Origin of the sequence: Planococcus chinensis, assembly GCF_042681545.1 — a bacterium.
Lineage (GTDB): Bacteria > Bacillota > Bacilli > Bacillales_A > Planococcaceae > Planococcus > Planococcus chinensis.
Window position 1 is genome coordinate 1 of record NZ_JBHUFW010000025.1, and the last position, 56,312, is coordinate 56,312.

Annotated in this window: 57 protein-coding genes and 2 pseudogenes (1 of these 59 running past the window's edge); 47 read left to right on the forward strand and 12 right to left on the reverse strand. The window is 50.7% G+C overall.

Features of this window, described 5'->3' with window-relative positions; all coding sequences use genetic code 11:
- Window positions 1-198 precede the first annotated feature (198 nt).
- Window positions 199-1,302 carry an S-layer homology domain-containing protein gene (locus ACFSDB_RS18010; RefSeq protein ID WP_204893370.1) on the reverse strand — a complete coding sequence of 368 codons (1,104 nt, stop codon included), beginning with the start codon at window positions 1,300-1,302 and terminating at the stop codon, window positions 199-201.
- Between the two features lie 168 nt (window positions 1,303-1,470).
- Between ACFSDB_RS18010 and ACFSDB_RS18015 the strand changes: the two genes are divergently transcribed.
- Complete coding sequence (locus tag ACFSDB_RS18015; RefSeq protein ID WP_204893369.1) at window positions 1,471-2,190, forward strand: type 1 glutamine amidotransferase domain-containing protein; 720 nt, start codon at window positions 1,471-1,473, stop codon at window positions 2,188-2,190.
- A gap of 1 nt (window position 2,191) precedes the next feature.
- Here ACFSDB_RS18015 and ACFSDB_RS18020 read toward each other — a convergent pair whose 3' ends face one another.
- Window positions 2,192-3,058 (reverse strand): glycerophosphodiester phosphodiesterase family protein, encoded by an 867-nt coding sequence (locus ACFSDB_RS18020; protein WP_204893368.1) that lies wholly within the window; start codon window positions 3,056-3,058, stop codon window positions 2,192-2,194.
- A 111-nt stretch (window positions 3,059-3,169) separates the two neighbouring features.
- Here ACFSDB_RS18020 and ACFSDB_RS18025 point away from each other — a divergent pair.
- From ACFSDB_RS18025 to ACFSDB_RS18060, 8 genes and pseudogenes are all read left to right on the forward strand, one after another.
- Window positions 3,170-4,241, forward strand: a pseudogene (locus ACFSDB_RS18025) (type III polyketide synthase).
- Window positions 4,238-4,750 carry an isoprenylcysteine carboxyl methyltransferase family protein gene (locus tag ACFSDB_RS18030; RefSeq protein WP_204893367.1) on the forward strand — a complete coding sequence of 171 codons (513 nt, stop codon included), beginning with the start codon at window positions 4,238-4,240 and terminating at the stop codon, window positions 4,748-4,750. Before ACFSDB_RS18025 ends, ACFSDB_RS18030 begins: the two are co-directional and overlap by 4 nt.
- A gap of 98 nt (window positions 4,751-4,848) precedes the next feature.
- The gene (locus ACFSDB_RS18035; RefSeq protein ID WP_204893366.1) at window positions 4,849-5,130 is read left to right on the forward strand and encodes a hypothetical protein; all 282 of its coding nucleotides are present in this window, start codon (window positions 4,849-4,851) and stop codon (window positions 5,128-5,130) included.
- A 91-nt stretch (window positions 5,131-5,221) separates the two neighbouring features.
- On the forward strand, window positions 5,222-6,313 hold the full coding sequence (locus tag ACFSDB_RS18040) for an AI-2E family transporter (RefSeq protein WP_204893365.1): 1,092 nt from the start codon (window positions 5,222-5,224) through the stop codon (window positions 6,311-6,313).
- A gap of 117 nt (window positions 6,314-6,430) precedes the next feature.
- Window positions 6,431-7,219, forward strand: a complete 789-nt coding sequence (locus ACFSDB_RS18045) for a transporter substrate-binding domain-containing protein (protein WP_204893364.1) — start codon at window positions 6,431-6,433, stop codon at window positions 7,217-7,219.
- 141 nt (window positions 7,220-7,360) lie between these two features.
- Window positions 7,361-8,005, forward strand: coding sequence for an amino acid ABC transporter permease (locus ACFSDB_RS18050; protein WP_204893363.1), 645 nt, complete (start codon window positions 7,361-7,363; stop codon window positions 8,003-8,005).
- A complete protein-coding gene (locus ACFSDB_RS18055) occupies window positions 8,002-8,730 on the forward strand; it encodes an amino acid ABC transporter ATP-binding protein (RefSeq protein WP_377340864.1) in 729 nt (242 codons plus the stop codon). Before ACFSDB_RS18050 ends, ACFSDB_RS18055 begins: the two co-directional genes overlap by 4 nt.
- 160 nt (window positions 8,731-8,890) lie before the next feature.
- Window positions 8,891-9,700, forward strand: coding sequence for a transporter substrate-binding domain-containing protein (locus ACFSDB_RS18060; RefSeq protein WP_204893362.1), 810 nt, complete (start codon window positions 8,891-8,893; stop codon window positions 9,698-9,700).
- A gap of 70 nt (window positions 9,701-9,770) precedes the next feature.
- Here the strand turns inward: ACFSDB_RS18060 and ACFSDB_RS18065 are convergent, their stop codons facing one another.
- Complete coding sequence (locus ACFSDB_RS18065) at window positions 9,771-10,211, reverse strand: peptidylprolyl isomerase (RefSeq protein ID WP_204893361.1); 441 nt, start codon at window positions 10,209-10,211, stop codon at window positions 9,771-9,773.
- Window positions 10,212-10,287: 76 nt separating this feature from the next.
- Window positions 10,288-11,079, reverse strand: coding sequence for an SDR family oxidoreductase (locus tag ACFSDB_RS18070; RefSeq protein ID WP_204893360.1), 792 nt, complete (start codon window positions 11,077-11,079; stop codon window positions 10,288-10,290).
- Window positions 11,080-11,261: 182 nt separating this feature from the next.
- Between ACFSDB_RS18070 and ACFSDB_RS18075 the strand changes: the two genes are divergently transcribed.
- Window positions 11,262-12,248 carry an NAD(P)/FAD-dependent oxidoreductase gene (locus ACFSDB_RS18075; RefSeq protein WP_204893359.1) on the forward strand — a complete coding sequence of 329 codons (987 nt, stop codon included), beginning with the start codon at window positions 11,262-11,264 and terminating at the stop codon, window positions 12,246-12,248.
- Between the two features lie 35 nt (window positions 12,249-12,283).
- Here the strand turns inward: ACFSDB_RS18075 and ACFSDB_RS18080 are convergent, their stop codons facing one another.
- Window positions 12,284-13,783 (reverse strand): BCCT family transporter, encoded by a 1,500-nt coding sequence (locus tag ACFSDB_RS18080; RefSeq protein ID WP_204893358.1) that lies wholly within the window; start codon window positions 13,781-13,783, stop codon window positions 12,284-12,286.
- A 229-nt stretch (window positions 13,784-14,012) separates the two neighbouring features.
- On the opposite strand from ACFSDB_RS18080, the gene ACFSDB_RS18085 reads away from it, so the two are divergent.
- The 9 genes from ACFSDB_RS18085 (at window position 14,013) to ACFSDB_RS18125 (ending at window position 20,283) form a co-directional block, all read left to right on the forward strand.
- Window positions 14,013-14,627 carry a 3D domain-containing protein gene (locus ACFSDB_RS18085; RefSeq protein WP_204893357.1) on the forward strand — a complete coding sequence of 205 codons (615 nt, stop codon included), beginning with the start codon at window positions 14,013-14,015 and terminating at the stop codon, window positions 14,625-14,627.
- Between the two features lie 192 nt (window positions 14,628-14,819).
- Window positions 14,820-15,566 (forward strand): gluconate 2-dehydrogenase subunit 3 family protein, encoded by a 747-nt coding sequence (locus tag ACFSDB_RS18090; RefSeq protein ID WP_204893356.1) that lies wholly within the window; start codon window positions 14,820-14,822, stop codon window positions 15,564-15,566.
- Between the two features lie 21 nt (window positions 15,567-15,587).
- The gene (locus ACFSDB_RS18095) at window positions 15,588-17,300 is read left to right on the forward strand and encodes a GMC family oxidoreductase (protein ID WP_204893355.1); all 1,713 of its coding nucleotides are present in this window, start codon (window positions 15,588-15,590) and stop codon (window positions 17,298-17,300) included.
- Between the two features lie 15 nt (window positions 17,301-17,315).
- Entirely contained in the window at window positions 17,316-17,516 is a 201-nt protein-coding gene (gene tatA / locus ACFSDB_RS18100) for a twin-arginine translocase TatA/TatE family subunit (protein ID WP_204893354.1), read from the forward strand.
- Window positions 17,517-17,526: 10 nt separating this feature from the next.
- Window positions 17,527-18,396 carry a twin-arginine translocase subunit TatC gene (gene tatC, locus ACFSDB_RS18105; RefSeq protein ID WP_204893353.1) on the forward strand — a complete coding sequence of 290 codons (870 nt, stop codon included), beginning with the start codon at window positions 17,527-17,529 and terminating at the stop codon, window positions 18,394-18,396.
- A gap of 194 nt (window positions 18,397-18,590) precedes the next feature.
- On the forward strand, window positions 18,591-19,061 hold the full coding sequence (locus ACFSDB_RS18110) for a GNAT family N-acetyltransferase (protein ID WP_204893352.1): 471 nt from the start codon (window positions 18,591-18,593) through the stop codon (window positions 19,059-19,061).
- 67 nt (window positions 19,062-19,128) lie between these two features.
- Complete coding sequence (locus ACFSDB_RS18115; RefSeq protein WP_204893351.1) at window positions 19,129-19,635, forward strand: GrpB family protein; 507 nt, start codon at window positions 19,129-19,131, stop codon at window positions 19,633-19,635.
- Complete coding sequence (locus ACFSDB_RS18120; protein WP_377340871.1) at window positions 19,635-20,051, forward strand: NUDIX hydrolase; 417 nt, start codon at window positions 19,635-19,637, stop codon at window positions 20,049-20,051. Before ACFSDB_RS18115 ends, ACFSDB_RS18120 begins: the two co-directional genes overlap by 1 nt.
- Before the next feature lie 64 nt (window positions 20,052-20,115).
- Window positions 20,116-20,283 (forward strand): hypothetical protein, encoded by a 168-nt coding sequence (locus ACFSDB_RS18125; protein ID WP_204893350.1) that lies wholly within the window; start codon window positions 20,116-20,118, stop codon window positions 20,281-20,283.
- Window positions 20,284-20,414: 131 nt separating this feature from the next.
- On the opposite strand, the gene ACFSDB_RS18130 is transcribed toward ACFSDB_RS18125, so the two are convergent.
- Window positions 20,415-20,723, reverse strand: a complete 309-nt coding sequence (locus ACFSDB_RS18130) for a hypothetical protein (RefSeq protein WP_377340916.1) — start codon at window positions 20,721-20,723, stop codon at window positions 20,415-20,417.
- Between the two features lie 405 nt (window positions 20,724-21,128).
- Between ACFSDB_RS18130 and abc-f the strand changes: the two genes are divergently transcribed.
- Window positions 21,129-22,763 (forward strand): ribosomal protection-like ABC-F family protein, encoded by a 1,635-nt coding sequence (abc-f, locus tag ACFSDB_RS18135; RefSeq protein WP_204893348.1) that lies wholly within the window; start codon window positions 21,129-21,131, stop codon window positions 22,761-22,763.
- Window positions 22,764-22,852: 89 nt separating this feature from the next.
- Window positions 22,853-23,617 carry an STAS domain-containing protein gene (locus ACFSDB_RS18140; protein ID WP_204893347.1) on the forward strand — a complete coding sequence of 255 codons (765 nt, stop codon included), beginning with the start codon at window positions 22,853-22,855 and terminating at the stop codon, window positions 23,615-23,617.
- Between the two features lie 19 nt (window positions 23,618-23,636).
- On the opposite strand, the gene ACFSDB_RS18145 is transcribed toward ACFSDB_RS18140, so the two are convergent.
- Entirely contained in the window at window positions 23,637-23,981 is a 345-nt protein-coding gene (locus tag ACFSDB_RS18145) for a winged helix-turn-helix transcriptional regulator (protein ID WP_204893346.1), read from the reverse strand.
- Window positions 23,982-24,109: 128 nt separating this feature from the next.
- Between ACFSDB_RS18145 and ACFSDB_RS18150 the strand changes: the two genes are divergently transcribed.
- Complete coding sequence (locus ACFSDB_RS18150) at window positions 24,110-24,961, forward strand: VOC family protein (RefSeq protein ID WP_204893345.1); 852 nt, start codon at window positions 24,110-24,112, stop codon at window positions 24,959-24,961.
- Between the two features lie 21 nt (window positions 24,962-24,982).
- On the opposite strand, the gene ACFSDB_RS18155 is transcribed toward ACFSDB_RS18150, so the two are convergent.
- Window positions 24,983-25,219, reverse strand: coding sequence for a hypothetical protein (locus ACFSDB_RS18155; RefSeq protein ID WP_204893344.1), 237 nt, complete (start codon window positions 25,217-25,219; stop codon window positions 24,983-24,985).
- 146 nt (window positions 25,220-25,365) lie between these two features.
- Between ACFSDB_RS18155 and ACFSDB_RS18160 the strand changes: the two genes are divergently transcribed.
- From ACFSDB_RS18160 to ACFSDB_RS18205, 10 genes are all read left to right on the forward strand, one after another.
- Entirely contained in the window at window positions 25,366-26,436 is a 1,071-nt protein-coding gene (locus ACFSDB_RS18160; protein ID WP_204893343.1) for an NAD(P)H-dependent flavin oxidoreductase, read from the forward strand.
- Between the two features lie 78 nt (window positions 26,437-26,514).
- Window positions 26,515-28,209, forward strand: a complete 1,695-nt coding sequence (locus tag ACFSDB_RS18165; RefSeq protein WP_204893342.1) for a hypothetical protein — start codon at window positions 26,515-26,517, stop codon at window positions 28,207-28,209.
- 115 nt (window positions 28,210-28,324) lie between these two features.
- Window positions 28,325-29,452, forward strand: a complete 1,128-nt coding sequence (locus ACFSDB_RS18170; protein ID WP_204893374.1) for a CAP domain-containing protein — start codon at window positions 28,325-28,327, stop codon at window positions 29,450-29,452.
- 106 nt (window positions 29,453-29,558) lie between these two features.
- Window positions 29,559-30,638 carry an AI-2E family transporter gene (locus ACFSDB_RS18175; RefSeq protein ID WP_204893341.1) on the forward strand — a complete coding sequence of 360 codons (1,080 nt, stop codon included), beginning with the start codon at window positions 29,559-29,561 and terminating at the stop codon, window positions 30,636-30,638.
- A 110-nt stretch (window positions 30,639-30,748) separates the two neighbouring features.
- Complete coding sequence (locus ACFSDB_RS18180; RefSeq protein ID WP_204893340.1) at window positions 30,749-31,192, forward strand: MarR family winged helix-turn-helix transcriptional regulator; 444 nt, start codon at window positions 30,749-30,751, stop codon at window positions 31,190-31,192.
- Window positions 31,193-31,195: 3 nt separating this feature from the next.
- Window positions 31,196-33,820 carry an MMPL family transporter gene (locus ACFSDB_RS18185; protein ID WP_204893339.1) on the forward strand — a complete coding sequence of 875 codons (2,625 nt, stop codon included), beginning with the start codon at window positions 31,196-31,198 and terminating at the stop codon, window positions 33,818-33,820.
- Window positions 33,821-33,927: 107 nt separating this feature from the next.
- Window positions 33,928-34,380 carry a hypothetical protein gene (locus tag ACFSDB_RS18190; RefSeq protein WP_204893338.1) on the forward strand — a complete coding sequence of 151 codons (453 nt, stop codon included), beginning with the start codon at window positions 33,928-33,930 and terminating at the stop codon, window positions 34,378-34,380.
- Window positions 34,380-34,850 carry a GNAT family N-acetyltransferase gene (locus tag ACFSDB_RS18195; protein WP_204893337.1) on the forward strand — a complete coding sequence of 157 codons (471 nt, stop codon included), beginning with the start codon at window positions 34,380-34,382 and terminating at the stop codon, window positions 34,848-34,850. The genes ACFSDB_RS18190 and ACFSDB_RS18195 overlap by 1 nt, the downstream gene beginning before the upstream one ends.
- A 106-nt stretch (window positions 34,851-34,956) precedes the next feature.
- Entirely contained in the window at window positions 34,957-35,985 is a 1,029-nt protein-coding gene (locus ACFSDB_RS18200; RefSeq protein ID WP_204893336.1) for a hypothetical protein, read from the forward strand.
- A 95-nt stretch (window positions 35,986-36,080) separates the two neighbouring features.
- On the forward strand, window positions 36,081-37,724 hold the full coding sequence (locus ACFSDB_RS18205; protein ID WP_204893335.1) for a serine hydrolase: 1,644 nt from the start codon (window positions 36,081-36,083) through the stop codon (window positions 37,722-37,724).
- Between the two features lie 249 nt (window positions 37,725-37,973).
- Here ACFSDB_RS18205 and ACFSDB_RS18210 read toward each other — a convergent pair whose 3' ends face one another.
- On the reverse strand, window positions 37,974-38,174 hold the full coding sequence (locus tag ACFSDB_RS18210) for a cold-shock protein (protein ID WP_006830093.1): 201 nt from the start codon (window positions 38,172-38,174) through the stop codon (window positions 37,974-37,976).
- 240 nt (window positions 38,175-38,414) lie between these two features.
- On the opposite strand from ACFSDB_RS18210, the gene ACFSDB_RS18215 reads away from it, so the two are divergent.
- From ACFSDB_RS18215 to ACFSDB_RS18275, 13 genes and pseudogenes are all read left to right on the forward strand, one after another.
- Window positions 38,415-38,957 carry a P-loop NTPase family protein gene (locus ACFSDB_RS18215; protein ID WP_204893334.1) on the forward strand — a complete coding sequence of 181 codons (543 nt, stop codon included), beginning with the start codon at window positions 38,415-38,417 and terminating at the stop codon, window positions 38,955-38,957.
- Between the two features lie 73 nt (window positions 38,958-39,030).
- Window positions 39,031-39,744, forward strand: a complete 714-nt coding sequence (locus tag ACFSDB_RS18220; RefSeq protein ID WP_204893333.1) for a hypothetical protein — start codon at window positions 39,031-39,033, stop codon at window positions 39,742-39,744.
- A gap of 101 nt (window positions 39,745-39,845) precedes the next feature.
- Window positions 39,846-40,376 (forward strand): NfeD family protein, encoded by a 531-nt coding sequence (locus ACFSDB_RS18225; protein ID WP_204893332.1) that lies wholly within the window; start codon window positions 39,846-39,848, stop codon window positions 40,374-40,376.
- Window positions 40,377-40,394: 18 nt separating this feature from the next.
- Window positions 40,395-41,927 (forward strand): SPFH domain-containing protein, encoded by a 1,533-nt coding sequence (locus ACFSDB_RS18230; protein WP_204893331.1) that lies wholly within the window; start codon window positions 40,395-40,397, stop codon window positions 41,925-41,927.
- A gap of 226 nt (window positions 41,928-42,153) precedes the next feature.
- Window positions 42,154-43,644, forward strand: a complete 1,491-nt coding sequence (locus ACFSDB_RS18235) for a UDP-N-acetylmuramoyl-L-alanyl-D-glutamate--2,6-diaminopimelate ligase (RefSeq protein WP_204893330.1) — start codon at window positions 42,154-42,156, stop codon at window positions 43,642-43,644.
- 93 nt (window positions 43,645-43,737) lie between these two features.
- On the forward strand, window positions 43,738-45,120 hold the full coding sequence (gene fumC / locus ACFSDB_RS18240; RefSeq protein ID WP_204893329.1) for a class II fumarate hydratase: 1,383 nt from the start codon (window positions 43,738-43,740) through the stop codon (window positions 45,118-45,120).
- Between the two features lie 134 nt (window positions 45,121-45,254).
- A complete protein-coding gene (locus ACFSDB_RS18245) occupies window positions 45,255-45,917 on the forward strand; it encodes a Dph6-related ATP pyrophosphatase (protein WP_204893328.1) in 663 nt (220 codons plus the stop codon).
- Window positions 45,918-45,922: 5 nt separating this feature from the next.
- Window positions 45,923-46,918: a GNAT family N-acetyltransferase gene (locus tag ACFSDB_RS18250; protein ID WP_204893327.1), complete on the forward strand. Its 996-nt coding sequence runs from the start codon at window positions 45,923-45,925 to the stop codon at window positions 46,916-46,918.
- 168 nt (window positions 46,919-47,086) lie between these two features.
- Window positions 47,087-47,389, forward strand: a pseudogene (locus tag ACFSDB_RS18255) (DUF2243 domain-containing protein); the annotation flags it as partial.
- 94 nt (window positions 47,390-47,483) lie between these two features.
- Window positions 47,484-48,182 carry a cytochrome c oxidase assembly protein gene (locus ACFSDB_RS18260; protein ID WP_377340885.1) on the forward strand — a complete coding sequence of 233 codons (699 nt, stop codon included), beginning with the start codon at window positions 47,484-47,486 and terminating at the stop codon, window positions 48,180-48,182.
- Between the two features lie 229 nt (window positions 48,183-48,411).
- Complete coding sequence (locus tag ACFSDB_RS18265) at window positions 48,412-48,870, forward strand: CopY/TcrY family copper transport repressor (protein ID WP_204893326.1); 459 nt, start codon at window positions 48,412-48,414, stop codon at window positions 48,868-48,870.
- Window positions 48,871-48,891: 21 nt separating this feature from the next.
- On the forward strand, window positions 48,892-51,348 hold the full coding sequence (locus tag ACFSDB_RS18270; RefSeq protein WP_377340887.1) for a heavy metal translocating P-type ATPase: 2,457 nt from the start codon (window positions 48,892-48,894) through the stop codon (window positions 51,346-51,348).
- Between the two features lie 26 nt (window positions 51,349-51,374).
- The gene (locus ACFSDB_RS18275) at window positions 51,375-51,656 is read left to right on the forward strand and encodes a glutaredoxin family protein (RefSeq protein ID WP_204893325.1); all 282 of its coding nucleotides are present in this window, start codon (window positions 51,375-51,377) and stop codon (window positions 51,654-51,656) included.
- Window positions 51,657-52,243: 587 nt separating this feature from the next.
- Here the strand turns inward: ACFSDB_RS18275 and ACFSDB_RS18280 are convergent.
- The gene (locus tag ACFSDB_RS18280) at window positions 52,244-53,290 is read right to left on the reverse strand and encodes a glycosyltransferase (protein ID WP_204893324.1); all 1,047 of its coding nucleotides are present in this window, start codon (window positions 53,288-53,290) and stop codon (window positions 52,244-52,246) included.
- A gap of 205 nt (window positions 53,291-53,495) precedes the next feature.
- Here ACFSDB_RS18280 and ACFSDB_RS18285 point away from each other — a divergent pair, with 205 nt between their 5' ends.
- Both ACFSDB_RS18285 and ACFSDB_RS18290 read left to right on the forward strand, forming a co-directional pair.
- Window positions 53,496-54,194, forward strand: a complete 699-nt coding sequence (locus ACFSDB_RS18285; protein WP_204893323.1) for an ABC transporter ATP-binding protein — start codon at window positions 53,496-53,498, stop codon at window positions 54,192-54,194.
- On the forward strand, window positions 54,184-55,449 hold the full coding sequence (locus tag ACFSDB_RS18290; protein ID WP_204893322.1) for an ABC transporter permease: 1,266 nt from the start codon (window positions 54,184-54,186) through the stop codon (window positions 55,447-55,449). The genes ACFSDB_RS18285 and ACFSDB_RS18290 overlap by 11 nt, the downstream gene beginning before the upstream one ends.
- A gap of 127 nt (window positions 55,450-55,576) precedes the next feature.
- On the opposite strand, the gene ACFSDB_RS18295 is transcribed toward ACFSDB_RS18290, so the two are convergent.
- Both ACFSDB_RS18295 and ACFSDB_RS18300 read right to left on the reverse strand, forming a co-directional pair.
- A complete protein-coding gene (locus ACFSDB_RS18295) occupies window positions 55,577-56,134 on the reverse strand; it encodes a hypothetical protein (protein ID WP_204893321.1) in 558 nt (185 codons plus the stop codon).
- A 57-nt stretch (window positions 56,135-56,191) separates the two neighbouring features.
- Window positions 56,192-56,312: the 3' portion of a M15 family metallopeptidase gene (locus ACFSDB_RS18300; RefSeq protein WP_377340892.1), read on the reverse strand. Its footprint extends 434 nt past the window's final position; the window shows 121 of its 555 coding nt (coding positions 435-555); its start codon lies off the right edge, out of view; it ends in the stop codon at window positions 56,192-56,194.

Here is a 56,312-nt window from a genome sequence, read left to right on the forward strand (position 1 = left end):
TTCAATCTGCCCGGAGCTGGACATTCCGTATTTCCGGGCTAACAAGGAATAGCCCAACGGGCCAGCCAAATACTCGTTGACCAGGTTCAGTTTGAATTCTTCACTATATTTCACCATAAAAAACACCCCAAAAGTTAGATTTTTAACTCTAACTTTTGGGGTGCAGCACCGAAACCGGCTCCCTCTTTTTTTATTGACTTAAATGGTCCAGCGGTTGTTGACGAATGCTACGAGAATCCAGTTGCCGTTGGTGTCTTTCTCAAAAACCATATTGAGATTTTGCCAATCCATAAAGCTATTCTGCTGTGTGCCCGGATAATAGAACTCGACCACGGTCGCATTCGGGAAGCGCTCTTTGATCTGTTCTTGCGTCAACGGCTGTTCGGTCCGGCCGTAGCGCTCTTTTGGCTCATACGTGGCATCCATCAAATAGGCGTTGTAGTATTCAGCAGGTGTCATGACAATCGGGAAGCCGCTGCCGTCCTGGAAGCCCCATTCATAATCCTGGGTGTTCTGCATGAAACCGGGCAGCTGAGCCTTGGTGAATGTAAGGCCCTGATTGCCAAGGCATCCGCCGCTGTAAGGACAGAAAACCAATCCGTCCTGGCTGCTGACGTAAGAGGCGATGCTAGTGAAGTCCTTCGCTTTCAAATCGGCCAATATGTCATTTGCGGTGTTCAGCAGGATGCGCTTGTCCGCAATGAACGAAGGTTCGATTGCACGGGCAAGGAATGCTGAGAACTGAGCGCGTGTGACGTTCAGATTTTGCCGGAATGTGTTGTCCGGGTAGCCTTTAATGACGCCTTGATAAGCAAGCCGGGAAACAGCATCAAAGGAGTACATATTCGGTGCCATGTCCTTGAAAGTGTTATCCGGCGCTTCGGGAAAATCGATTGCCCGATCGAGCATGACAGCAGCTTGGCCGCGGGTAATAGCGAGATTCGGCCGGAACGTTCCATTTGGATAGCCGGTGGTGATGCCTAGTTCCGCCGCTGATGCGATATAGCCCGAGAACGGATGTCCGGCACGGACATCACTGAACGGTGTGGCACGCTTTGTGCCGTCGAGCTCAAGTGCCCGGCCGATCATCGTCACAGCTTGTCCGCGGGTGACAGACGCGTTGGGCCGGAATGTGCCGTCCGGATAGCCGCTGATAATCCCTTCTTCATAAAGGTAGATGATCTCATACGCAAACGGATCGGTAGCAAAGAGGTCATCAAATGTAACGACAGCTTTGGCGGGAGCAGAAAAAGCACTGAAAGCGAGAACGAACGCTGCTGCTAAAGATAGAAAGATTTTCATGTCCATCCCTCCCTGATTTAAGTCCATTGTAGCATAAAAGAAGGTGATTTATAACAAGAATTCTTTATATTCTGACAATTATTTATTGCCAAATAGCCCGCATGACTAAAAAATGAAAGGCGGGGAATACCTATATAAAAGAAACGTGAAGAAAGAGGAGGCTGGGCAATGAAGAAGATTTTAATTGTGGTCACCAATCATGCGGCCCTTGGGGATAAAGGGAAGCAGACGGGGCTTTGGCTGAGGGAGCTGACCGATTTCTATCATGAAGTAAGGCCGCTGTTTGAAGTCGATATTATCAGTACAGCCCGCAAGCGGGTTCCGATTGATCCGAGAAGCTTGCTGGAAGTGCTGACGAATAAGAAGACACGCGCATATTACACGAACGACGAATTGATGGACCGGCTGCATTCGCCGCTGGTGCCGGAGGAAATCAATGCCAATGATTACGAGGCCATCTTTTTTGCTGGCGGGCACGGGACGATGTGGGATTTTCCGGACAACACGAAGCTGCAGGAATTGACGAAAGCCATCTACGAAAACGGCGGGTTTGTGACCGCGGTGTGCCATGGTCCTGCAGCGCTGATAAACGTCAAACTGTCTGATGGCCGCTCCCTGCTGGCCGGCCATGTCGTAACCGGATTTTCGGATATGGAAGAAAAAATCATGCTCCTTTACAAGAACATTCCGTTTTCATTGGAACAGAAACTGCGTGAAAGAGGGGCGTTGTTCACTATGGCCGATCTTCCTTTCGCCAAGTGCATCCATACATCCGGGCGGCTTATCACAGGACAAAACCCCGCATCTGCGCAAGGAGTGGCACTGAAGCTGATTGAGTACTTGAAGAGGGAAAAAGAGGAGCGGCAGCAAGAAAAAGCGGAAGTGTAGATCAGCTTCCGCTTTCTTGCCGCATGGCCACGTATTCTTCCGCTTTTTTCGCATGATCGGTCTGGATGATGTTGGCTCCCCGTTCGAGCAGCCAGCCCCATCCGCTTTCCGGGTCCATCAATGACAACGAGTCGTTATGCCCGGCGTTTTCCCCGTCATCCAGCGCATTGCACCAGACATTTGTGTGGGCTCTGATTTTGTTGACGGTCTCCTTGGAAATGGCTTGGTCGTATTCAGTATGAAAAAGGATTTCAATGGCGGAAAGGGGACAGTTCTCCAGCAGTTCATCGAGCTGGGAAAGGTTGCTGTCATCAATCAGGTGCATGTAATGCAGCGCTTTTTTCTGTGTTGCAAAAAACTCAAGCACTTTGCTGACGGGTTGGCGGCTTTTCAAAAGGACATCGGCAAATGCATCGGCTTCATCGACGATCTCACATATTTCCTGCCGGTAATCCCAGGATTTGTCCGCATTGATCATTGCCCTCCCTTTCAGCAAAGATAATACTTCCGAAAAAGTAGGGATTTTTTCGTCTGTCAGCCGGGCATGGGGCCCTCCGTTCCCTTCCCGCAGGAAGAGGGTGCGGATTTCGGCCAAATGGAGCGAAGCCACTTCGCCGGTGCCATTTGTCATGCGGTCGACACTGCTGTCGTGCAAAATGATCAGATGGCCGTCCTTCGTTTTTTGGAAATCCATTTCGATCAAATAGATTCCCTCGTCCACGCAATTCTGGAAGGCAGCAAGGGAATTTTCAGGAGCCGGCCCCCACATTCCCCGGTGGGCCACAGGAAAGAACGGATGTTCATTCCTGTGGAAGGCAGCCAGGAATTCGCGGTAGTTGCTGAACTTCAAAACACTGTTTTTCTGCATAACCTGTTCCCCCTTTGTATAAATATTATATACCCTGCAGCGGAGATTCCGACACTCGGAGCGTCCCTGAAAACAATGGTTTTGGCTTAGCCAATCAAGGAGGCGAAAAATATGTCCTTTATCCGGACCGTGGTCACTGAAAATGCACCACACTATGTAGACCAAGAAGAGATTGTCGGCGTCGTCAGGAATTTGTTCGGCGACCAGTACGCTGATATTGAAAGACTGCTAAAAGTATTTGGCAATGGCCAAATCGAAGGAAGGTATTTTGCGGCGCCGCTTGAATGGTTTGAAAAAGAGCGAAGTTTAGAAGAAAAGAACCATCTGTACGTTGAAGAGGCTGTCCGGATGGGCAGCCGGGCTGTCACCCGCTGCATTGAAGAAGCAGGCGTGGATAAAACCGAGATCGATGCGTTCTTCTTTGTCTCCAGTACCGGGCTGGCGACACCTACCATTGACGCCCGGATTATGAATGAACTGGGAATGCCGCCCCATATCAAACGGGTGCCGCTTTGGGGGCTTGGCTGTGCGGGGGGGAGCATCGGGCATCAGCCGGGCGCATGACTTCTGTACAGCTTATCCGGATGCGAAGGTAATTGTGCTGTGCTTGGAGCTATGCAGTCTGACATTCCAGCGGGGAGATTTGTCGAAAAGCAATCTGATCGGGACTTCCTTGTTTGCAGACGGCGCTGCCTGCGTGCTGATTACCGGAGCAGATGTCCAGCCGCCCCATAGCGGATTTGACATTCGCGATACACGGTCGACGCTGATGCCGCAATCAGAAGACGTCATGGGATGGGATGTTAAAGACGAAGGACTCCATGTCGTCTTTTCACGGGACATTCCGAAGATCATCGAAGAGTGGCTGAAGCCCAATGTAGAAGGGTTTCTCGAAGGGCTCGGGAAGATGCCGGGCGACATCACCCATTTTATTGCGCATCCCGGAGGCAAAAAAGTACTGCGGGCTTATGAGAAGTCGCTTGGCTTTTCAAAGGACAAAACGGATATCTCGCGAAATGTGCTGGCCCGCAACGGAAACATGTCTTCGCCAACCGTCTTGTATGTGCTGAAGGAGTTTATCGAAAAAGGGGCGGCAGCAGGAGAAGAGGGGCTGCTTACCGCTCTAGGTCCGGGCTTCAGTTCCGAGATGCTTTGGCTTGAATGGGAAGAGGGCAGCCGATGACGTTCTTTTATAACTTGTTCGGTTTTGTTGTCCTGCAGCGGCTTCTTGAAGTGGCGTATGCCCGGTCAAACGAAAAAAGGATGAAAAGAATGGGGGCTGTCGAGGCGGGGGCAGCTCATTATAAATGGATTGTCCTGCTGCATGTTCTGTTTTTCGCTTCTCTATTGGTTGAAGTTGAGGGACTGGAAGCAAAATCCGGCCTTGTCTGGCCGGTATTCCTGGGCATCTTCATCCTGGCCCAGGCGTTGCGGGTATGGGCGCTTGCGTCGTTAGGGCGGTTTTGGAACACGAAGATTCTTGTTCTTCCCGGAGCAGAGAAAGTAAAGAATGGGCCATACCGCTGGATTCCTCATCCGAACTACATTGTAGTCGCCCTCGAAATCGCTTCGCTGCCCTTGATTTTCGGCGCTTGGCGAACAGCGCTCGTCTTCTCGGTTGCCAACGCCCTCCTGCTCCTTTTCGTCCGTATTCCCGCCGAAGAAGAGGCGCTTCGCGCGATGAAAGACTGAATGGTTGAAAAAATCTTTCGGCGAAGCAGTTAAAAAGTAATTTTAAGGGTATACAAAATAGAAGAAAGCTATATGGCATATCATTTGGAGGGATTTAGATGAAAAAATCAACAATGAATACAATGATCGGAAGTGCACTCGCGGCTGGCGCCGGGGTTTTTGTTTTCAAGGCCTTCCAGGAAAAAAACAAATTGAATGTACCGCGTGATATTGACATGCGCAACAGCAACGAAGTAGATCAGCGTGAAAGCGTGGAAGCGGATGTCGACCCAGCTGAAAAAGGGCTGACGCAATTGGATTCCGCTTACCGGGATGAGTGGCAGGCCAATGCCTTCCCGCAGACGCACCGCGAGCTGGAAGAGCTAGAAAAAGAAGAATAACCATCAAAAGAGCGAAGGCGAAGAATGAATTTGCTTTCGCTTTTTTACTGCGTTTTTTTATTTTCAAATTTTTGTAAGGAGGTATGCGGCGATGTGGATCCACAAACCCTTTTTTGAATATGCAACAGGTGCCTTATTGGTCGTCATCATTCTTTTCTTCCTTGGGAAAATCGATTATGCGATTTGGCCGTTCCAAGTAGTCATTACGACGATATTCGCGCCAATCTTGATAGCCGGACTTTTATATTATCTTATTCGCCCTTTTTTGCATTTATTGACGCGCGCGATTCCTAAAATCGCAGGAATTGTTGTGGTTTTTTCAGTTTTTGCAATCACTATTGCCCTCGTGGTGTATTTCTTCGGCCCGACGATCAAAGCGCAAATGGCCACACTCGGTGAACTGGCGCCGGAGACCGTAGAAGAAATGACGGAGGAATCCGAAAGCGTCATTTCGGGCTTTGAATTTGCCGGGATATCCGGAGCGAAAGTACAGCAAAGCATCCTCGGCTATGTAGAAGGGCTCTCGAACAACTTGATGGAGAACGTCATGGATATTTTAGGCGTCTTGATGAACGTAGCGGTTGTGCTCATTGTTGTGCCGTTCATCTTGTTTTTCCTGTTGAAGGATGACGACAAGCTGATCCCGCATCTGATGAAATATCTGTCAGAAGAACACAAGCCGGAAGGGAGAAAGGTGCTGAAAGACGTCGATGAAACCTTGTCGAATTATATTGTCGGCCAGGCGATTGTGGCTGGCGTCATTGGCGTGTTGATGTTTATCGGCTATCTCATCATCGGATTGGAAAATGCCCTGCTGCTGGCCTTTTTTGCGATGAGCTTGACGATTGTCCCTTTTCTTGGGCCTCTTCTGGGCATCATCCCGGCTTTGTTTGTCGCGCTGGTAGGCGATGATCCGCTGATTATGGCGGTTAAAGTAATTCTGGTGCTCCTTGTTGTGCAGCAGATCGAGGGAAACCTCATTACGCCGAACATTATGGGAAGCCGGCTGGACATCCACCCCTTGACGATCATCCTGCTTCTGTTGATTGCGGCGGCTCTTTACGGCTTTATCGGGATTCTGATCGCCATTCCGGTATATGCTGTACTGAAAACCTTGATCCATAATTTCCGCCTATTTATCCGCCTGCGGAAAAAACGCGAAATTGCAAAATCGAGCGGATGAGGGCCATGCCCTCTATGAGAAAAGGCCGTTTATTTTATTGAGAAGGTTCTGATTTTAGGGAAGATATGATATATTATTACTAGTCTTTCAATAAAAGAAAACAAGGGGGCACCAAAAATGAAGAAATTCAGTTTATTATTGCTTCTTCTGTCAGCTATGCTGATCATTGCAGCATGCGGTTCAGACGAGCCTGCAGAAGAAACAGGCGGCTCAGGGGATGGAGCAGCCGAAAGCAAAACGTATAAAGTCGGAATCGATACAACTTATCCTCCTTTCGAATTTGAGGAAAATGGCGAATACACGGGGATTGACATCGATTTGATCAATGCCATTGCCGAAAGCCAGGGCTTTGAAATCGAATTCAACCCGATGGACTTTGGCGGGATTATTCCGGCATTGCAAGCAGGCCAATTGGATGTAGCCATTGCAGGGATGAGCATCACGGATGAGCGGAAAAATGTCGTGGATTTCTCGGATCCGTATTTTGATGCTGGTTTGTCATTGGTCGTAGCAAAAGACAATAACGATATTACTTCTCTCGAAGATTTGGAAGGCAAGACAGTTGCAGTGAAGAGCGGAACGACAGGCTCTAAGTTCGCAATGGACAATGAATCGAAATACGGCTACACGGTAGCGCAATTCGAGGACAGCCCGTCGATGTTCCAGGAAGTTTCAAACGGCAATGCCGATGTCTTGCTGGAAGATTATCCGGTTATTGCGTATGCAATCGCTGAAAGCGGATTGGATTTGAAAACCGTTGGAGACCGTTTGACTGGGGACCAGTACGGCATCGCAGTGCTGAAAGGCGAAAATGCGGACTTGCTTGAGAAAATCAATACAGGTTTGCAGGAATTGCGTGACAGCGGGGAATATGATGAAATCCTAAACAAGTACATTGCTGAATAAGAACAAATCATGTGGCGCGCAGCAGCGCGCTGCATTTTTTTATCCATTGAATGAACGGCCGATTATGAAGAAGAAGGACCGTAAAAGCCCTAGATAAACTTCCGCAGGAAGGGTTATCTGCTATGCAGAGGAGATGTGAGAATGGACACAGTTGTCAATGCGTTGCCTTACTTGATGGAAGGCTTGCAAGTCACGCTTTATATTTTTGTTATTGCGATTATTCTTGGTTTTATCATCGGGTTGATCGTGGCGCTCTTCCGCCTGGCGCCCATTAAAATACTGAACTGGATTGCGAAGATTTTTGTCGATGCCATCCGGGGCACGCCGTTCATCGTTCAGCTGTTCTTCATTTACTTCGGGCTGAACTCCCTCGGATTTTTCTCGATGGACAATACGACTGCCGGGATCGTCACCGTGGCGATCAATGCGGGCGCCTATTTCTCGGAAATTATCCGGGCAGGCATCCAGTCCATTGACCGAGGGCAGACAGAAGCGGCGCGTTCGCTCGGCTTGAACGCCACACAAAACATGCGGTATATCATTTTGCCGCAGGCATTCCGCCGGATGCTGCCGACCATCACCAACCAGGCGATCATTTCACTGAAAGATACGTCGCTGCTGTCCGTTATCGGCATTGCCGATTTGACGCAGGAAGGGCGCATCCAGGCGAGCCAGACATTTGAAGCATTCACGATTTACTTGACGCTTGGGGTCATTTACTTCATTGTCATATACCTGCTCTCCTTACTGGCGAGCTTTGTGGAAAGGAAGTTTGTCTTGCGATGACTATGATCAGAGTGGAAAACCTAAAAAAATCCTTCGGGAAAATCGAAGTGCTGAAAGACATGAGCACGATAATCGAAGAAAAAGAAGTGGTCTGTGTCATCGGCCCTTCCGGATCCGGGAAAAGTACATTCCTGCGCTGCCTGAACCGGTTGGAAGACATTACAGGCGGCCACGTTTATATCGAAGGGATCGATATCACCGATCCGAAAGTGGACATCAACAAAGTCCGGCAGGATGTCGGCATGGTGTTCCAACAGTTTAATTTGTTTCCGCATAAAAGCGTGATGGAAAATATCACGCTGGCGCCGATGAAGCTGAACAAAGGCGATAAAAAAGCGGTGACGGCGAAGGCATATGAGCTATTGGATAAAGTCGGGCTCCGTGAAAAGGCGAACGCCTATCCGGGCGAATTGTCAGGCGGGCAGAAGCAGCGCGTCGCGATTGCCCGGGCGCTTGCGATGGATCCGAAAATCATGCTGTTCGATGAGCCGACGTCCGCGCTCGATCCGGAAATGGTAGGAGACGTGTTAGACGTTATGAAACAGCTGGCAATCGAAGGAATGACCATGGTCATCGTCACCCACGAAATGGGCTTTGCCCGCGAGGTGGGCGACCGCGTGATGTTCATCGACGGCGGCTATATTGTGGAAGAGAACGTGCCGGAAGAACTGTTCGGCAATCCGCAGCACGAACGGACAAAAGCGTTCCTCAGCAAAGTGCTATAAACAAATAAAAAAATACGTCCTCTGGGCGTGTTTTTTTATTATGTCAAGAATTCTCTTTGAGATTAAAATACTTCTGAAAATTCAATCAAATATATATCACGAATAAGAAAAATCTGTTAAAATGGAAGAAGAATTTGGATACGATGAGAGGTGGAAAAAAATGAAAAAGCTCAGTTTTTTCCTGGTCTTTTTGACACTGATTCTTATCGTAGCAGCGTGTTCACAGCAGGACAGTGAAAATGAAGGAGGAGAAGGTGGAAGCGAAACAGAAGCGACCGTTGGAAACGGGGAGGATGACGGGGTGTATATGGTGGGCATCGATACCACATATCCGCCTTTTGAATTCCAGAAGGATGGGGAATACCAAGGGATTGACGTAGAGCTGATTCAAGCGATTGCAGAGGACCAAGGGTTTAAAATCGAATTGCAGCCTATGGATTTTGTCGGAATCATTCCCGCACTTGAAGAAGGCGAACTGGACATGGCAATTGCAGGGATGAGTATTACAGACGAACGCAAAGAAATCCTGGATTTCTCTGACCCTTATTTTGACGCGGGGTTGGCGCTGGTGACGACGAAGGACGATTCGGAAATCGGTTCTTTGGAAGACATGGACGGAAAAGTCATTGCAGTGAAGAGCGGTACGACCGGATCGAAATTTGTCGGCGAAAACCAAGAGCAGTACGGCTATCGGATTGCCTATTTTGAAGATAGCCCTTCCATGTTCCTGGAAGTGGCAAACGGCCATGCACAGGCCCTGGTAGAGGACTACCCGGTAATTGCATATGCCATTACCGCCCGGGACCTTGAATTGAAAGCTGTCGGAGAACGCTTGACGGATGAAAAGTACGGCATCGCCGTTTTGAAAGGGCAACAAGATGAGCTTCTTGGGCAAATCAACGAAGGGTTACGGAATTTGCAGGAAAATGGTACGTATGATGAGATCGTGAAGAAGTACATCGAAAACTAGAAAAACCGGTCGGCCATCAAAAAAGCCGGATTGGATAGGGAGGTCCCTGTCCAATCCGGCTTCGTTGCTTTTATTCTTCGTCAAATACGTGCACTTTCGTCATTTTGTCGCCATTTTTCATTGCTTTTGCCGTTTCAAGGCCAGAAGTCACTTGTCCGAAGACTGTGTGGACGCCGTCAAGATGCGGCTGTGGCGCATGAACGATAAAGAATTGGCTTGACCCAGTATCTTTGCCGGCATGGGCCATAGAAAGGCTGCCCGCTTGGTGTTTATGCGGATTGTTGTCAGTTTCGCATTTGATCGTCTTGCCGCTGCCGCCAGCACCAGTGCCGGTAGGATCGCCGCCTTGTGAAACAAAGCCAGGGATGACACGGTGGAAAGTTACACCGTTGTAGAACCCGGAATTTGCAAGTTCCTCAAAGTTTTTCACCGTATTCGGTGCTTCGTTCGGGAAAAGGTCGAATTCGATGATTTCGCCGTTTTCCATGTGAATGTGCCCTTTTTTAGCCATTTACAACATCTCCTTTTCAATTTGTACAATCCTCAGTATATCGATTTTTCGCGTGTCTGTATAATCATACGCTAGCTTAGAGGGCTTTCAGCAATCCGCCGTCAATGACCAGAGATTGGCCGGTCAAATAGGAATTGGCGGAAGAGGCGAGGAACACCACTGTCTTGGCGAATTCCTCAGGTTCTCCGTAGCGGCCGATCGGAATCTGGGCCGCACTTTTTTCCGCAACTTCTTCGACTGTAGTATGCTGCCGCTCGGCGGCTATTTCATTCAGCTCGATGATGCGGTCGGTCATTATGCGTCCAGGCCCCACCGTATTCACCATGATATTATCTTTCGCCACTTCCCGTGCCAAGGTTTTTGCAAAACCGACCATTCCGGCTCGGAAGGTATTCGATAAAATAAGTCCGTCAATCACTTCTTTCGTGGAAGAGGAAGAGACGTTGACGATGCGGCCGGACTGCTGCTTTTTCATGTAGGGCAGTACGGCACGGGAGGTGCGTATATAGCTCAGCAGATTCTGTTCGAATGCGCCATACCAGTCCGCGTCTTCGACTTCCGTAAAGCCGCCGGATTTCGGCCCGCCTGTGTTGTTGACCAGAATATCGACGCGGCCGGTCTTATCCTCAATAAATTCGAACAGAGACGCAATGTCCTCTTCCTTGGACATATCGCAGCTTTGGCAATGGACTTCAGCTCCGTCTACGGCATTCCGAATTTCTTCCGCTGCCTCTTCAAGTGCTTGCTTGCGGCGGCTGGCCAATACCACAATAGCTCCTTCTTTTGCGAATTCCAGGGCAATCGCCTTGCCGAGCCCTCTGCTTGAAGCCATGACCACTGCGACTTTCCCTTTTAATCCTAGATCCATTCTCCCTCATCCTCTCCTTATTGCGGTTATGTTTTAGTGTACCGAAACAAAAGCTGAAATGCAGTTGATTATGCGGATTATTCTAACTTTTTCATATTGCATTTCAATCAATAGTCTGATTGCGTGAATTGGGGCATAATATGATAGGATTATACTTATTGATTAGATTAGGAGTGTTAGGAATGGAAGAACGTGAAATATTCGATATAACGATCATCGGCGCCGGTCCGACCGGTCTGTTCGCTTCTTTTTACGGCGGTATGCGCAAAATGAAAGTCAAAATCATCGATAGCCTCCCACAGCTTGGCGGTCAGCTGACAGAGCTTTATCCTGATAAATACATCTACGACGTCGGCGGCTTCCAGAAAGTCCTGGCAAAAGATTTGGTGGACAGCCTCGTCGTCCAGGCCAATTACGCCAATCCGGCGATCTGCCTGGAAGAATCGGTTTCAGCTGTAGACCGTGTCGGCGACCACTTTGAAGTAGCCACAGACAAAGATGTCCATTATACGAAAGCAGTTCTATTGACTGCAGGCGTCGGCGCTTTCCAGCCGCGCAAAATCGGAGTCGACGGTTCTGAGCCATTCGAAGGCAAAACGCTTCATTACGGCGTGAAAGATTTGACGTTGTTCCACGGCAAGAAAGTGGTTGTCCTTGGGGGCGGCGATTCTGCCGTCGACTGGGCAATGATGCTGGAAGATGTGGCTTCTCACGTTACGCTTAGCCACCGCCGTGAAAAAATGACGGCGCACGAAGCGAACATCGATACGCTGCTGCAATCGAAAGTGGAAGTGAAAAAACCGTTTGGCGTGAAGGAACTGGTCGGCGAAAACGGCCAACTGGAAGAAATCGTGCTGATCGACAAAGAAGGCAATGAAGAACGCATCCAAGCGGATCATGTCATTGTAAACTACGGCAACATCACATCGCTTGGCCCGATCAAGGAATGGGGCTTGGAGATGGAAAAGAACTCCGTATTGGTGAATTCGAAGATGGAAACGAATATTCCCGGAATCTACGCAGCAGGGGACATTGCTACGTATGAAGGCAAAGTCAAACTGATTGCAGTAGGCTTCGGTGAAGCACCGACTGCCATCAACAATGCAAAAGCCTACCTCGATCCAAAATCGAAGATCCAACCGCTTCACAGCACAAGCGTATTCAAATAAGAAAAAGGATCAGCCGCGATGGCTGATCCTTTTTTTTATGTTCTCTTCCGTTTTTTGACTAAGGGGTCGTTCTGTACAGCTTTTAAGAATGAGGCCCCCATCAGTAGGATGACCAGTGAGAACGGTAGAGCGGCGATGATCAAGGCGTTTTGAAGCCCTTGGGTGCCGCCTGTATACAGCACGATCGCTGCAACTGCCGCTTGGATGAACCCCCACGTAATCTTCACGAGGTTTGGCGGGTTCAGCATGCCGCCGGTCGTCTGCATGCCCAGTACGAACGTGGCCGAATCGGCAGATGTGATAAAGAAGATCGCGATGACAAACAAGGTGATGAAAGTCATCAATGTACCGAGAGGGTAATGCTGTAGCATGCCAAATGTGGCTGTCTCCAAGCTATACCCGGAAATTTCTGCAATGCCATTTTGTTCAAGATTCAGTGCCGACGCTCCAAATACCGCGAAAAAGATGAAGCAAACGAGCGACGGAACGAACAAGACGCCGATCATGAATTCTTTGATGGTCCGCCCGCGGGAAATCCGGGCGATGAAAATGCCGACGAACGGAGCCCAGGAAATCCACCAAGCCCAGTAGAAGATGGTCCATGCGTTGACCCAGCCGCGCCGGTCTTCACGGTTCGGCTCAAGGTTGAAGCTCATATTGAAGAAGTTGGTCATATAACCGCCCAATGCATCGGTAAAAGAGTTCAAGATATACAGTGTCGGTCCGGCGAAGAGGAGGATGACCAACAAAATCACCGCCAGCACCATATTGATATTGCTCAAGTACTTGATGCCGCGGCCGATGCCCGACCAGGCGGAACCGATGAATAATATAGTAGAAACGCCAAGGATCAATAATTGGAACCCGAATGTATTCGGCGTGCCGAACAGGAAGGAAAACCCTTCGTTCAATTGCGCAGTCCCGAAACCGAGCGTAGAAGCGACGCCGACAACGGTTGCAAAAACAGCCAGGATGTCAATCAGTTTGCCGGGAACGCCGGCCATTGCCTTGGTGCCAAAGAGCGGCGTCAACGTGGCGCTGATCAATCCGGGTGCGCCGTTATGAAATTTGAAATAGGCAAGCACCAAAGCGACGATGCCGTAAACCGCCCAGGCATGGATGCCCCAATGGAAGAAAGAGAATTGCATCGCTTCCGATATGGCTTGCGGGGAACCGACTTCTGACCGGGGAGCGCTGGTGAAGGCGTGGGAGATCGGTTCTGCTGTAGTCCAGAAGACAAGGCCCATCCCCATGCCGGCGCTGAACAGCATCGCGAACCAAGATGGCAGAGAGAATTCCGGCTCTTCGTCCGGCTTGCCCAGTTTAATGTTAGCATAGCGGGAAAAAATCATATAAATGCAGAAAATCAAGATTAAAAAGACGGTGACCAAATAATACCAGCCAAATGTTTCAGAGATAGCGGCTGTCCACTGGCCGGTAGTTTCCTGAAAACCGGTCCGTGAGGCCAAACCCCATATGACAAGACTTAAACAGAGTGCCAAGGAGATCCAAAATACAGAGGTGACTTTGTTCATGTTATCCCTTCTTCCTTTTTAAAAATTTCTTTAACAATCTATTGTTCCCTAATAGGAAGCGAATAAACGCAGGATTCTACTAAAAATGATTTTCTTATATTACAAACTGTAATATAGATCACTTTCACGTAACGTAATTGTTATGTTATAACTGTCGTTTTGTCATCGTCGTGAAATACATAGGTGGTATGATGCTACTTGTGTTAGTGAAAAGGAGGAAATTCATTTTATGAAAAAACAAATCGTTACACTAACTGCTATCGCAGCATTAAGTTTCGGAGCAGCTAGTACAGCTAGTGCCCATTCATCGTATACAGTAGAATCAGGTGATACTCTTTGGGGTATCTCGCAAAAGAACAATGTTTCGGTTGATCAATTAATGGGTTGGAACGGATTAAACTCAGATTTAATCTTCCCTGACCAAAAATTATCTTTAGAAGCAGGCCAAGCGGCAGCAGCAACATCAGCAGCTCCGACGCCAGCAAAAGCGCCAGCTAAAACAGCTGCGCCCGTACAAGCATCTGCACCAGCTCCAGCTGCTTCACAGCAAGCAGGCAAAACAATGACAGTTTCAGCAACAGCTTACACAGCTTACTGTGCAGGGTGCTCAGGGACGACTGCTACAGGGCAAAACCTTCGTGCAAACCCTAACCAGAAAGTCATCGCGGTAGATCCGCGCGTCATCCCACTCGGTTCAAAAGTTTGGGTTGAAGGCTACGGAACGGCAATTGCCGGTGACACAGGCGGCGCTATTAAAGGCAACAAGATTGATGTATTTATTCCTTCACAAAGCGCTGCGTTACAGTGGGGCCGGAAAAACATCACAATCAAAGTACTAGACTAATAAACCAGCAACAGAGCCGAGGTGACCATTCCTTCGGCTTTTTATTTTCCTCAAAATGCAAATCCACAGCGGATTTGTATTTTTTTTATTGCTTGTTTACTAAATACTCGGGAAATGGTTTAAAAATCGCAAAAAAAGTATATACTTAAATAATAATCTGAATAATTAATCATGAAAAAGGGAGGTAACAGAATGGCGAAAAATGAAAAAAATTATTCGCGGCGGGATTTCCTGAAGACTTCCGGGATCGCAGCGGGGGCGTTGATCGGTGGCGGGGTTATTGGCGGTTTAATCGGCGCGAATGTCAATGATGGCGCCTCTCCGGCACAGGCGCCGGCAACCGGCGAAGGAGGCTCGCCCGGCGGGGTTAGGGGGCTGATGTTCTTCAAGAACGATGCGGAATTCCAGATTCTTGCCCAGGCCACTGAACGGATTTTTCCGGAAGATGATCTGGGTCCTGGAGCCATCGGGCTGGGTGTACCTTATTTCATCGACCATCAGCTTGCCGGGGCGTATGGCGAGAACTCCAAGGAATACATGTTGGGACCTTTTCTGGAAGGGGAGCGCACTCAAGGGTACCAAAGCCGGCTAAAGCGGAATGAGATGTTCCGCCAAGGCCTTCAAGTGATGCAGCAGGAAGCCCAGTCACGGTTCAAAGCCAATTTCGTGGATTTGGAGGGTGGACAGATGGATGAAATCCTGACGGCATTCCAGGAGGAAGAAATCCAGATGAGAGGCGTGTCGTCCCTTTTCTTTTTCCGTCTTTTGCGGCAGGCGACCTTGGAAGGCGCATATGCCGATCCGATCTATGGCGGCAACCAGAACATGGAAGGGTGGAAAATGAAAGGGTTTCCGGGACATCAGGCAGCTTACATCAATCAGATTGAAAGCGAGGATTTCGTAGAGATTGAACCGCAATCACTTGGCATGAACCACTAGTTGGAAAAAGGGGGAAGCTAAATGGTCACAACGTTGGATAAGGTGGATGTAGTCACGGTCGGTGTCGGTTGGACAGGCGGGATCATTGCCGCTGAATGCGCCAAAGCCGGGCTGAAGGTGGTCGGGCTTGAAAGGGGCCGTGAACGGAGCACGAGCGATTTCAGTGTGGTCCATGATGAATACCGCTACGCCATCCGCTATGAACTCATGCAGGATCTTTCGAAAGAAACAATTACGTTCCGAAACAACCGCCAGCAAAGAGCGTTGCCGATGCGACAGATGGGGTCATTTTTGCTCGGTGAGAACCTGGGCGGCGCCGGAACGCACTGGAACGGCCAGACTTGGCGCTTCCTGCCTTACGATTTCCAGATCAAAACGATGACGGAGCAGAAATACGGTGCCAATAAACTGTCGGCGGATTACCTGCTGCAGGACTGGGGTATCACCTATGATGAGCTGGAGCCATATTTCGACAAATTCGAAAAAACAGCAGGGATATCGGGTGAAGACAAAAACCCCTTCTGGGGCAAGCGTTCAGCTGACTACCCGACGCCACCGATGAAGAAAACGCCGATTTTGCAGCGGTTTGAAACTGCAACTTCCGATTTGGGCTACTCGCCTTTTATGATGCCATCCGCCAATCTGTCGGAGCCTTATACGAATCCGGATGGGGCTGCCATCAATGCCTGCCAGTACTGCGGGTTCTGTGAGCGCTTCGGCTGTGAATATGGAGCGAAGACCTCCCCGGAAATCACGGTGGTCCCGACCGCCTTGGAGACCGGCAATTATGAGATCAAGTTCAATGCCAATGTGGTGGAAGTGATGAAGGAAGGGGACAAAGTGACAGGTGTACGCTATTTTGATACCGTCACATTCGAGGAATTCATCCAGCCGGCGGAAGTTGTCGTTTTAACCAGCTATATCTTGAACAATGCGAAGCTTCTGATGGTATCGGAGATTGGCGAGCAGTATGACCCGGCTACTGGGCGCGGGACGCTCGGGAAAAACTATGCCTATCAGATTCTTCCTGGCGCTTCTGGATTCTTCGATGAAAAGATGAATACGTTCATGGGTGCCGGGGCACTCGGCATGACGATTGACGATTTCAACGGCGACAATTTCGACCATGGCGACCTCGATTTCATCCATGGAGCCAGCTTGTCGATGACCCAGACCGGAAACCGGCCGATCCTATCCAATCCGATTCCGCCGGACACCCCTTCCTGGGGAGCGGATTTCAAGAAAGCTTCCATCGAAAACTATACGAGAACATTGGGCGTCGGTGGCCAAGGAGCTTCCATGCCGCATAAAGAGAATTACATGGCGCTCGACAGTACGTATAAAGACATTTACGGCGTGCCGCTGCTGCAGCTGACTTATAATTTCACCGAACAGGACAAGGCCCTGCATGCTTATATCACGGAAAAGGCAGCGGGGATCATGCAGGAGATGGGCGCCAAGACGGTTGTCGGCGGAAGCCCGATTTCAGATTATGACATTGTCCCTTATCAAACAACGCACAACACCGGCGGCACGATCATGGGGGCCGATCCGGCAAACAGCGTCGTCAACAATTACTTGCAGCATTGGGATGCAGAGAATTTGTTTGTGATTGGTGCAGGGAACTTCGCCCACAACGGGGGCTATAACCCGACAGGAACGGTTGGGGCGCTTGCCTACCGGTGTGCAGAAGGTGTCATCAATTACAGCAAAAACGGCGGTTCGCTCGTCTAAAAGGAGGAGAAAGCAATGGGAGGATTAGCATCAATCGGAGTGCCTGGCCTGATTATCATTCTGGTGATTGTACTTATTTTATTCGGACCGAAAAAATTGCCGGAAATCGGCGGGGCAGTCGGGAAGACATTCTCTGAATTCAAGCGCTCGACCAAAGGGTTGATGGATGATGACGAGGAAGAGGTAAAAGAAGAGAAAAAATCCGAAAAAGTTTGAAGGTGATCCCATGGATCCGTATGGAGAAAGAAATTTGGTCAGCCCGCTAAGCAAAAAGAAATCCGCAACAGCGCCCTCTCGGCCAGAAGAATCGGAAATTCCGGGAGTGCAGGCGGCAGCAGGAAAGCCGCCGCAAGCGCCGGAACCTCCGCTGGAAGAGCGGGATGCACATACGGAAACGCTGATTGACCATCTAGGGGAATTGCGGAAACAACTTATTAAAAGTTTGTTCGTTTTCGCATTTTTCCTGATTGTGGTTTTTGCAACGCTGAATTTTTGGTTCCCATATGTGGTAAAAGGCCATGATCTAGTCATTCTCGGCCCGCTTGAAGTCATAAAATTCTACACGTCGATTTCTGTGACGCTGGCAATCGGGTTGGCGCTGCCATTCCTCTGCCACTTCATCTGGCAGTTCATCAAGCCGGGGCTAAAGGAAGAGGAAAGCAGATTTATCGGCCTGTATTCACCGGCGATGCTGCTATTGTTCATCGGCGGTGTGGCTTTTGGCTACTTCATTGTCAATCCATTAAGCTTCCAGTTCCTTGTCGGGCTGGGTGCCGCCAATTTTGCAGTTATGATTTCTGCTAGTGAATATATCCATTTTCTCATTATGACGACAATTCCGCTCGGGCTTCTTTTCGAGATGCCCATCGTGGCGCTTTTTCTGTCGTCCATCGGCATCCTGACTTCTGTGTCGATGAAGAAAGTGCGGAAGTGGTCCTATTTGGTGCTGGCCATCGTCTCGGCGCTCATTACGCCGCCGGATTTCATCAGCCAATTGTTGGTGCTGATTCCGATGGCATTGCTTTATGAAGCGAGCATCTACATTGTCCGTAAAATGGAGGCGCGGAAAGCGGCGATGGAAACAACAACTGTATAACCACCCCAGGCGCGTGCGGCATAAGCCGATGCGCCTTTTGAATGTGCTTCTCCGTTCGAACAGTAAGGGATTAGGCTAAATATAAAGAAAATTCCGATTTTTACTGGCACTCTTTCCCTCTTTTCTATACACTGAAAGGGCAAGGCAACTAAAGAGCAAGGCGGAATCGACAGACCATGATGAGGAGGAGCGGCATGACACTTGAATGGAAAGAAATCACAGATTTGAAATCAGTCGATGTCTCAAAATTAATGGAGGAAAGCGAAGCGGAAGGCTACCGCTTTTTGCGTCGGTTGGTTGATCAATACGAGGACGGAACTAACACATTCAATAAAGAAGGCGAAATCTTATATGGCGCTTGGGACAACGGACAACTGGTCGCAATCGGCGGATTGAACAGAGATCCCTATTCTGATAAGAGCGGAGTCGGCAGGCTGCGGCGCTTCTATATCTCGGAAAAGGTCCGCCGGCAAGGCATCGGGACACAATTGCTCCAAAAGATTGTCGACCATGCACGCGGCCATTTCAAGGAATTGGTGGTCCGGACGGATTCTGCGAATGCGGATGCGTTCTATAGGGCAAACGGCTTTTCGGGGGACCTAGGGCTCCCGGACGCATCCCATGGATTGACGCTCGAAAATGATTATTCAAAATCGGCACAATAAGGTTGGGACGGCGGCTTGCATATGCAGGCCGCTTTTTAGTATGTTGAAAACAGCAGGGGGAGAGAATATGAGAAAAGTGGAGGTATTGCCATTTGACCCGGATTGGCAGCGCCGTTTTGAAGAGGCAGCCATGGAAATTGCCGGGATCTTCGGGGAGGAATGTGTAGAAATCCATCATATTGGGAGCACTTCGGTGGAGGGGCTGTCTGCAAAACCCGTCATCGACCTGTTGCCGGTTGTACGGTCTATTGGAAGCGTCGATGCTTTCAACACGAAAATGGCGGATGCGGGGTATGTGGCAAAAGGCGAAAACGGGCTGCCAGGGAGAAGGTTTTTCCAAAAAGGCGGCAATGAACGCACGCACCACGTCCATGTCTTCGAGAAAGGCAGCCCGGAAATCAGGCGCCATCTGGCATTTCGCGATTACTTGCGCACCCATCCAGAAAAAGCGCAAGAATACGGAGCGTTGAAAGAAAAATTGGCGGCCGAATACCCTATGGATATCGAAATGTACATAGCAGGGAAAACGGAACTGGTATCCATGATTGAAAAATTGGCAATGGAGGAATCGTAATGGAAATGTCTGATTGGAAAGGCGCAGCCGGCGTCTGCGTCAATGAAAAAAATGAGGTGCTGCTCGTTTTGCAGAACATCTCTGAAGAAGACGGCGACAAATGGGCCGTCCCGGCTGGCGGGGTTGAGCCGGGCGAAAGCCTGGAAGAAAGCTGCAAGCGGGAGTTTTTCGAAGAAACCGGTCTTGAAGTAACAGTTTTAGAAGAACTGAAAGTCAGAAGCGGGCAATATGAAAATTTTGACGTGTCTTTCAATGTGCATTACTTCCGGGTGGAAGTCACCGGCGGCGAGCTCAATACCCATGACCCGTTCGGCCTGATCCTTGATGTGGCATGGAAGCCGGTCGGGGAACTGGATGCCCTGGATATGGTTTATCCGGATGACCGGGCACTGATTCGGTCCATGGTGAAAAACTGAAACAGGATTAAAAGCGGTTCCAGCGGGTATTTTAAAGGTAACAGCAAACAGAGGAGGCACGAGCATGAAAAAGGATAAGGAAGGCCATGAAGGGGAAGAACTGATTCCGGAAGTCGAGCCGCGCCGAAACATGCCAGAGAAAAAAGAGATGGATCCGATGCCCGATCGGGACTTGGAATACAAGGAAAACTCCAATGAAAAGTATCGGGACAAACAGCCGGACAACGAATAAAAACAAGCCAGCATTGAACTGCACCGAAATTGTTAGACACAATCTAACAGTGGAGGTGCAGTTTTTTTATTGTCCCAATCGCTGAAAAGCAAGAGGGAAAGAAAAAAGCAAGAAGCAGCGCTTCCCGCTTTTTAGTAATGGGCTTTGTCTTTTTCCAGTTCCTCCACCAATTCGGAGTAGCGCTGCAGATCATGGTCTCCATACTTTTCGATGTAATTGACAATTTGTGTTTTCAATTCTTTCCGCAGGCGTTCAACAGCCACCAGCTTTTCTTTCATCGACTGGCGCCGCCATAATTCGGCATCTTTGACGTCCTCCATCTTTTCCAGCATGTCGATCTCTGCCAGCAAAACGAGCGCTTCCGTCTTTTTGTCTTCATACTTCTTCAATGCTTTCTCCACTTTCCGCGTATCGTTGTCAAAAGTCATTTTGGAATACATTGACAAGTTGCCCACCGCCCCTTCTTTGAGCTGCTTTTTCCCTATTAACCCTTGCTACCTCTATTATAAGCCCGGCCGCTGCGGAATTAAATAGAAATATTCAGATAAATCATTGACGCTTGGACTGGTTTTGATTATGATGGAAGAAATAACGCGAGGGGGTGGGTATGATGGTTCGAACTGGTAAGCGCATGACAGAGTGTCAGGAATATCTTTACATTCTTCATGGCGTTACTTTCACTAAAACACATGTACGGGAGAAGTCTGTCCTTTTTCAGACAACTGCATGGAGTGAAAAATACCAGTAAGAGACATCTGCCTGCAAACGGAATTTAGCAAAAGGCATGCGTCCCTGCATGCCTTTTTTGTATGGCGCGGGTCTCTTCGATGGAGAGGAAGAGAACAATGATAATCAGCCAATTTCAACAAATCATGTGCCATTTTGCTAATCAGAAATTATTCAACCATATAAAAGGAGAAGTTGCAGAAGGCCAGCGGATCGGCCTTGTCGGCCGCAATGGCGAAGGGAAAACCACACTATTGAATGTGCTGGCCGGTGAACTGCACCCGACCGAAGGGTCTGTGACGTGGAAAAAAGGCTGTTCTGTCGGCTTGCTGAAGCAATCACCGCAAGAAGAACCGGAATGGACAGTCGAACAATTACTGAAAACCGCGTTTGCGGATCTGCTCCAAGCGGGTGAGCGTCTGGCAGAAATGGAAAAGAAAATGGAGACGGCCGACCCCGGCTCACTCGAACGCCTGTTAGAACGCTACGGCAGTTTGCAGGACGAGTTCAGCCGCAAAGGCGGGTACGAAATCGACGTGCGGATCGACCAGGTACTGAACGGATTGAAAATCACTTCCTTGAAGCATGAACTGTGGGGCCATTTGAGCGGCGGTGAACGGACGAAAGCCGGACTGGCGAAGCTGCTGCTCCAGGAACCGGATCTGCTTTTGCTGGATGAGCCGACGAACCATTTGGACTTGGAAGCGATTGAATGGCTTGGGTCTTTCATCGGCCATTACAAAGGTACGATTGTCCTCGTTTCCCACGACCGGTACTTCCTGGACGAAGCCGTGACTTGCATATGGGAATTGGATCAAGGAGATTTGATCCAGTATAAAGGAAATTACTCGGATTACGTCAAAGAACGGGAAGCGCGGCTTCTTCTTGAGTTCCAGCAATATCAGGACCAGCAAAAGAAAATCCAGAAAATGAAAGAGACGATCAAGCGTTTGAAAGAATGGGCCAACCGGGCGAATCCGCCGAATGCCGGCATGCACCGCCAGGCAAAGAGCATTGAAAAGGCTTTAGCGCGGATTGAACTGCTCGATCGGCCGGTGCTGGCTAAAAAACAGATGGCTCTCGATTTCAGGATGGCTAGCCGCAGCGGCAAAGACGTCGTCCGCATTGAAGGCTTATGGAAAGAGTTCGGTGATCGGACCTTGTTCCAGGAAGCCGGGATGCATGTGCGTTTTGGCGAAAGAGCCGCAATTGTCGGAGCGAATGGCGCCGGCAAAACAACGCTGCTCAACATCATTCTGGGCAGCGAAGGGGCGGACGCCGGAGAAGTGCTGATGGGCAGCGGCGTTTCGGCCGGCTATCTGTCCCAGCATACACTCGAGATGGACAATGATCGTTCAGTGATTGAGGAATTCCGGGATATGGTAGCTGTATCGGAATACGATGCCCGGCCGATGCTGGCGAAATTCCTGTTCTTCGGCAATATGGTGTTTCAGCCCGTCCGCCAGCTCAGCGGCGGGGAACGAATGCGGCTTCGGCTGGCGCAATTGATGCACTCTGATTGCAACTTGCTTATCCTGGACGAACCGACAAACCATCTTGATTTGGAAGCCAAAGAAGTGATGGAAGAAGCGCTTGCCGGATTCCCGGGCACAATCATTTCCGTATCCCATGACCGGTACTTTCTGGATAAACTGTTTGAAGCAACGTACTGGATCGACAACGAATCCATCGAACGTTTTGACGGAAATTACTCGTTTGCCAAAGGCAAAAAGAGCGCGCAGGTTTTTTTGTGAAAATTTGCCTGAAACCGGCATCAGTGCATGAGGCTATGGGATAATAGAGATAAGCATAACGACCAAGACTGAAGATTAAGGTGGAATACATGACAGCTATAGGGACAATACCAGAAGGAATTTCTTTGCTTAACGCGCTCGACCATATCGGCGAAACCATCATGATAGCGGACGAGGCTTACAACATCCGCTGGATGAACAGTGAAGCCCATCGGCTGCTGTCGAAAGTGGTGCCGCTATATGGAATGGAAGATACACGCGAGCTGATCGGGATGAATATGGATGCGTTCCACCAGCAGCCGGCACGGCAGCGGGAAAAGATGAAGCATATCAGCGAAATGCATCGTGCAAGAATCACGATCAAAAACGAGTTTGTGACAGATATTGTAGTCACTCCTGTCAAAGGCAAAGATCAGGAAATTGCCGGTTACATCGTCATGCTGATGGATGTGACAACACAGGCAGAAGAACTGAAAAGGAACGAACAGCTCATAAAAGATTTATCCATCCCGATTCTGCACATCTGGCATAAGACCATAGCGCTCCCATTGATCGGGGAATTCGACCGGCACCGCTCGGATGAGCTGCTGGCCAAAGTGCTGATGGAATGTGCGAACAGGAATATTGAGTATGTGCTGCTCGATTTAAGCGGTGTAACAGAATTTGAAAACGAAATCCGCTACCAGATCCAAATGATGACAGACAGCTTGAAATTGATCGGCACCGATTGCATTTTGGTGGGCATCAATCCAAAACTGGCAATGTCGATTGTTTCGCTTGAGACCTGCACGCCCATCTTCAGCACTGCGCATGCAGGCCTGAAGTATATAATGGAACTTCAAGAGCAGCGATGAAACTGCAATAAAAAACAGCTTACCCTTTCGGGATAAGCTGTTTTTTTGTGTCGGCCGGGTCGACCCATTCCTGTGACCAGTCTTGGATGGCATCCATAACGGGTTTAAGGGAAAAGCCTTTTTCAGTCAACTCATATTCAATCCGGACAGGGGTTTCCGGATATACTTTTCGAACAACGACGCCTTGTGCTTCGAGATTTTTCAGCCGTTCAGACAACAGCCTTCCGCTGATTCCGATGACTTCCGTCAAATGGCTGAAGCGCTGCGGCCCAGACAATAACTGATATATGATCAAACCGGTCCAACGTTGGCTGAGAAGTGAAATCGCACTTTCAAAACGGGGGCAGATTACAGTAGTATCCATTGCAGTCACTCCTTTTTTACATAATAACATAAATACCGCATTGAATAAAGGAATGTAGTTACTTGACACCTTATTGTTCTTAAAATATAATTGGTTACATAAAGTAACTAAAGAAAAGAGGGCCTCAAATGAATTTTCATGTAAAACCAGTCACATATGTAGGTGAAGTCGGATTAAAAGTTCTGGATTTAAAAGAAATGATCCGTTTTTATAAAGAGATCATCGGTTTTGAAGTGTTGAAAGAAACGGAAAATGCCGCTGTATTGGGAGCAGGAGGGCAAGCCTTGCTGAAATTGGAGGCGGGTAATGGGATTGTCCCTAAAAATCAGCGCTACGCAGGCTTGTACCATTTTGCCATCTTGCTTCCGGACCGCAAGGAACTAGGGAAAATGCTCCTCCACCTCCATAATAATGGAGTGGGGATCGGATCCTCGGATCATTTGGTCAGTGAAGCACTGTATCTAAGCGATCCGGAAGGGAACGGCATCGAAATTTACCGCGACCGGGAACCGGAAGAATGGGACTGGAACGGCAGCCAAGTTGTAATGGCAGTGGATCCGGTCGATGCTGCAGGCCTTGTACAGGCCGCTGAAGCGTCCGGGGAAGTGTTCCAAGGGCTGCCTGCCGGGACGGTAATGGGGCATATCCACCTTCACGTTTCAGATTTAGTGAAAGCGAAAGATTTTTATGTGAACGGTTTAGGGTTTGAAGTGGTTTCTTCTTTAGGGGGACAGGCATTGTTCCTGGCGGACCAGAAGTATCACCACCATATCGGTTTGAATGTCTGGAATGGCATCGGCATTCCGGCGCTCCCGGAAAACGCAGCGGGCCTGGGGTATTATACATTGGTGCTTGAGAACGAAGAGAAGCGCAAAGCCACGGTCAGCCAGCTGCGCGATTTCGGAGCGGAAGTCGAAATGCAAGGTGACCTAGTTGAAGTGAAAGACCCAGCGGGGAATACGATTCGTTTAACTGTATAACCAAAAGAGGCAGTCTCTGGATTAATCAGAGACTGCCTCTTTTTGTGCTGCAACTGGATAGCTACAGCTGTCGGCTGCGTCCAGCAAGAAATCCAAGTCCGGATTTTTTGCTGTCTGGTTTTGCCGTGTTTCCATATATACGTTCATTCTCTCTTTGCTTTTCAGTTCTTCGAGAGGAATATCGGAATAAGATAAAAGAATCAACCCGAATGCCGCGACGATTAAAGTGATGCCTAAAAGTGAAAGGAATCCCTTCATAGTAAACCCCGCCTTCTAAATGTTTGCTTATGGTAAAGAACGCCTCAGCAAACAGAAAGTTCCTGCTTGAGGAAAAACGGGATTTTCGCAATACTGAAAAGAAAGAAACTTCATTTTGCGTGAAGTTCCGGAAGGAGGAAAAGAAGATGATTTCATTAGAAACCGAAATTTGCCGCTTGTTAGGAATCGCGAATCCCATTATCCAGGCAGGTATGGCGGGAGGGCCGACCACTGCCAGTCTGGTGGCGGCAGTCAGTGAAGCAGGCGGCCTTGGAAGCCTGGGGGCTGCGTACATGCCCCCCGAAGTGTTGAGGGAGACGGTAAAGGAAATCCGCAAACAGACGCAGAATCCGTTTGCCGTCAATATTTTTGCGGAAAATGCCAAAGACGATTTCGGAAGGGTTGAAGAAGTCCAAAAGGCATTGAATGCATTCCGCCGCGAATTGGGGATAGAGGAAGCGGCCGGCCCATTCTCTTCGCCCGACTGGAGCCGGGAGCAATTTGAAGTTTGCCTTGCAGAAGGCGTACCGGTCATCAGCACCGCCTTCGGCTCGCTTCCAGCCGAAGGGATGAACGCGGCAAAACAGCAAGGCGTAAAAATTATCACAATGGTCACCACTGTGCAGGAAGCCTTGGAAGCTGAGCGGGATGGTGCAGATGCCATTGTTGCACAGGGCAGTGAAGCGGGCGGGCACCGGAGCACTTTTTCTCTCGATTCCCACCCGGACGGTGCACAAGTCGGGCTGATGTCGCTCCTTCCCCAAATCGTGGACGCGGTGGACATTCCCGTCATCGCAGCCGGTGGAATTGCCGATGGGCGCGGCTTGGCCGCTTCGCTGGTCCTAGGGGCTGCAGGCGTGCAGATTGGCACGCGGTTTTTATGCGCAGTGGAATCAGCTGCCCATCCGGCACATAAAAGGGCGATATTCGAAAGTGATGAAGAAAGCACGGTCATAACGAAAAACTTCTCCGGCCGGCCGGCTAGGGGGATCAAGAACCGCTTCATTTCGGAATTTGATGAAATGGGCTTCCAGCCGCTTCCATTCCCATCGCAAAATACAATCACCAAAGATATCCGCGCAGCTGCCGCGAAGCAGGGCGATGCCCAGTTCATGTCGCTATGGGCGGGGCAGTCGACGCGTATGCTCCGCGAAGAAGAAAGCGCCGCTGACATCGTGCGAACCGTTATGGAAGAAGCGCGGCGGATCTGCCGCTAGAAGCGGGTGAAACTTTTCCTTCTTTTGTCCGTAAATGTTATTGAGGAAAAACATTCGGATGAAAAAGGGGATCGAATCATGGGATCGATACTGATATTTGGAGCCATCGTGGCATTGCTTGCCGCATTTATCATCGTGCCGCTGGCCGGCGGCAAGGGGAACCATAAAGAAGACGGCGCTGCCGGTCCGCTAGCGATGGTGCCGGCGTTGATTGCCGTCTTTATCATAGGTACGGCGGCAGTGGCGGCCTATTATTATATCGGAAATATCGACCGGAACCCGTTGTCGCTGTGGCCGGTCCTCCTTGTGGCGGCCGGTCTCGGGACACTGTTTTCACACGGCAGGGAGCAAAAAGCAAAGGCCGTTTTATTCGCGGGCGCTTTGCTGTTGGCGGCCTACATCTTTTCTGCCCCACTGTTCAATGCGGAGAAAAAGCATGAAACTGCCGGCATGGCAGAAGAAACAGAAATTGCAGCATTTGATGAAACCCAGACACCCGCAAGCGTTCCGCCGAAATTTGCGCGCAACAAGATGAAAAAAGCGTTCGGCCAAGTGCCGGATACCAGCTATTATGAGCTGGGCAGGTTGCAGGTGCAGAAAGTGGACGGGCAATTCGTCTACATCGCTCCGGTGGAGTTTTCCGGGTTTTTCAAGTGGTGGAACGCTGATTCCACGCCGGGGTATTTTACCATGAGCGCAACCGATGCTTCGGCCAATCCGAAATTCATCAAAGCGGAAATGATCTATACCCCTTCCTCTTATTTCAATAAAAACATCGAGCGCCATATGCGGCTGCAAAATCCGGAAGCGGTGTTTTACGGGGACTCTCAGCTTGAAGTCGATGACAGCGGAAAACCGTTCTACATCCGCACCTATGGCGATTTCATCAGCGGACGCAACGGCTTTGACGCCAAAGGCATTGTGGCGGTGGACCCGGCAAGCGGAAAGACGGAAGCATACACGCTAAAGGACATCCCGGCATTTATGGACGGGGCGGTCTCCCCGGAATCGGTGAGTCTGGAAAACAGCTATTACGGCAATTATGTCCACGGCTTCTGGAACAGCAAGTTCGGCAAGAAAGATGTGAAATTGCCGTCCGATGAAGGAACGGAAGCGAACGTCAGCCCGATTTTCGATGCAGAAGGCGAGATGTATTACTTCACGGACTTTACAAGCCCGAAAGAAGGCGTCGATTCCATGCTCGGTTATTCCCTGACCAATGCCCGGACCGGTGAATCGACATATTTCACGGGGGATATGGAAGACTCGTATATGGATTCCCAAGGGAACCTGCAGATCATCGAAAAGCAGTTTATTGAAAAGCAATGGTCCGGTGAAATGCCGGTGCTCTATAATTTCTATGGAGAAGCCAGCTGGCTGACGCCGGTTCTGGATTCGAACGGCTTCCTGCAGAATTATTTCATCGTTTCGGCTGCGAATCCCGAGATCTCCGTGCACGCGGCAACGCCGAATGAAGCACTTCAGCTGTACAAAACCGCGTTGCAGCGCGGCGGCAGTTCGGTTGATGGCAGTTCGAACGCTGAAGAAGCGACCGCCTCCGGCACAGTGGAACGGGTGTTCAAAGAGAAGAACGGCGATTTTACGGTCGTTTCCTTCTTGCTGCAGAACGGCACGAATTTCATTGTTTCTTCCGAAAATGTACCTTTAGCAATCTATTTGGCAGAAGGGGATCGGGTCGAAATCACTTACCTGAAGACCGGGGACTTGTTCTTGCCGGTTAAAGAGATGTCCATTGCCGGAATCGGCGAATAAAACAAAAAATCCTTTTGCTTACCGAAGTGAAAGGATTTTTTCCACCCGATAGAGAAGCTTATTACTTTATAGACAAGAGTTATATGATTACACTGTGGGAAGAGAGGTGATGCGCGTGCGGAAACTGGTATGGCTGATGGTAGTGCTTGTGGCTGTTTTTTTGGCACGGCCCCTATGGGAAGAAAAAGCGGGGGAATATGTGGATCTCGGTTTTCTTGATTCGATTGATGAGACGATCGGCCAAGTGAAAGACGATCCTTCTTTAGCGGAGGCGTTTGAAGGAGCGAAGCAGTTTACGCTCCAGATCGGCGGCCAGCTGGAATCGATGATCAGGAACAGCACGGCGGAAATGCCGGAAGCGGCAGCGAAGCCGGAACTGGATGATACGCAATCGCTGTTTGCGGTGCATAATGTGACGCTTGGCATGACGAAAGAACAGGCACAGGCGAACGTAGGGCTGCCGCTGCGCTTGATGCGGAATGAATATGGCACGGATTGGCATAGCTACCATCAAGATTACCAGAATTATGTCCTCTTGTCGTATGACCAGGAAGGGCATGTCAATGGCATGTTCACCAATCAGGATCTGATTTCTTCGACACGGGGCATCACAATGAATTCGCATAAAGCGGAAGTGCGCGCAGCGCTCGGAATCCCACTCAAAAGCCTTCAAAAAGGAAACGTCCAGTACATTCTCGACACGCGTGACGAATACGACGTCTTTAAAGTCGACTCCTTGTATGTCACGGTTTTTTATGATGTCCACGAGGAAGATACGGTGACGGCGCTTCAAGTGATAGACGGGGAGTTGGAGCAGAAGCGCCCACAGATCTATGCAGAACCGGACGCAGAGCTTAAGGAAGGCTTTGAATTCCTGTTGTTCGAACTTACGAACTCAGCCCGCATCCAGCGGGAGCTTCCGCTTTTGAAGTGGGACGAAGCGACGCGCGAAACAGCCCGCAAACATAGTGAAGACATGGCGGAAAACAGGTATTTCAGCCATACGAACCTGGTCGGGAAGTCGCCGTTCGACCGGATGGGCGATGACGGCATATCGTTCTTCGTCGCCGGTGAAAACCTCGCGTACGGACAGTACAGCAGCATTTTTGCACATGAAGGCTTGATGAATTCGATGGGGCACCGTGAAAATATTGTCAAACCCGATTTCGGTTATCTGGGTGTCGGAGTCTCGTTCAATTCTGACGACCAGCCGTATTTTACGGCCAATTTTTTCAATCGATGAAAAGGCAGCCTCCACAGAAAGCTGGTGGAGGCTTTTTATCTGTAAATTTCTATGCGGCATTACGTGATAATATGGGTATACTAGCAAAAGAAAGGAAGTGAATTATTTGACTAACAAACTTTGGTTCCAAGTGGGAGTAGGGGTCATCCTCGTTTTAGTCATTATTCGTTTATTCATTGAAGTCCAGGCAATCTTCGACCCGCTATTTATCATTGCCCAAACAATTTTCGTTCCACTCCTTCTTGGAGGAGTGCTCTTCTACCTCAGCCGCCCATTGCTCCGTTTGTTGGAGAAGCGGAATTTTCCGCGCTGGTCGGGAGTATTGATCGTCCTTCTTTTGATCATCCTCGTATTCTATCTGCTATATGCAATGATCGGGCCGATGGTGTCAAAACAAGTGAACTCGCTGGTCGACAATGCACCGGCCATTATTGAAGATGTGGAAGATTACGGCATGTACTGGTTTAACCAGCGTGACCGCCTGCCGGATTCGATTGAAGAGCAGCTTAACGGATTGCAAGGGAAAATGGGAGAATGGGCTGGGAACATCGGCTCTTGGGTACTGGCGTTTCTCGGAAGTTTGATCTCCGGAATCGTGACGCTCGTGCTGGTGCCATTCTTCCTGATCTATCTTTTGCTCGACCATGATAAATTTGCGCCGTTCATCGCCAAGTTCTTCAAAGGCGAGCGCAAGACATGGATCCGCAAAACCTTGAGTGACATTGACGCGACGTTGCAGGCATACATCCAGGGCCAGCTGTTCGTCAGTTTCCTGGTAGGGATCATGCTGTTGATCGGTTACCTGATCATCGACCTGGATTACGCATTGCTGCTCGCGCTGATCGGCATGGCGACAAACGTCATCCCGTTCCTTGGGCCTTACCTCGCCGTCATCCCGGCAATCATCATCGCGCTGGTGCAGGACCCGATCATGGCTGTTTACGTCATGATCATCATGCTGGTTGCCCAGCAGATTGAAAGCAATCTGATTACGCCGAACGTCATGGGGAATGCACTTGATGTGCATCCGCTGACGGTTATTACGCTGATTCTGGCAGCCGGCAATATCGCCGGCCTTTGGGGCATTATCCTGGCGATTCCGGTCTACGGCGTCATCAAGACGATCGTCAGCAATATCTATGCACGCCGGCAAGACATCAGGGAAACCGCAACGAAAGAAGTCTAAAGAAAAACCCGTGAACTCTGTTCGCGGGTTTTTTTCTTATGCGCTCCTTATCCCTTGACATGGAATAGTTTACCCCCTAAACTGTTATTTAGTTGAGGGGGTAAACTATTATGGATGCACGCATCAAAGAAGCCGTCGATTTGTTCACGGAAGTGATGGTCTATGGCACGGAACGGGTCATCAAATCAGTTGACGATCCGCTTTGGAAGGAATATTCGCCGGAACAGATCCAGCTGTTGAAATTGATCGGGCGTGAACAGCGCATTACTTCGGGCCGTTTGGCGGTGATGCAGGGAGTACATAAGAGCGCCGTCTCCAGCCGGATCAAAAAGTTGCTGGAAAAAGATCTGATCCGGGTTGTCGAAACGGCCAACCGCCGGGAAAAACTGCTGGAGCTGACGGATAAAGGGATCCATATCCAGAAGCAGTCCGACAAAGTGCTGACTGAGTATGTCGAAAAGCTGTTCGGCCAATATATAGCAGATGAGGAAATTGAGCAGTTCCTGACGATTTTCCGCAAGTTGAAAGATATCATCAAAACGGATGGAGTGTAAGGCATGCATACAGTATTGAAGTTGAAGTGGCCGATTGCCATCGGCCTGATTGTCTTGACCGTCGCCTTGTTTTTATTGGCGCCGAATTTAACGGAACAGGCGGAGCAGGCAGGCTCGTTCCAATTGTCCGATGAAGCCGCTTCCCAGCAGGCAGCTGCAATTCTGGAAGAAGCCGGCGTTTCTGCCCAGACGATTTCGCTGGTAATGCCGCTTGAAGAAGAGCTTGATGAGGCGATGCGGGAAACGCTTTCCGGCATGGCAGCAGACATCGAAGCGCTTGGCGAACCGGTTTCCAGTGTTTTGAATCCGGTGGAAAGCGAAGAGCTTGAAGAACAACTGGTGTCGGAAGACGGCAAGACGGTCCTCATGCCGGTTACCGTTGATGGCACCGATGAAGAAGTGAACGCGGTCGCGGATGAGATCCGTGAGACGGTTGTCCCCGAAGGCATGACCGCTTATGTCACCGGGGAAGCCATCATCAACAATGATGTCAACATCAGTGCGCAGGAAGGATTGAAACGGACGGAAATCATTACAGTGGTATTGATTTTCGGCTTGCTGCTTGCAGTGTTCCGTTCCATTGTCACACCGTTCATTCCACTGGTGGCTGTTGGGATTTCGTACTTGTTGAGCCAATCGATCGTCGCGTTTTTCATCGACTGGTTCGGTTTCCCGGTATCGAACTATACACAGATTTTCCTTGTGGCGATTTTGTTCGGCATCGGGACGGATTATTGCATCCTGCTCCTGAGCCGCTATAAAGAGGAGCTGTCGGCAGGCCATGGAGTCGAAGAATCCATCATCAACACGTATAAAACAGCAGGGCGCACGCTCTTGATCAGCGGTGTGGCCGTATTCATCGGGTTTTTTGCCATCGGCTTTGCAGAATTTCCGATCTTCAAGTCAGCTGTAGCAGTCGCAGTTGGTATATTCGTCCTGTTGCTCGTCCTGTTCACCATCGTGCCGTTCTTCATGGCGCTGTTGAAACAGAAACTATTCTGGCCGGCCAAGAAATCGGCTTCCCATCATGACAGCAAAATCTGGATCTGGATGAGCAAATTGTCCATCAACCGGCCGCTGCTGTCGATACTCGTGGTCGCCATCATCACCGTGCCGCTCTTGTTTACGTATAATAACGACTTGTCGTTCAATACCGTTGACGAAATCGGTTCGGATTATGAATCGGTAAAGGGCCTTCGGGCAATTGAGGACGGCTTCGGAAAAGGCGACTCGCTGCCGGTGGAAGTGATCGTGAAATCGGATGAACCGTTGACAGAAGAAGCGGTCGTCCCTTACTTCGAGTCACTGAGCAGGGAAATCGAGAAAATCGAAGGCGTTGACACGGTCCGCGCCGTTACCCGGCCGACAGGTGAAGTGATCGACGATCTTTACGTCGACAACCAGTTGGGTCTGCTTGCAGACGGTCTCACTGAAGCGCGCGACGGATTGGGCGAAGTGCAGTCCGGCCTTACGGAAATTGAAACCAACCTGGCCGGCATCAGTGAACAGGCCGGCGGCAGCGCAGGTTTGGGCGATGCGGCTGCAGGACTTGCACAATTGAACGGCCAATTAGGCCAAGTGTCGCAAGGACTTCAGGCAACCGGCAACATTCCGCAAACAGTCGGGGCCCTGAATCAAATCAGCGGCGGCTTAGCGGGTATCCAGCAGGGTCTTGCTGGAGCGGCCGGCCAGTCCGGAGAATTGGGTGCCGGATTGGCGCAGCTTGCACAAGGCGTTGGAGCTTCCAATGACGGCCTTCTTGAAATCCAGAACGGGCTTTCCGAGGCGGTTGATATGATGCAGGCTATGAGCGAGAGCGAAACAGTGCGCAGCACCGGCTTGTATATCCCTGAAGGAACATTGGAAAGTGAAGAATTTGCGCAAGTGCTGGACCGTTATGCATTTTCCGACGGTACAGGCATGAAGATGGAAGTCATTCTGGCGGACGATCCGTATTCGCCGGAAGCGATTAAAACGACTGCTGACATCAAAGCGGCCGTTGAGCGAACAGTCCGCGGAACGCCGCTTGAAGATGCAGACATCGCCTACGGCGGCATTGCAAGCATCAACAATGACTTGCAAGACGTCTCATCAAGCGACTTCAGCAAAACGGTCACCATCATGCTGATCAGCTTGTTCGTTGTCCTGGCGCTGTTGTTCCGTTCATTAATCATGCCGCTTTACATGATCGGTTCGCTCTTGTTGACGTATTACACCTCGATTTCGATTGCGGAACTGATTTTCGTTAACGGCCTTGGCTATGACGGCATCAGCTGGGCAGTGCCGTTCTTCGGATTTGTCATGCTGGTTGCGCTCGGAGTCGACTACTCGATCTTCCTGCTCGACCGCTTCCGCGAAGAGTCGGCAAACGGGGCGACAGTACGCGACGCAATGCGCATCTCCATGGCGAAGATGGGGACAGTCATCATTACGGCGGCCATCATCCTTGCCGGGACATTCGGTGCCATGATGCCATCCGGCGTCTTGAGCCTGGTGCAAATTGCGACGATCGTCATCACCGGCCTCTTGCTGTACGGCTTGATCGTTCTGCCGCTCCTGATTCCGGCAATCTCGGTTTCATTTGACCGGGGCGTCTGGTGGCCATTCGGCAATAAAAAACGTTCGTAACAGAAAGAAAGCTGCCTCCGGGCGGCTTTTTTCTGTTTAATGGGGGATTAGGGCGTGCCGTGTTATACTAAGCTAAGAATGAACAATTATGAAACGGGGTAACTATTGTGCTTACATTTGAACAAAAACTGGCGGTCATTGAATCCTTCCCGGAGCTTACACGGAAAGATGTATCGATGAAGCGTGTGAATTTCCATTATGAAGAAAGCCTCTACGACAAGAAAATCGTTGTTTACCATCTCCATCCGAACGGCAACGGCTTTGTCTACGTCGGCAACTTGCCGCAGTACCAGGCGGATGATAAAGGCTTCGTCAACATCCGTGATTTTTCCGAGACTGAGCTCCGCAGCATTGTCGCGGATGCTGTCGACTATCTTTCGCTTGAGCCGGAACCGCCTTACGACAAGACATGGACAAACCGGGACAATATAAAACTGGATCTGGTGTACGAAGAGCCGTTCTGGAACATCTACACCGGCAAGAACTTGGAAGAAAGCTTCGGCACATTCAGTGATGCGGAAGATTACCTGATCGACCAAGGCTTTAAAGAACCGAAATAATGGAGATCCGGCTGCTCGGGAAAGAAGAAGCACTGCCGATGGGTTTATTGCTCGAAGCGGATCCTTCAGAGAAGCTGGTGCGGGCGTATTGTGCTCGGGGCCGCTGCTATGTAGCGGAAGAAGGGCAGGCCGTGCTCGGCGTCTATATGCTGCTGCCGCTGAGCGACACTGTTATTGAAATCAAGAATATTGCTGTTGAAAAAACGCGGCGTGGACAAGGGTTGGGCAAGCAACTGGTGCTGCATGCATTAACGGAAGCGGCAGGGCTCGGGTTTCGGACGGTGCGGATCGGTACGGGGAACTCGAGTTTCGGCCAATTGGCGCTCTACCAAAAATGCGGATTCCGCATGGCTTCAATTGACCGTGATTTTTTCATCCGGAATTACCCGGAGCCGATTTTCGAAAACGGCATCACTTGCCGCGATATGATTTATTTGGAATATGACACAAGCGAAAACCCTCATGACTGAGGGTTTTTCATTTTGGCGTAAAAAATATTACGCTTTAGCGTAAATGTTTATTGCTTTAAAGAGTAATTTAATTTACTATTAAAAGTAACAAGAGAGGAGTGATGAGATGGAGGAAATCAGGTTAAATTGTGCGTTGTTAAGAAAACGGGTGCCGAATTTGACGGCAGCTGCCAAAGAAGCTGGCATCCGCCCGGCCACGGTATCCAATTTGTGCACAGGAAAAATCGATTTGGGGAAAGCGGAAGTGAAAACGCTGGTCGGACTGGCGAGGCTGGCGAATTGCACGGTGGACGAGTTGATCATACGGGGGGAGAAGATGAAAATGATCGAAACACAAATCAAGGCACTGGATTTTTTTGCGCCGCTGGTCCAAGGCGGAACGACAGGAATTGTTGCACGTCCGGGGATGGGACAGGTTGTCATCGTTGCCGAACTGCTACACCGTTTTAAAGAACAAGACTTGAAAACCGTTTACTTGCTGCCTGATTCGGCGCATCCTGAACTAGAAGGCACGGTGGAACTTGCAGACCATACGGCCGGTTCGGTCGCGGATACGCTTGCATTGTTGAAACAGTTGGGCGAAAAAGCGGTCCTGGTAACCGATAAAGGGCGCATCGATTCCGGCGAATTGTTCGAACTGCAAGATCAATTGGGGGATCAATCTGTTACGACGCTGCTGGTCGATTTGTCCGGGGAAGTGGTCGACGACGACTTCCCATTCGGGCCGCTTGAGACGCTTTGGCAATTGGATGCCGATCTGGCTGCACGGCACCAATATCCTGCTTTGAGCCCGCTGCATTCCGCGTCGTCGATCCTCGAAGAAGCAGACGCCAGCGAACGCCATTTGCAGCTTCGCCAACGTGCGCAGAAAACGCTTCGGCGCTATCGCGAGCTGCGGTCGATTGCAGCAGCACATGGAATGGAGCGCATCCAACTGGCAGAGCTCGAAACATACCGCAGAGGCGAGCGCTTGGAAGCCTACTTTACACAGCCGTTTTTCGTGGCAGAGGAACTTACCGGCCAAAAAGCGGTTTCAGTTCCGCTTGAACAAGTGCTGCAGGACGTCGAATCGATTCTGGCGGGCCAAGCCGACAGTCGGGACCTTTCCGAACTGCAATTCACTGGAGCGTTATAAGGAGCCTCGGCTCCTTTTTTTATTGCCGTTTCGGTAAATGAAAAAAGAGGAAAAAAACACCGGTTTTCGGTATGCTAAAAGCAAGAGGTGATCACATGTTCAAGAAAGTGACCTTATACACCGATCGGTTGGAAGAGATGAAAGGGTTTTACGAATATCAGCTCGGGTTCCGCATTGTAGAAGAGGACGAGGCGAGCTTTACGCTCGCGATCGGAGAATCTGTGCTGATCTTTAAGAGATCCGGCCGCAGTGCGTTCTACCATTTTGCCTTCAATATTCCCGGCAACCAGTTCACACTCGCCAAAAACTGGGCAAGTTCCCGTGTGACGCTGAACCGCCAAGAAGGCATGGACGAAATCTTCTACGCCAATTTCAACGCAGACGCCTTTTATTTTGAAGACCCGGCCGGCAACATCATTGAGTTCATTGCACGGCGCAACGTGGACCGGATGGGCGATTTCACGATCGACTCGCTCCTCAACATCAGCGAAGTCAGCATTACGACCCCGTTTGTCGAAAAGGTCGGCGAGCAGCTCGAAGCGATGGACATCCCGGTCCGGGGCAATAAAGGCATTGAACCAAAGGCGCTGAATTTCCTCGGCCAAGGCGATGCGTTTATCCTGCTTGTGGCGCCAAAACGGGTGTGGTATTTCTCTAAGCACAAGAGCGAAGTCCATCCATTGGCAATCCAATTGCAAGATGGCCGGGAAATCGAGATTGACGAAAAAGGGGATCTGCTTGAAACCCGGTCGGAAGACCCGATTTCAGACGGTCTTGAGGACATGGCGTTTTCCGGTGTGGTCCTGCTGAAAAAGGATGAAGCCTGGGCGGCCGCCAAAGGGTATGCCGACCGATCAAATGAGCGGCCGAATTCGCTTGGCACCCGGTTTGGCATTGCATCTGGCTGCAAGATTTTCACAGCTGTCGCCGTATGCCAGCTTGTTGAAGAAGGCCAGCTGTCGTTTGATACCAAGCTTTCGGAGCTGTTGCCGGATTATTTCCCGGACTTTCCGGCGGACATCCACCACTTGCTCACCCACACATCAGGGCTTCCTGATTATTTCGATGAAGAAACGGAAGGCGGTTTTGAAGCGGTCTGGGTAGAGCGGCCGATGTATGGGATGCAGTCGCCGGCCGATTTTGTGCCGCTGTTCCGGGACAAACCGATGATGTTCAGACCCGGTGAACGCTTCCACTACAACAATGCAGGATTTATCGCATTAGGGCTGGTCGTGGAAAAAATAACCGGCCGTCCATTTGATGAAGTCGTTGCAGAAAAAATCTTTGCCCGGGCGGGGATGGCAGCTTCCGGTTATTTCCGCCTCGATCAGCTGCCCGCTGAAACCGCAAACGGCTATATCGATGAAGGGGATTCCTGGCGCACGAACCAGTACGCCATCCCGGTCAAGGGAGGACCGGACGGGGGTGCATTTGTCACAGCCGGTGATATGTCGGCTTTTTGGGAGCGGCTGATGGACGGAACGCTTTTGTCTCATGAAATGCTAGAGACGTTGCTGCATCCCCATGCATCCGGGGAACACAACGATTACGGCTACGGGGTATGGATCCGGCGAGGCAGCGGGAGTCCATCCAAGTACTTCGTCACAGGGTATGACCCGGGCGTCAGTTTCCAATCCGGCTATTATCCGGATGCGGGGGCGACGCTGTCGGTCCTTTCGAATAAAAGCGAAGGCGCATTTGAAGCGATGAAATTGATTGAAGAAAAAATGGAACTTTGAAATTTGCTGAATGAGGTGAAAGCATGGACGGAAAGAAAATAGCCATTTTTATTTTAGGCGGCACGCTGCTCGCCATCATATTGATCTTCCTGGGTTTCCAGCTTTATTTCCAACTGAATCCCACACAATAAAGAAATCCGGACGCCGGAACTGGACAATGAAAAAAGCGCAGCCTGTATGGGCTGCGCTTTATTTGTGCATAAAAAAACAGACTCTTCCGAAGAAGAGTCTGAAATAGGTAGCTTAGAATTAAGCTTTTTGAACGTTAGTAGCTTGAAGACCGCGTTGGCCTTGCTCGATGTCGAAAGTTACTTCTTGACCTTCGTCAAGAGATTTAAATCCTTCGCTTTGGATAGCTGAGAAGTGAACGAAAACGTCGTCGCCGCCTTCGCGCTCGATGAAGCCGAATCCTTTTTCTGAGTTAAACCATTTTACTTTACCTTGTTCCATGTGTGTTTCCTCCTCGTATGCATATGCATACATTGTATTACTATCCTTGCTCAAATCTTGCAGATGAACATCTGACACTTTGTTAAAAGTTATCCGAACAAAAATAATTCTTCCTTAGAATAACACGGTCATTTTCATATTGCAAGCGAAAAGCTGAAATTGTATAATCAACTATTCGGATTGTCTATGGAAAAGCAACTGGGACAAGACTTGCCCAGCTGAAAAAAAGGGGATGGAAAGATGGGGAGAATCATGGTTGTCGGAGTTTCAGCAGGCGTCGGAAAGTCGACGTTTGCAAGAGCGCTCGGAGAGGAATTGGGTTTGCCGGTCTATCATTTAGACCGCTATCATTGGAAGCCCGGGTGGGTCGAGGCGGATAAAGACGAATTCAGGGAAGCGCTTGAAGAGCTGGTCAAAGAAGACGCCTGGATCATCGAAGGCAATTATTCTTCCACCATCGATCTCCGTCTGTCCCGGGCGGATACCCTTATTTATTTGGAGCTGCCGCTTCGGGTCTGCCTGTACCGGGTGTTGAAGCGCTGGCTGACGAATATCGGCCGGACCCGTCACGATATGGGCGAAGGCTGTCCAGAGAGGATGGAATGGAAATTCCTGAAATTCATCATCACCACTTATGGAAGGCGGAAAACGGAGATGCGGCAGCGTCTCGCGGCTTTCCGGGAGATGGATCCCCGCAACCGGCCGGTATTGCTCGCGAGCAAAGAGCAGATTAACGGTTTCCTGTCAGGGCAGGGGGAGAACCGCAGGAAAAAGGTACAATAAAAAAAATCCTCCCGGGCCTAGAAAAGACATGCTATTCTTAACGTATGAAATCCCACCATTAGGAGAATGCGCCATGAACAATCTATATGAGGGCACCATCACGAACCAGGCGCTCAACAAGAAAGAGCCGCTGAACATGAAGCGCTTGTACCTCGAAGACCTGCCGGAAATCGAAAAAATTCAGCAGCACGTCATCGATTCGCTTCCGGACAAAGGTACGCTTCAGCCATTGAGCACAGAGGAATTTCTGTTCATTTTGAACGAACGCGGCCTGCTGGTCGGGGCGTATGCCGAAAATCGGCTGATCGGTTTCCGTGCGTTGCTGGTACCGGAAATCGATGCAGAACATCTCGGCTATGACCTGGGCCTCCCGGAAGAAGACCTGCCCCATGTAATCTACCAGGAAATCTCGGTCGTATTGCCGGAATACCGCGGCAACCGGCTTCAGCAAAAGCTGGCAGACGTGATCATGAAAGAATTGCCGAATCTGGCAGGGCATTTCCGGTATGTGTGCTGCACAGTCGCACCGCTGAATATCCCGAGCTTGAAAGACAAGTTTTCACAAGGGATGCACATCGGTGCCTTGAAAGAGAAGTACGACGGCATGTTGCGCTATATCCTCGTGAAAGACCTGCAGGATGCCGCGCCAGAATACACCGGCTATACATCGGGCAAAATCGACGATCTGGAAAAGCAGCAGGAATTGCTGGCAGACGGCTTCGTCGGAATCGGCCTCCAAATCGCCAAAGGCTTCCATGAACTTCAATTTGCAAAACCTGTCCGTTAACGGACAGGTTTTTATTTTTTATTCAACAATTCTGAAACTTAATAGCGGATGGCCCGTATATAAGACAAGAGAAATAAATACTCTTATGGGAGGTTCTGGCAATGGAGGTGTTCGGGTTGCCGATGGAGCAATTGTATATGTACATACTGATTTTTTCCGGGGCGTTGACCGTACTGTATGTCTTTTTCGGGGATGTAGCGGATGCAGGGGAAGGAGTGCCGTTTTTGAATCCGGCTGTCCTGCTCGCTTTTTTCACCTTGCTGTCAGCCGGGGGCTATCTGCTTGAGGCGGCAACGGATTGGAGCAGTGCTGCTATCTTATTGGCGGCAGCGGCAGGAGCTTTCTTCCTGGACCTCTTGCTTTATTTCTTCGTCCTGGTACCGCTCGCTTCGGCAGAATCGTCCATTGCCTATACCGATGAGTCACTTGCAGGGCAAGTCGCCAAGGTCATCACACCGATCCCGGTGGATGGCTACGGCGAGGTGGTCATCGAAACTTACGGAGGCATCATTTCCAAACGCGCCACCGGCTACGACAACGAAGCGATCGAGCATGGCAAAAGCGTCCTGATCATCGAAGTGGCTGACGGCACATTGTATGTCCGGGATTATGAACCAATGTCCATAAAATAAAAAATAGGGGGAAATGAGATGGAAATGACATGGATTGCAATTGGAGTCGCAGCGTTTATTATTTTAGCGATTGTGGGCGTCTACATTACGAAATACAAGACGGTAGGACCGGATGAGGCGCTGATCGTCACAGGGAGCTACCTGGGTTCGAAGAACGTCCATACGGACGATTCCGGCAACCGCATCAAAATTATAAGAGGCGGCGGGACGTTCCTGCTGCCGGTGTTCCAGCAGGCAGCACCGCTCAGCTTGTTATCCAGCAAACTTGAAGTGACGACACCGGAAGTCTATACCGAACAAGGCGTGCCGGTCATGGCCGATGGGACCGCCATCATCAAAATCGGCGGGTCGATTTCAGAAATTGCGACGGCGGCAGAACAATTCTTAGGGAAATCGAAAGAGGACCGTGAAAACGAAGCGAAAGAAGTGCTTGAAGGGCATCTGCGGTCGATCCTCGGTTCGATGACGGTAGAGGAAATCTACAAAAACCGGGACAAGTTCTCCCAGGAAGTGCAGCGCGTCGCATCCAATGATCTGGCGAAGATGGGCTTGATCATCGTCTCGTTCACCATCAAGGACGTCCGCGACAAAAACGGCTATTTGGATTCACTCGGTAAAGCGCGGATAGCACAAGTGAAACGCGATGCCGATATTGCCACAGCCGAGTCGGAAATGCAGACGCGCATCAAACGCGCAGAAGCCGGAAAAGACGCACAGCGTGCTGAAATCGAACGCGCCACGGAAATCGCGGAAGCGGAAAAAGAGAATTTATTGAAAGTGGCGGAATACAAGCGGGAGCAGGACAGTGCGAAAGCCCGTGCCGACCAGGCGTATGAGCTGGAAACAGCCCGTTCGAAGCAGGAAGTTGTGGAGCAGGAAATGCAGATCCGCATCATCGAGCGCCAGAAGCAGATCGAACTGGAAGAAAAAGAAATCCAGCGTCGTGAGCGCCAGTACGATTCCGAAGTGAAGAAAAAAGCCGATGCAGACCGCTACTCGGTCGAGCAGGCTGCAGCAGCGGAGAAGTCCAAGCAGTTGGCAGAAGCCGATGCACAGAAATACCGCGTGGAAGCGATGGCGAAAGCCGATGCTGAGAAAATCCGTCTGGACGGCCTTGCAAAAGCTGAGTCACAGCGGGCACAAGGTGAATCGGAAGCAGACATCATCCGCTTGAAAGGTCTCGCAGAAGCGGAGGCGAAGCGCAAAATCGCCGAAGCGTTTGAAATGTACGGCCAAGCTGCAACGCTTGATATGATCGTCAATATGCTGCCGGAGTATGCGAAGCAGATTGCTGCGCCGCTTGGCAATATCGATAAGATCACCGTTGTGGATACCGGCGGCGGAGAAGGCGGCGGCGCAAACCGCGTGACTTCCTACGCAACGAACTTGATGAGTTCCCTGCAGGAAACGCTGAAAGAATCATCAGGCATTGATGTGAAGGAAATGCTTGAAAATCTTACAGGCAAATCGGATTATGCCCCGGCGCTCGAGCAATTGCGCTACGAGCTCAGTGAAAAAGACGGAAATGCCAAAGAACAGCAAATCAAATAAGGGGAAGCCGGCAAAAAAGCATTATCGCTTTGATTGCCGGCTTTTCTTTGATTTTTTTGTAAAAATATGGGTTTAAAAGGGCTTATGACTAAAGAATCACAAAAAAATACGGCAGTTTTTCTTAAACGGTTTCCGCGCCTACCGGGAAATGATAGAATAATGACACGAGTCTTATGTAGAGAAGAATCCATGAAACCGTACTTATTCTTACGTTAAGAGGTGCTCAATGAATATGCAATTCGACCACATTCCAGATTTTCCAATCACAGAACAGTTTGGTCCTGCAGAACAAACAATCAGTTCTCTTGTATATAATTCCAATGACGTAAGCAACGGTGCTGCGTTCTTCTGTGTGGCCGGTGAAAATACAGACGGCCATCTCTATATCCCGGAAGCGATCGAAAAAGGGGCGGCGGCGATCATCGGGTCCGATGCGGAGTTATTGGCGCAATATGCAAAGCAGCATAACAGCATCTCGTTCATCGTTGTAGCGGATGTGCGCCGTGCGCTGGCCTACGCGTCGATCTTTTTCTTCGAAGACGCCAAAGACCGGCTCATCAAAGTCGGCGTCACCGGCACGAACGGCAAAACGACCACAGCGACCTATGTCTATAATTTATTCAATCTGCTCGGAATCCGCAGCGGATTTATCGGAACGACCGGCGTCTTCAATTCCGACGGGAAATTCCCTTATAAAAAAAGCACACCGACCACGCCGATTTCTTCGGACATCCACCAGATATTTTCGCAGCTGGTCTCCCATGGCGACACAGCGGTATCGATGGAAGTATCGTCGATTGCATTGGACCAAAAGCGCGTGGAAGGCATCGATTTCGATGTCGCCATCCATACTAATATTTCCGAGGAGCATCTTGAATACCACAAGACCTTCGAGCATTACTTGAACAGCAAATTGCTGCTGTTTGCCCAAGCGAAAAGCGCAGTGGTCAATCTGGACGACGACGGCATGGCCGAACAGATTTTGGCGGCAGTCAATTATCCGTCGCTCAGCTACAGCCGCTCTGCCGATACGGGGGCGGATCTGGTTTGGGGCAACCTCGACAGCAGCGGCTCCGGCATGCGGTTCGATTTGCGCTATGGCAATCAGATGTACCAAGTGGAGGTGCCGCTGTTCGGAGAGTACAATGCCGGAAATCTGACAGCTGCCATTGCGGCCGCCTTGTTGTCCGGCGCCACCATGGAAGAGATTCTCCGCGTCCTGCCGCGCATGCCGCAAGTCGAAGGCCGGTTCCAAGTGATTCCGGGTCCCGAGGGCCGGAAGATCATCCTGGATTACGCCCATACGCCAGTGGCGCTTGACCTGGTCATGCGGGAAGTGGGCAAGCTGCCGCATAACCGCCTGATTGCCTTGATTGCGGGGATTGGCATCCGGGATTTCGGAAAAATGCCGAAGATGGCAAAAGCGGCAGAAGGGAAGGCCGACGTCATCATCGTCACCGTCGACCATCCGGACTTTAATGACCCGGAAGACGTCGTCAATGAAGTGCTGAAGGGCTTTACGGTTCCTTATAAGCAGCAAGTCGTGACAGCGCCTACCCGCAAAGAGGCCGTGATGGCCGCATTGAAAGAAAGCGGACCGGATGATATTGTCCTGCTGTCAAGCGGCTGCATCAACGGAGCCCAGAAAGTGCGCGGTGAATTCGTGCCGCACTCGGATGAAGAAATTATCGAAGGGTATTTCCAGGGGCAGAACTAGCGGTTTTTTGAGTGGAAAGGTCGCTTTTTTCGTGCTCCTTGTGTTTAATAGAAGAGAAGGCTACATAACGACATACGAATTGGAGTGAATGGAATGCAATATCGTACAGAGAAAGACACGATGGGCGAAATTCAGGTAGAAGCGGACAAAATGTGGGCAGCGCAAACGCAGCGCAGCCTCCAGAACTTTGCGATCGGCACCGAGCGCATGCCGCATGAAGTGGTCATGGCATTTGCCCAATTGAAAAAAGCGGCAGCGAAAGCAAACCACAAACTTGGCAAGCTTTCCGAAGCGAAGATGAAAGCAATCGAAGCGGCAGCGAACGAAGTGATCGAAGGCAAATGGAACGACCATTTTCCGCTAGTGGTTTGGCAGACAGGAAGCGGCACGCAGTCCAATATGAACATGAACGAAGTTCTGGCTCGCCGCGGAAACGAAATCCTGGCGGAGCAATCGTCAGATGAAAAGCTTCACCCGAACGACGACGTCAACATGTCGCAGAGCTCGAACGATACATATCCGACAGCGATGCACGTAGCAGGCGTTTTAGCCGTTACGGAAAACCTGGTTCCGGCCATCCAGAAATTGAAAGCGACGCTTGATGAAAAAGCGAAGCGTTTCGACGACATCATTAAAATCGGACGCACACATCTGCAAGACGCAACGCCTTTGACGCTTGGCCAGGAAATTAGCGGCTGGCGGCACATGCTCGAGAAAAGCGAGCGCATGATCCGTGCGAGCGTTGAAGAAATGCGTGAACTCGCCATCGGCGGAACAGCAGTCGGCACAGGCATCAACGCGGACCCGACATTCGGCCCGTCTGTTGCGGAATTCATCGCAGAATCAGTCGGCACTGCATTCACATCAGCTGAAAACAAATTCCATGCGCTGACAAGTCATGACGAAATGGTTTATACGCACGGTGCGATCAAAGCGCTTGCAGCGGACGCCATGAAGATTGCCAACGATGTTCGCTGGCTGGCAAGCGGTCCGCGCAGCGGCATCGGCGAAATCACGATTCCGGAAAACGAGCCGGGCAGCTCCATCATGCCAGGGAAAGTCAATCCGACACAAAGCGAAGCATTGACGATGGTTGCCGCTCAAGTTATGGGCAACGACGCAACAATCGGATTTGCAGCAAGCCAAGGGAACTTCGAGTTGAACGTCTTCAAACCGGTTATTGCATACAACTTCCTGCAATCGGTGCGTTTGTTGACAGACAGCTTGATCAGCTTTAACGACAACTGTGCAGTAGGCATCGAAGCGAACCTTGAAGTGATCCAAAACCACGTGAGCAATTCATTGATGCTCGTTACGTCTCTGAACCCGCATATCGGCTACGAAAAAGCGGCAGCGATTGCGAAACAGGCACATAAAGAAGGCACAACATTAAAAGAGTCTGCAGTGAAGAGCGGACATTTGACGGCTGACCAATTCGACGAATGGGTACGTCCGGAGAATATGGTAGGCAAATGATTTGAATGGGCAGCTGCAGATTTTTGCAGCTGTTTTTTTATTTGACAGCGGCAATCTTGCCGGGTTCCGCAGGTTTTTTGTGGGCCAGCGTCGAACTAGGGAAGGGTAGCGAAAAGCGGAAAAAGAGGTGCAATATGCAAAAAACATTTGTTATGTCCTGGAGCGGCGGAAAAGATTCGGCGCTCGCGTACTACCGGGCAGTCATGGCCGGCCACGTGCCGGCAGCCCTGTTCACCATGTTTGAAAAAGACGGTTCGCGGTCCCGTTCGCACGGGCTCCCGCTCGAGGTTATGGAAGCGCAGGCGGCGCGGATGGGCCTGCCGCTGGTCGTCGGCAAAGCGGACTGGTCCGGCTATGAGGATGAATTTATCCGGCAGCTGAGGCACTTCAAAGAAGAAGGCGTCGGGATGGGCGTCTATGGCGACATCGATTTGGAAGATCATTTGGCTTGGGTGCAGAAGGTTAGCGCCATAGCTGGCGTGGAAGCGAACCATCCGTTGTGGCAGGAGCCGCGGAAAGAGCTGTTGCTGGAACTGATTCGGGAAGGGTTTAAGGCGGTCATCACGGTCGTGGACACGGAGCGATTGGACAAACGCTTCCTAGGCCGTGAATTCAATGAAAGCCTGATCGAGGAGCTTGAAGCGAGCGGTGTGGACGCCTGCGGCGAAGAAGGGGAGTTCCATACCGTCATCGTCGACGGCCCGATTTTTGTCGAACCGGTCCCAGTAGTTTTTGGAGACAGAGTGGAAAATGGGAACTATCATATGCTCGAGGTAAAACTTCAGACCAAGGAGTGAGTGCAATGATTCGGTTTATGGGCATGGAAGAAAAACACATCCGCCAGATGGCAGCCTTGCTTGCCAAGCGCCAGGAACGGGAGCGGAAGATCTTTCCGTTTCTGCCGGCGCGCTTCGAAGAAATCGATGAGGCGGAAGCGGTGATCCGGAAAATGCTGGAGCGCCCGTTTATCGGGGGCATCGTTGCTGTTCGTGGAATTGATGTCATCGGCTATTTGCTGTACGAATTCAAGGAAAATGCCGAGCGCGGCAGATATGTCTGGATGGACTATGAATCGATAGCCATCAGCGAACATGAACACCCCCGGCTGGTCCGCCTCCTCTATGCCGATGCCGGAGCGGAATGGGTCAAGCACGGCTATTTTACCCATGCCCTGATGGTGCCGCTCGGTGAGCAGAAGCTGCTATCCGAATGGCTTGACCAGTCATTCCATTTTGAACAGAAATACGCAGTCCTGCCGTTGGATCAATACGAGCCGAAAGAAGTGGTGCCTGAGCCGCCGCTGAAGATCCGGCGCGGCACTAAAGGGGATGTCCAGCTCTATAAAAAGATGGCGTTGTGGAACAGCATCCATCAGACCGCTGCGCCTTCCTGGAACCCCATTACAAAAGAAACAATGGAAGAAGTGAAAAAGGGGTATGAAGAAATCTCGGAAGAAGAGAATTCCTATGTCTGGATTGCGGAGCAAGGGGAACAAGTTGCAGGCTTCCATGTCTATTACAAAGACGGGGATCCGTTCAATCTGGTGATGCCTGAAAAATGCATCGAGCTGCCGGCGGCATCAACCAATCCGGACCTTCGCGGAAGAGGCGTCGGCCGGTCCATGGCCAACCAATGCTTCGCGGAATTGCAGAAAGAAGGATTCGACTTTATTTATACAGACTGGCGCACGGCCAATCACTTGGCTTCCTACTTCTGGCCGCGCCTCGGCTTCGAGCCGGTCATGGTGCGCATGAGCCGCCAGATTGATCCGCGCATCGCTTGGGCGCACGGACGGTAAAGGGTTTATAGCGGTTCCGGAGGGGTATGTTCTTAGAAAACCTGATGGAAAGAAGGGGAAGGGATGGCAATCCAGTCGGAGCGGTCGGATAGGCAAAACCGTGAGGGATTTCAGAAGGAGCATGCTTCACGCAACTTGTGGTCCGGCCTTCTGTTCGGCATCGGGCTAATGGCGTTTGTGGATGAAGTGATTTTCCATCAATTGCTGCAATGGCATCATTTCTATGATTTATCAACACCGCGCATCGGAATATTCGCCGATGGCTTGCTGAATTCATTCGCCTGGTTTGCAGCGATCGGCGGCTTGTTCCTGTTCGCAGATCTTAGAAGGCGCAGCGCTGTCTGGATGAAAAGATGGACGGCTGCTGTGTTCATCGGGCTCGGCGGCTTTCAATTATTTGACGGCCTCATCGACCACAAAGTCCTGCGGACCCACCAAGTGCGTTATGGCGTTGACCTGCTGCCATACGATTTGGCGTGGAATCTGTTCGGGGCGGCTCTATTGGGAATCGGCATTTTCCTGATGATGCAGTCGAAAAAGTCCGCCGTGGAAGAAAGGCGATCGAATGGCGGGACATGGCCACGGGGCACCCGGTTTCGGAGGGATGGAAGCCGCGGCATGGCTGCTTGCCGCGCTTTTTGTCGTTTACACCATAGCGGCTGCTGCATCAGGGGAAAAATACAGAAAATGGCCGGTGCGCCGCTATTTATTCTGGTATGCCGGGCTCGCTTCGGCAGCTGCAGCGCTCCTCGGGCCGATCGGGGAGCTTGCCCATTCGAATTTCAAGGCCCATATGGCCAGGCATTTGCTGCTTGGCATGCTTGCGCCGCTGCTGCTGCTTTACGCAAAGCCGGCCGTGCTATTGTTAAGAACATTGAGTGTGCCTTCGGCGAGAAGGCTGTCCCGGCTGTTGAAGAGCCGGTGGCTTCAGTTGGCCAGCCATCCGGCGGCAGCCGCCCTTTTGAATGTCGGCGGGCTGTACGCACTTTATCTAACCGGCCTTTTTGAAGCGATGCATGACTCGGCCTGGCTGTATGCGTTCGTCCATCTCCATGTCTTCCTGGCCGGATATCTGTTTACGATGTCCATCATCTACGTCGATGTGGCCCCTCACCGCTATGGCTTCATTTTGCGCTCGGCCGTTTTGATCCTGGCGCTAGCGGGGCATAAAATCCTGGCGAAGCTGATTTATGCCAATCCACCGGCCGGTGTCCCAGGAGCGGACGGAGAAGCGGGGGACGCTATTGATGTATTACGGCGGTGATGCCGTTGATCTGGCGTTGATCATCATACTTTGCTATCAATGGTACCGTTCAGCTGCGCCGCGGAAAGGGCTGCAGCCGGATCTGCTGAAATAAAAGAAGCTGCGTTTCTGTTCTGGAATTCCAGAACAGAAGCGCAGTTTTTTTTAGGAACAAAGTGGTTGACAAGGATCGATTACAGTTGTAAACTTCAATTAACGATTACAAATGTAACCGAAGGGTTGTGAGGAAATGACTGTCGAAGAAAAAGTGGAAATCACTGATTCGGAGTGGGAAATCATGCGTGTGGTCTGGACGCTCGGACAAGCGACGAGCAAAGAAGTGGTCGAAGTGCTGCAGGAAAAGAAAGACTGGAAGCCGGCGACTACCAAGACTTTTATTGGCCGTCTCGTTAAAAAAGGCGTCCTGCTAGCAGAGCCGCAAGGCAATAAATTCATTTATTCCGCGGCGATCAGCGAAGAAGGAAGCGTCAAGAGCGCGACAGACCGGCTATTCGGCCAAATCTGCAGCCGCGCAGTCGGCAAGACAATCGCCGAAATGATTTCGAAAGCGGAACTGAGCCATGAAGATATCCGGCTGCTGGCAGAGGCGCTGGAAGCGAAAGCGCCGGAAGCGGTGGATGAAGTGGCATGTAATTGTGTGCCTGGCCAGTGCAAGTGCAAGGAACATCATCAGATTAGCTGCCATTAATGGGAAGAGGAGTGAAAAACCGTGGAAAAATTATTGAATGTCGAAGGGATGACATGCGCATCTTGTGCGCAATCAGTTGAAAAAGCCATCAAGAAATTGCCTGGCGTGACTGAATCGAATGTCAACCTGGCGACAGAAAAAGTGAAAGTTGTGTACGACGAAGGTGTCGTATCCGTGCAAGATATACAGGAAGCGGTGGAAGATGCGGGTTATAAAGCACTGACCGACACCGTAACGAAAACGTTCGTGGTTGAAGGGATGACTTGTGCTTCCTGCGTCCAATCGGTTGAAAAAGCGACCCGGAAATTGCCGGGCGTTATTCAGTCAAATGTGAACTTGGCTACTGAAAAGATGGCCATCCAATACGATCCCGCATCGTTAAGTGTCGGGGAGATCAAAGCGGCAGTTGTCGATGCCGGTTATGAAATTCAAGAAGATGCCGCCACGCAGGAATCGGCGGATGAAGACAAAGAGAAAAAAGAACAGCACATCAAAGAAATGTGGCGGCGCTTCTGGCTGTCAGCCGTCTTTACAGTGCCGCTTCTGCTCATCTCGATGGGCCATATGTTCGGCATGCCTTTGCCGTCCATCATCGATCCGGAAGTCAACCACACGAATTTTGCACTGATCCAGCTCCTATTGACCATTCCGGTGATGATCCTCGGCGGCAAATTCTTCACAGTCGGCTTCAGAACCTTGTTCAAGGGGCATCCGAATATGGATTCGCTTGTCGCACTCGGAACAAGTGCCGCATTCGTTTACAGTCTGGCGGTCACCGCACTGATGTTTGCAAGCAACGACCACAACGCCGACAACCTGTATTACGAGTCGGCTGCTGTGATTTTGACATTAATCACTTTAGGGAAATATTTTGAAGCGCTATCCAAAGGGAAAACGTCTGAAGCCATTAAGAAATTGATGGGCATGGCACCGAAGACAGCAATGGTCGTCCGAGGCAGGCAGGAACAGGAAATTTCGGTCGATGAAGTGGTGGTCGGGGATATCCTGGTCGTTAAGCCGGGCGAAAGAATGCCGGTGGACGGCATTGTCATAGAAGGCAAGACCGCAGTGGATGAGTCGATGCTGACAGGCGAAAGCCTGCCGAGCGAAAAAGGGCCTGGCGATACCATTGTCAGTGCGAGCATCAATAAAAACGGGGCTATCCGCTATAAGGCGACAAAAGTAGGCAAGGATACCACTCTCGCACAAATCATCAAATTGGTTGAAGACGCCCAAGGTTCGAAAGCGCCGATCGCCAAACTGGCGGACATCATTTCTGGCTATTTCGTGCCGATTGTCATTGTGCTGGCGCTCCTATCAGGCGCTGCTTGGTATTTGGGCGGACAGACCGGCGTATTCGCCTTGACGATCGCCATCTCCGTGCTTGTAATTGCCTGCCCTTGTGCGCTCGGGCTTGCGACACCGACCGCCATCATGGTCGGCACCGGAAAAGGCGCTGAATACGGCGTCCTGATCAAGAGCGGCGAAGCGCTCGAAACCACGCATAAAGTGGAAACGATCGTTTTTGATAAAACTGGGACTATCACCGAAGGGAAATTGAAAGTGACCGATATTGTCGGAGCCAACAACGAGATTGCTTCGGATGAACTTCTGGCCCTTGCTGCGGCGGCTGAAAAAGGGTCAGAGCACCCGATTGGCGAAGCGATTGTCAAAGCAGCGGCTGAAAAAGGCTTGGCGTTAGGCCAGGCGGCTGGCTTCCAGGCAGTTCCGGGATACGGAATCGAAGTGGAAGTGGATGGCCGCACGGTAGCGATCGGCAACCGGAAGCTGATGGACAAAAAAGGCATCCGCTTCGGCGATGCGCTCGAAGCGGCAGATCGCCTTGCCGGTGAAGGGAAATCGTTGATGTTTGTTGCAATCGATGAACAGCCTGCCGGCGTTATTGCAGTGGCAGACACCATCAAACCTTCCAGCGTTGCTGCGGTGAAGAAACTCCAAGCAATGGGCATTGAAGTGGCGATGCTGACCGGCGACAACAAGCTGACAGCAGAAGCCATTGCAAAACAAGTCGGCATCACGCGGGTACTGAGCGAAGTTCTGCCGGAAGACAAAGCGAATGAAGTGAAGAAACTGCAGGCCGGCGGAAGAAAAATCGCCATGGTCGGCGACGGCATCAATGATGCGCCGGCCCTTGCCCAAGCGGATGTCGGGATTGCCATCGGCACCGGCACGGACGTGGCCATGGAATCAGCGGATATCATCCTGATGCGAAGCGATTTGATGGACGTGCTGACAGCCGTAGAGCTGAGCAAATCGACCATCAAGAACATCCGCCAAAACTTGTTCTGGGCATTTGCCTATAACGTCATGGGCATCCCGGTCGCGATGGGCATCCTGTTCTTGTTTGGCGGCCCGCTGCTCAACCCGATGATTGCGGGAGCAGCGATGAGCTTCAGTTCGGTTTCCGTCTTGATCAACGCGCTGCGCTTGAAAGGCTTTAAACCAGCTGCGGCATAAGCAGGCAAACAAAAGGAGCGATAGCGATGAACAGCGATTTGGAACTTGTCCTCTACACACGCCCGACGTGTTCGGATTGCCAGGATGCCAAAGCATATCTGGCTTCCAAAGGCATTCCGTATGAACACAAAGACGTTAGTGCAGACATGGGATTGGAAGAAGACATGAAGAAACTGGCCGGCAACCGGATTGTTCCGCTTTTGGCCTTCTATAAAAAAGGGCTTTTCGGAAAGCGGAAGCTCGTCCGGCACTACACGGGATTTGAAATGAATAAAGAAGAAATCGACAGCCTGCTCGGCCTTCGATAAAACAAAAACTCCGCTTCCTTGTAAAAAGGGAAGCGGAGTTTTTAGGATGTCGAGAAACCTTTTTTAGATTAGTTGATAAAAGAAATAGACTTCTTATACCGCGTCGGCCGCTTTGGGCATGGCTTCCGCCATGAGCCGAGAAGTACACTCGTCTCATAGCTTCGCCTAGCCCTTGGACGCGCCGGCGCTGATTTCTCTCTTAAAAACTGATAACTCTACCCGCTTTTACAGTGCTATCTGAGATATGGAGCAAAACAGCGGAGAAAACCGTACTGCTCCTGCAGCGCTACACGCTTCGTCGCAAAGTACCGGCCAAATGCTGTTTGGCCGATACTTGCCTGCGGGAAAGCGAGACAGCCGAGACCCCGCAGGGAATGGTTGAGCAAATGGAATTTGCTCAACCATTTGCTACGAAGCTAGCGAAGCGATGCAGGAGCACAAGGTTTTCGAAGCGACTGAGGAGGCTTGGCGCTCGCCCGCGGCAAGCGCAGCTGTTTTGCGGAATATCGGTTAAGAGAAAAGCATTTTATATCTTTCTCAACGAGCTGAAAACTCCGCTCCTCAATAAAAAGGGAAGCGGAGTTTTTTTATTCTTTCCGGAATACCCAGGCGCGCTGGGCGATGAAGCCGAAGATGAAGAGTACGGTGTCGACTCCGACTTTCAGGATGACTTCCCCGCGGCCAAGCCATTCGGCGTACAGCAAATGCACCGAACCGGCGGAAGCCAGCATGATGAACGCTGCCAGGATGTAGTAGCGGATGAACGATTTGTGCGACCCTTGCCCGAAGACTTTATTGCGGTTGATATAGTAATTGAATAATGATGACAGGACGCGTGCCGCAATGGTCGCGAGAATAATGAAAAGTTCGGGAGCTTCATCGCGCAGCAATTGGATGAAGATCCAGTAAAGGCCGATATCGAGGCCGAACGATGCCGCGCCCGAAAGGCCGTAGAACAAGAAAACCTTATAGATGTGGAACGAATCCCGGAGCGGGTTGAAATGGGACGATTTGTTTTCATCAAGGTACACCGTTTCGATTGTCACTTCTGAAACCGGGATGTAATTCTTTTTCAGCGCAGCCAGCATGTTCATTTCGTATTCGAAGCGTTCGCCGTAGACGGCGAGCAGCCGCTCCAAGTACTTGACGGGAATGCCCCGCAGCCCGGTCTGGGTATCGGACAGGACGGTCCCGGTCGAAAGCCGGAACAGCAGGCGGGTGAACCGGTTGCCGAACCGGCTGCGGAACGGCACATCTTTCTGGGTAAAATCGCGGGCCCCAAGCACGACGTGGCGCGGTTCTTCCTCCAGGCCGCGTGCAATTTTGAGCATGTCGGAGACAAGGTGCTGGCCATCGGCATCAGCGGTGATGATCGCTTCGTAGGGAAGCTTGTTATTGAGTATGTAGTGGAAAGCCGTTTTCAGTGCCCGTCCTTTTCCTTGATTGGCTGCATGCCTCAATAAGGTCACTTCGGGGATGGCTGAAAGCGATTCGAAAATGTCCCTGTACGCCGGGCCGCTGCCGTCATCGATGACAATCACTTCAGGAAACCCTGCCGCCAAAATATCGCGGATCAGATGGATGCATCTTTCATCCGGTTTATATGCTGGAATCACAATGGCGTACTGCTTCATGCAACGCCCCCCTTTCAGCAGCTGGTATCTTTCTCTATCAACAAGGATTGCATATCCTTGCAGGCAAGTCAAAACGCTTATTGAATGGATACCCTTCTTTCAGCGGAGTTAATTGCTTTCTTAAGGATTTCTTCAGAAAGACCCTTCCTGTTTGTTAAGAATTTCCTTTTATACTAAGGACAAGCAAGAGGAAGGAGCGATTTTTTTGATCTATATCAACAATTTGCACCATGCATTTGCCATCGGCAAAAAAGGGGAGGAACAGACTGTTCCGGTATTGAAAGGCGTGACATTGGAAGTGCGGCAAGGGGAGATTGCAGCGATTCTGGGGAAAAGCGGCTCGGGAAAATCGACACTGCTCAATATCCTGGCAGGCTTCATGGCGCCCGAATCCGGAACCGTCACGGTTAACAAACACGAAACGTCAGCTTTGAACGAATCGCAAATGGCCGCGTTCAGGTTGGAGAATTTCGGTTTCGTGTTCCAGAATTTCCAGCTCATGCCGGGGCTGACCGCTTTTGAAAACATTGAATTGCCGTTGAAAATCAAAGGGATTGAAAACGAGGAGCGAAAAGCGGCGGTCCGCGGGCTGATGGCGTCGGTGGGCCTCACGGAAGTGGCCGGCCACTACCCGAACGAACTTTCAGGCGGCCAGCAGCAGCGCGTCTCGATTGCCCGGGCGCTGATTACAAAGCCGCCGGTGATTTTGGCGGATGAACCGACGGGCAGCCTGGATTCAGAAACCGAACAGGAAATTCTGGAGCTCATCCGCTCCTTGAATCGGGATCTGGGGATTACCTTTGTCATCATCACCCATGACGATGAAGTGGCCGGCATCGCTCATCGGCAGTATCGCCTGCGAGACGGCGAATTGATGAAAGGGGAAAAGCGGCATGCAGTATAAGGACCAGATCGGCTTTATCAAACAACATATGCAGCGCAATAAACTCCGGGTGGCGACCACCATTCTGGCGGCGACGATGGGATGCGCTTTCCTTATCGTGCTGGCCTCAGTCGGTTTCGGGCTCCATAAGACGTTGACGGATGACGTGCTGGACAATAATATGGTGACGAAAATCGAAGTGGCAGGCAAGGAAGAGGAGGGTGCCGCAATTACGCCGGTAGACGTAGGAGCCATGCGGGAGATGGACCATGTCATAGCGGTGACCGAACGCAGCCGGCCACAAGCAGAAGCGTTGGTCCGCCTTGGAGAGCGAAGCGGTTTCGGGTCGCCGATATTTACGGGGCTTGAAAACGAGCAGAAAGCGGGGCTTGCGTTATCGGAAGGCAGAATGCCGGCGTCAGATGACGAAGTGATTGTAGGCTACCATTTCTCTGCAGGCTTGTTGACGGAAGAAGAAGCAAAGCAGGAAGGCGATGAGCCGAAAGGATTCCAAGGGACAGTGATCGGACAGACGTTTGAAATGGAACTCACTCCTTATGAAGGTGAAGGAGAACCGGCAACCTGGCGCTTTAAGGTCGCAGGCATTGCCGAAGAACCGGCAAAAGACTGGATGACGGATGGTTCCGTCTACATCGATGAAAGCTGGGCAGGGCCGATAAATGAAAAGCTGGGCCTTGAAAAATCGCCGAGTGAAATCGCGGTTTTTGCCGATGACCTCCAAAGTGTCGGGGGTATTACCGAAGCTTTGAAAAATGAAGGGTATTATGTTTATTCGGTCACGGAAGAACTCGGATCGATGAATATGTTCTTCACAGTGCTGAAAGCTGGCCTCATTTTTGTCGGGACGATTGCGGTATTGATTGCTTCCATCGGTATTTTCAATACAATGACCATGGCCGTAACCGAACGGACGCGCGAAATCGGCGTCATGAAAGCGATCGGTGCGCAGCCGAAGCTGATCCAGCGGCTGTTCTTGATGGAAAGCGCGGCAATCGGCGTAATCGGCACCGTGCTCGCCGTTGCGATTTCCTACGCCATCAGCATGCTGGCGAATTGGCTTGTGCCGCTTCTCGTCATGAGTTCGCTCGGCGAGGAAGGGGCCAATGAAGTGGATATCCTGATTTCGGTCATCCCGTGGCAGCTCGTTGTTATTTCAGCTGCCATCAGCATCGGCGTGGCCATGGTGTCCGGCTGGCGTCCCGCCAGAAAAGCGACGCGAATCGATGTCATCCAGGCGCTGCGCCAAGAGCTTTAGGGGCGGAAAGAGCTGTTTCCGCAAATAAACCAAGCGTTGTGAAAGTGAATACCGATTTGCCGCAATGCATACAGCAACAAATCACAAAACCCGCCCGGTTCCATTGGAACCGGGCGGGTTTTTCCTGTCACTCAACAACTTTGAAACGGATGGCGGCGTGGATGTCGTAATCGGTCTTGTCCGCCTCCGGATTTCCGGTATAGAAATTGGCGGAACCGTCCACTTCGTAGAAGCCTTCCGGAAAGCGCCCGTTCATCACACCTTGAACGAATTCCTGGTACGCTTCCGGATCTTCTTGTGCATAGCCTCCGCTGCCGCGGTACTGTTCACGCAGCGGTTCGCCTTTGATAAGCGTCGTCGTGATCAGCGGCTCGTTCATAGGATAGGGGACTTCGAAATCCCGGGTTTTTTCATGCAGGTGAAAATAGAACGGCGACGCGGCGTGATAGATATCGATGCTGTCACGCTCGCCGGTATATTCTAGTTCCGCATACATGGAGATCGGCCCGCCCGCTTTGAACGAATCGCTTTCCGCCGCCAGACGGTAAATAAAATCGCCCTCGTTCGTTTCAGCAAAAGGCTTCGCTTCCCAGTCATCTGGCGCTGCCCCTGGCTGCTCTGCTGTTCCGCAAGCCGCCAACAAACCTGTTATGGCCATCAATAAAAGAATCTCACGTTTCTTCATCCGCCATCGCCCCTTTACTGTATAAGACGAAGCAACGGCCTGGGCGTTACAGCGAAGCTAATCCATGACGTCTTCCGGGCGGTAGCCCTGCTGCAGTTCGGAGATCGACAAGCCGAACGACATCTGCAAATGCGGATAGTCTTTGAAGTGCCGCCAGTCGCCGCCCCACGTGAAGCCC

Bases quoted from the DNA above. Each gene is read 5' to 3' on its own strand.
- ACFSDB_RS18150 (WP_204893345.1), top strand. From the start codon at position 24,110: ATGAATTTTCATGTAAAACCAGTCACATATGTAGGTGAAGTCGGATTA.
- ACFSDB_RS18245 (WP_204893328.1), top strand. From the start codon at position 45,255: ATGCAAAAAACATTTGTTATGTCCTGGAGCGGCGGAAAAGATTCGGCG.
- ACFSDB_RS18085 (WP_204893357.1), top strand. From the start codon at position 14,013: ATGAAAAAACAAATCGTTACACTAACTGCTATCGCAGCATTAAGTTTC.
- ACFSDB_RS18120 (WP_377340871.1), top strand. From the start codon at position 19,635: ATGGAAATGTCTGATTGGAAAGGCGCAGCCGGCGTCTGCGTCAATGAA.
- ACFSDB_RS18215 (WP_204893334.1), top strand. From the start codon at position 38,415: ATGGGGAGAATCATGGTTGTCGGAGTTTCAGCAGGCGTCGGAAAGTCG.
- ACFSDB_RS18070 (WP_204893360.1), bottom strand. From the start codon at position 11,079: ATGGATCTAGGATTAAAAGGGAAAGTCGCAGTGGTCATGGCTTCAAGC.
- ACFSDB_RS18290 (WP_204893322.1), top strand. From the start codon at position 54,184: ATGCAGTATAAGGACCAGATCGGCTTTATCAAACAACATATGCAGCGC.
- ACFSDB_RS18125 (WP_204893350.1), top strand. From the start codon at position 20,116: ATGAAAAAGGATAAGGAAGGCCATGAAGGGGAAGAACTGATTCCGGAA.
- ACFSDB_RS18235 (WP_204893330.1), top strand. From the start codon at position 42,154: ATGAATATGCAATTCGACCACATTCCAGATTTTCCAATCACAGAACAG.
- ACFSDB_RS18045 (WP_204893364.1), top strand. From the start codon at position 6,431: ATGAAGAAATTCAGTTTATTATTGCTTCTTCTGTCAGCTATGCTGATC.
- ACFSDB_RS18080 (WP_204893358.1), bottom strand. From the start codon at position 13,783: ATGAACAAAGTCACCTCTGTATTTTGGATCTCCTTGGCACTCTGTTTA.
- ACFSDB_RS18155 (WP_204893344.1), bottom strand. From the start codon at position 25,219: ATGAAGGGATTCCTTTCACTTTTAGGCATCACTTTAATCGTCGCGGCA.
- ACFSDB_RS18225 (WP_204893332.1), top strand. From the start codon at position 39,846: ATGGAGGTGTTCGGGTTGCCGATGGAGCAATTGTATATGTACATACTG.
- ACFSDB_RS18185 (WP_204893339.1), top strand. From the start codon at position 31,196: ATGCATACAGTATTGAAGTTGAAGTGGCCGATTGCCATCGGCCTGATT.
- ACFSDB_RS18110 (WP_204893352.1), top strand. From the start codon at position 18,591: ATGACACTTGAATGGAAAGAAATCACAGATTTGAAATCAGTCGATGTC.
- ACFSDB_RS18265 (WP_204893326.1), top strand. From the start codon at position 48,412: ATGACTGTCGAAGAAAAAGTGGAAATCACTGATTCGGAGTGGGAAATC.
- ACFSDB_RS18015 (WP_204893369.1), top strand. From the start codon at position 1,471: ATGAAGAAGATTTTAATTGTGGTCACCAATCATGCGGCCCTTGGGGAT.
- ACFSDB_RS18035 (WP_204893366.1), top strand. From the start codon at position 4,849: ATGAAAAAATCAACAATGAATACAATGATCGGAAGTGCACTCGCGGCT.
- ACFSDB_RS18180 (WP_204893340.1), top strand. From the start codon at position 30,749: ATGGATGCACGCATCAAAGAAGCCGTCGATTTGTTCACGGAAGTGATG.
- ACFSDB_RS18200 (WP_204893336.1), top strand. From the start codon at position 34,957: ATGGAGGAAATCAGGTTAAATTGTGCGTTGTTAAGAAAACGGGTGCCG.
- ACFSDB_RS18055 (WP_377340864.1), top strand. From the start codon at position 8,002: ATGACTATGATCAGAGTGGAAAACCTAAAAAAATCCTTCGGGAAAATC.
- ACFSDB_RS18165 (WP_204893342.1), top strand. From the start codon at position 26,515: ATGGGATCGATACTGATATTTGGAGCCATCGTGGCATTGCTTGCCGCA.
- ACFSDB_RS18090 (WP_204893356.1), top strand. From the start codon at position 14,820: ATGGCGAAAAATGAAAAAAATTATTCGCGGCGGGATTTCCTGAAGACT.
- ACFSDB_RS18060 (WP_204893362.1), top strand. From the start codon at position 8,891: ATGAAAAAGCTCAGTTTTTTCCTGGTCTTTTTGACACTGATTCTTATC.
- ACFSDB_RS18075 (WP_204893359.1), top strand. From the start codon at position 11,262: ATGGAAGAACGTGAAATATTCGATATAACGATCATCGGCGCCGGTCCG.
- ACFSDB_RS18010 (WP_204893370.1), bottom strand. From the start codon at position 1,302: ATGAAAATCTTTCTATCTTTAGCAGCAGCGTTCGTTCTCGCTTTCAGT.
- ACFSDB_RS18220 (WP_204893333.1), top strand. From the start codon at position 39,031: ATGAACAATCTATATGAGGGCACCATCACGAACCAGGCGCTCAACAAG.
- tatA (WP_204893354.1), top strand. From the start codon at position 17,316: ATGGGAGGATTAGCATCAATCGGAGTGCCTGGCCTGATTATCATTCTG.
- ACFSDB_RS18205 (WP_204893335.1), top strand. From the start codon at position 36,081: ATGTTCAAGAAAGTGACCTTATACACCGATCGGTTGGAAGAGATGAAA.
- ACFSDB_RS18210 (WP_006830093.1), bottom strand. From the start codon at position 38,174: ATGGAACAAGGTAAAGTAAAATGGTTTAACTCAGAAAAAGGATTCGGC.
- ACFSDB_RS18195 (WP_204893337.1), top strand. From the start codon at position 34,380: ATGGAGATCCGGCTGCTCGGGAAAGAAGAAGCACTGCCGATGGGTTTA.
- ACFSDB_RS18280 (WP_204893324.1), bottom strand. From the start codon at position 53,290: ATGAAGCAGTACGCCATTGTGATTCCAGCATATAAACCGGATGAAAGA.
- tatC (WP_204893353.1), top strand. From the start codon at position 17,527: ATGGATCCGTATGGAGAAAGAAATTTGGTCAGCCCGCTAAGCAAAAAG.
- fumC (WP_204893329.1), top strand. From the start codon at position 43,738: ATGCAATATCGTACAGAGAAAGACACGATGGGCGAAATTCAGGTAGAA.
- ACFSDB_RS18260 (WP_377340885.1), top strand. From the start codon at position 47,484: ATGGCGGGACATGGCCACGGGGCACCCGGTTTCGGAGGGATGGAAGCC.
- ACFSDB_RS18160 (WP_204893343.1), top strand. From the start codon at position 25,366: ATGATTTCATTAGAAACCGAAATTTGCCGCTTGTTAGGAATCGCGAAT.
- ACFSDB_RS18115 (WP_204893351.1), top strand. From the start codon at position 19,129: ATGAGAAAAGTGGAGGTATTGCCATTTGACCCGGATTGGCAGCGCCGT.
- ACFSDB_RS18145 (WP_204893346.1), bottom strand. From the start codon at position 23,981: ATGGATACTACTGTAATCTGCCCCCGTTTTGAAAGTGCGATTTCACTT.
- ACFSDB_RS18295 (WP_204893321.1), bottom strand. From the start codon at position 56,134: ATGAAGAAACGTGAGATTCTTTTATTGATGGCCATAACAGGTTTGTTG.
- ACFSDB_RS18275 (WP_204893325.1), top strand. From the start codon at position 51,375: ATGAACAGCGATTTGGAACTTGTCCTCTACACACGCCCGACGTGTTCG.
- ACFSDB_RS18130 (WP_377340916.1), bottom strand. From the start codon at position 20,723: ATGTATTCCAAAATGACTTTTGACAACGATACGCGGAAAGTGGAGAAA.
- ACFSDB_RS18030 (WP_204893367.1), top strand. From the start codon at position 4,238: ATGACGTTCTTTTATAACTTGTTCGGTTTTGTTGTCCTGCAGCGGCTT.
- ACFSDB_RS18095 (WP_204893355.1), top strand. From the start codon at position 15,588: ATGGTCACAACGTTGGATAAGGTGGATGTAGTCACGGTCGGTGTCGGT.
- ACFSDB_RS18050 (WP_204893363.1), top strand. From the start codon at position 7,361: ATGGACACAGTTGTCAATGCGTTGCCTTACTTGATGGAAGGCTTGCAA.
- ACFSDB_RS18250 (WP_204893327.1), top strand. From the start codon at position 45,923: ATGATTCGGTTTATGGGCATGGAAGAAAAACACATCCGCCAGATGGCA.
- ACFSDB_RS18065 (WP_204893361.1), bottom strand. From the start codon at position 10,211: ATGGCTAAAAAAGGGCACATTCACATGGAAAACGGCGAAATCATCGAA.
- ACFSDB_RS18140 (WP_204893347.1), top strand. From the start codon at position 22,853: ATGACAGCTATAGGGACAATACCAGAAGGAATTTCTTTGCTTAACGCG.
- abc-f (WP_204893348.1), top strand. From the start codon at position 21,129: ATGATAATCAGCCAATTTCAACAAATCATGTGCCATTTTGCTAATCAG.
- ACFSDB_RS18040 (WP_204893365.1), top strand. From the start codon at position 5,222: ATGTGGATCCACAAACCCTTTTTTGAATATGCAACAGGTGCCTTATTG.
- ACFSDB_RS18230 (WP_204893331.1), top strand. From the start codon at position 40,395: ATGGAAATGACATGGATTGCAATTGGAGTCGCAGCGTTTATTATTTTA.
- ACFSDB_RS18020 (WP_204893368.1), bottom strand. From the start codon at position 3,058: ATGCAGAAAAACAGTGTTTTGAAGTTCAGCAACTACCGCGAATTCCTG.